General features: G+C 67.8%; 55 protein-coding genes and 1 riboswitch (2 of these 56 only partly in view). Of the genes, 35 read left to right on the top strand and 20 right to left on the bottom strand.

Annotation, left to right across the window (positions count from 1 at the left end):
• The 4 genes from GY40_RS09120 to GY40_RS09135 form a co-directional block, all read left to right on the top strand.
• Window positions 1-238, top strand: partial view of an alpha/beta fold hydrolase gene (locus GY40_RS09120; protein WP_081925279.1) — the end only. It extends 674 nt beyond the left edge of the window; the window shows 238 of its 912 coding nt (coding positions 675-912); the start codon falls outside the window, past its left edge; the stop codon is at window positions 236-238.
• On the top strand, window positions 235-1,314 hold the full coding sequence (locus GY40_RS09125; RefSeq protein WP_038361075.1) for a tartrate dehydrogenase: 1,080 nt from the start codon (window positions 235-237) through the stop codon (window positions 1,312-1,314). Before GY40_RS09120 ends, GY40_RS09125 begins: the two co-directional genes overlap by 4 nt.
• A 90-nt stretch (window positions 1,315-1,404) precedes the next feature.
• Window positions 1,405-2,109 carry a TerC family protein gene (locus tag GY40_RS09130; protein WP_038361078.1) on the top strand — a complete coding sequence of 235 codons (705 nt, stop codon included), beginning with the start codon at window positions 1,405-1,407 and terminating at the stop codon, window positions 2,107-2,109.
• Window positions 2,110-2,186: 77 nt separating this feature from the next.
• Entirely contained in the window at window positions 2,187-2,930 is a 744-nt protein-coding gene (locus tag GY40_RS09135; protein ID WP_038361080.1) for a TerC family protein, read from the top strand.
• A 3-nt stretch (window positions 2,931-2,933) separates the two neighbouring features.
• On the opposite strand, the gene GY40_RS26535 is transcribed toward GY40_RS09135, so the two are convergent.
• Complete coding sequence (locus GY40_RS26535; protein WP_051987708.1) at window positions 2,934-3,545, bottom strand: 4'-phosphopantetheinyl transferase family protein; 612 nt, start codon at window positions 3,543-3,545, stop codon at window positions 2,934-2,936.
• 157 nt (window positions 3,546-3,702) lie between these two features.
• Here GY40_RS26535 and GY40_RS09145 point away from each other — a divergent pair, with 157 nt between their 5' ends.
• From GY40_RS09145 to GY40_RS09160, 4 genes are all read left to right on the top strand, one after another.
• The gene (locus GY40_RS09145; protein ID WP_051987709.1) at window positions 3,703-4,437 is read left to right on the top strand and encodes an AzlC family ABC transporter permease; all 735 of its coding nucleotides are present in this window, start codon (window positions 3,703-3,705) and stop codon (window positions 4,435-4,437) included.
• Window positions 4,424-4,741 carry an AzlD family protein gene (locus tag GY40_RS09150; RefSeq protein WP_038361083.1) on the top strand — a complete coding sequence of 106 codons (318 nt, stop codon included), beginning with the start codon at window positions 4,424-4,426 and terminating at the stop codon, window positions 4,739-4,741. Before GY40_RS09145 ends, GY40_RS09150 begins: the two co-directional genes overlap by 14 nt.
• Before the next feature lie 188 nt (window positions 4,742-4,929).
• Window positions 4,930-5,802 (top strand): branched-chain amino acid aminotransferase, encoded by an 873-nt coding sequence (locus GY40_RS09155; RefSeq protein WP_038361085.1) that lies wholly within the window; start codon window positions 4,930-4,932, stop codon window positions 5,800-5,802.
• A gap of 18 nt (window positions 5,803-5,820) precedes the next feature.
• Window positions 5,821-6,798 carry an NAD(P)H-dependent flavin oxidoreductase gene (locus GY40_RS09160; protein WP_038361087.1) on the top strand — a complete coding sequence of 326 codons (978 nt, stop codon included), beginning with the start codon at window positions 5,821-5,823 and terminating at the stop codon, window positions 6,796-6,798.
• A gap of 4 nt (window positions 6,799-6,802) precedes the next feature.
• Here GY40_RS09160 and murJ read toward each other — a convergent pair whose 3' ends face one another.
• The gene (gene murJ, locus GY40_RS09165; protein ID WP_038361089.1) at window positions 6,803-8,326 is read right to left on the bottom strand and encodes a murein biosynthesis integral membrane protein MurJ; all 1,524 of its coding nucleotides are present in this window, start codon (window positions 8,324-8,326) and stop codon (window positions 6,803-6,805) included.
• A 7-nt stretch (window positions 8,327-8,333) separates the two neighbouring features.
• A complete protein-coding gene (locus tag GY40_RS09170; protein WP_248311132.1) occupies window positions 8,334-9,365 on the bottom strand; it encodes a glycosyltransferase family 2 protein in 1,032 nt (343 codons plus the stop codon).
• 123 nt (window positions 9,366-9,488) lie between these two features.
• Between GY40_RS09170 and GY40_RS09175 the strand changes: the two genes are divergently transcribed.
• Both GY40_RS09175 and GY40_RS09180 read left to right on the top strand, forming a co-directional pair.
• Entirely contained in the window at window positions 9,489-10,322 is an 834-nt protein-coding gene (locus tag GY40_RS09175; protein ID WP_038361091.1) for a ChbG/HpnK family deacetylase, read from the top strand.
• A gap of 171 nt (window positions 10,323-10,493) precedes the next feature.
• On the top strand, window positions 10,494-12,179 hold the full coding sequence (locus tag GY40_RS09180; protein ID WP_185747779.1) for a methyl-accepting chemotaxis protein: 1,686 nt from the start codon (window positions 10,494-10,496) through the stop codon (window positions 12,177-12,179).
• Between the two features lie 73 nt (window positions 12,180-12,252).
• Here the strand turns inward: GY40_RS09180 and GY40_RS09185 are convergent, their stop codons facing one another.
• On the bottom strand, window positions 12,253-12,855 hold the full coding sequence (locus GY40_RS09185; protein ID WP_038361093.1) for a superoxide dismutase: 603 nt from the start codon (window positions 12,853-12,855) through the stop codon (window positions 12,253-12,255).
• 236 nt (window positions 12,856-13,091) lie between these two features.
• On the opposite strand from GY40_RS09185, the gene GY40_RS26540 reads away from it, so the two are divergent.
• On the top strand, window positions 13,092-14,522 hold the full coding sequence (locus tag GY40_RS26540) for a hypothetical protein (protein ID WP_051987711.1): 1,431 nt from the start codon (window positions 13,092-13,094) through the stop codon (window positions 14,520-14,522).
• 92 nt (window positions 14,523-14,614) lie between these two features.
• Here GY40_RS26540 and GY40_RS09195 read toward each other — a convergent pair whose 3' ends face one another.
• Window positions 14,615-16,813 (bottom strand): S9 family peptidase, encoded by a 2,199-nt coding sequence (locus GY40_RS09195; protein WP_051987712.1) that lies wholly within the window; start codon window positions 16,811-16,813, stop codon window positions 14,615-14,617.
• 329 nt (window positions 16,814-17,142) lie between these two features.
• Between GY40_RS09195 and GY40_RS09200 the strand changes: the two genes are divergently transcribed.
• The 3 genes from GY40_RS09200 to GY40_RS09210 all read left to right on the top strand — a co-directional run bounded on the left by GY40_RS09200 (window position 17,143) and on the right by GY40_RS09210 (window position 18,942).
• Window positions 17,143-17,559, top strand: coding sequence for a Ros/MucR family transcriptional regulator (locus GY40_RS09200; protein ID WP_038361095.1), 417 nt, complete (start codon window positions 17,143-17,145; stop codon window positions 17,557-17,559).
• 220 nt (window positions 17,560-17,779) lie between these two features.
• Window positions 17,780-18,145, top strand: coding sequence for a helix-turn-helix domain-containing protein (locus GY40_RS09205; protein ID WP_081925283.1), 366 nt, complete (start codon window positions 17,780-17,782; stop codon window positions 18,143-18,145).
• Window positions 18,145-18,942: a DUF6456 domain-containing protein gene (locus GY40_RS09210; protein WP_038361097.1), complete on the top strand. Its 798-nt coding sequence runs from the start codon at window positions 18,145-18,147 to the stop codon at window positions 18,940-18,942. The genes GY40_RS09205 and GY40_RS09210 overlap by 1 nt, the downstream gene beginning before the upstream one ends.
• Window positions 18,943-18,948: 6 nt before the next feature.
• Here the strand turns inward: GY40_RS09210 and GY40_RS09215 are convergent, their stop codons facing one another.
• Both GY40_RS09215 and GY40_RS09220 read right to left on the bottom strand, forming a co-directional pair.
• Window positions 18,949-19,374, bottom strand: coding sequence for a SufE family protein (locus GY40_RS09215; RefSeq protein WP_038361099.1), 426 nt, complete (start codon window positions 19,372-19,374; stop codon window positions 18,949-18,951).
• A gap of 77 nt (window positions 19,375-19,451) precedes the next feature.
• Window positions 19,452-19,718 carry a hypothetical protein gene (locus GY40_RS09220; RefSeq protein WP_038361101.1) on the bottom strand — a complete coding sequence of 89 codons (267 nt, stop codon included), beginning with the start codon at window positions 19,716-19,718 and terminating at the stop codon, window positions 19,452-19,454.
• A 327-nt stretch (window positions 19,719-20,045) separates the two neighbouring features.
• Between GY40_RS09220 and GY40_RS09225 the strand changes: the two genes are divergently transcribed.
• From GY40_RS09225 to GY40_RS09235, 3 genes are read left to right on the top strand one after another with little or no spacing between them, the layout of a single operon-like run.
• Complete coding sequence (locus tag GY40_RS09225; RefSeq protein WP_197062714.1) at window positions 20,046-21,848, top strand: sensor histidine kinase; 1,803 nt, start codon at window positions 20,046-20,048, stop codon at window positions 21,846-21,848.
• 15 nt (window positions 21,849-21,863) lie between these two features.
• Window positions 21,864-22,478: a hypothetical protein gene (locus GY40_RS09230; protein WP_038361103.1), complete on the top strand. Its 615-nt coding sequence runs from the start codon at window positions 21,864-21,866 to the stop codon at window positions 22,476-22,478.
• 19 nt (window positions 22,479-22,497) lie between these two features.
• Complete coding sequence (locus GY40_RS09235; protein WP_038361105.1) at window positions 22,498-22,833, top strand: DUF1491 family protein; 336 nt, start codon at window positions 22,498-22,500, stop codon at window positions 22,831-22,833.
• Window positions 22,834-22,934: 101 nt separating this feature from the next.
• On the opposite strand, the gene GY40_RS09240 is transcribed toward GY40_RS09235, so the two are convergent.
• The gene (locus GY40_RS09240; protein WP_038361107.1) at window positions 22,935-24,074 is read right to left on the bottom strand and encodes a DUF2336 domain-containing protein; all 1,140 of its coding nucleotides are present in this window, start codon (window positions 24,072-24,074) and stop codon (window positions 22,935-22,937) included.
• A 163-nt stretch (window positions 24,075-24,237) separates the two neighbouring features.
• Between GY40_RS09240 and GY40_RS09245 the strand changes: the two genes are divergently transcribed.
• Window positions 24,238-24,444 carry a hypothetical protein gene (locus GY40_RS09245; protein WP_038361109.1) on the top strand — a complete coding sequence of 69 codons (207 nt, stop codon included), beginning with the start codon at window positions 24,238-24,240 and terminating at the stop codon, window positions 24,442-24,444.
• A complete protein-coding gene (locus GY40_RS09250) occupies window positions 24,441-25,235 on the top strand; it encodes a hypothetical protein (protein WP_051987714.1) in 795 nt (264 codons plus the stop codon). The genes GY40_RS09245 and GY40_RS09250 overlap by 4 nt, the downstream gene beginning before the upstream one ends.
• Window positions 25,236-25,252: 17 nt before the next feature.
• On the opposite strand, the gene GY40_RS09255 is transcribed toward GY40_RS09250, so the two are convergent.
• From GY40_RS09255 to argC, 3 genes are all read right to left on the bottom strand, one after another.
• Window positions 25,253-25,804 (bottom strand): DUF1254 domain-containing protein, encoded by a 552-nt coding sequence (locus GY40_RS09255; protein ID WP_038361111.1) that lies wholly within the window; start codon window positions 25,802-25,804, stop codon window positions 25,253-25,255.
• A gap of 110 nt (window positions 25,805-25,914) precedes the next feature.
• Window positions 25,915-26,490, bottom strand: a complete 576-nt coding sequence (locus GY40_RS09260; RefSeq protein ID WP_038361112.1) for a DUF1214 domain-containing protein — start codon at window positions 26,488-26,490, stop codon at window positions 25,915-25,917.
• 159 nt (window positions 26,491-26,649) lie between these two features.
• Entirely contained in the window at window positions 26,650-27,627 is a 978-nt protein-coding gene (argC, locus tag GY40_RS09265) for an N-acetyl-gamma-glutamyl-phosphate reductase (RefSeq protein ID WP_038362380.1), read from the bottom strand.
• Window positions 27,628-27,960: 333 nt separating this feature from the next.
• On the opposite strand from argC, the gene arr reads away from it, so the two are divergent.
• On the top strand, window positions 27,961-28,389 hold the full coding sequence (arr, locus tag GY40_RS09270) for an NAD(+)--rifampin ADP-ribosyltransferase (protein WP_197062715.1): 429 nt from the start codon (window positions 27,961-27,963) through the stop codon (window positions 28,387-28,389).
• 42 nt (window positions 28,390-28,431) lie between these two features.
• Here arr and GY40_RS09275 read toward each other — a convergent pair whose 3' ends face one another.
• Complete coding sequence (locus GY40_RS09275) at window positions 28,432-30,651, bottom strand: transglycosylase domain-containing protein (RefSeq protein WP_038361114.1); 2,220 nt, start codon at window positions 30,649-30,651, stop codon at window positions 28,432-28,434.
• Window positions 30,652-30,893: 242 nt separating this feature from the next.
• Between GY40_RS09275 and GY40_RS09280 the strand changes: the two genes are divergently transcribed.
• From GY40_RS09280 to GY40_RS09295, 4 genes are all read left to right on the top strand, one after another.
• Window positions 30,894-31,391: a YcgN family cysteine cluster protein gene (locus GY40_RS09280; RefSeq protein ID WP_038361116.1), complete on the top strand. Its 498-nt coding sequence runs from the start codon at window positions 30,894-30,896 to the stop codon at window positions 31,389-31,391.
• Between the two features lie 182 nt (window positions 31,392-31,573).
• Window positions 31,574-34,258 (top strand): pyruvate, phosphate dikinase, encoded by a 2,685-nt coding sequence (gene ppdK / locus GY40_RS09285; protein WP_038361118.1) that lies wholly within the window; start codon window positions 31,574-31,576, stop codon window positions 34,256-34,258.
• 129 nt (window positions 34,259-34,387) lie between these two features.
• Complete coding sequence (locus GY40_RS09290; RefSeq protein WP_038361120.1) at window positions 34,388-35,584, top strand: MFS transporter; 1,197 nt, start codon at window positions 34,388-34,390, stop codon at window positions 35,582-35,584.
• A 44-nt stretch (window positions 35,585-35,628) separates the two neighbouring features.
• Window positions 35,629-36,330 (top strand): HAD family hydrolase, encoded by a 702-nt coding sequence (locus GY40_RS09295; protein ID WP_038361123.1) that lies wholly within the window; start codon window positions 35,629-35,631, stop codon window positions 36,328-36,330.
• A 17-nt stretch (window positions 36,331-36,347) separates the two neighbouring features.
• Here the strand turns inward: GY40_RS09295 and GY40_RS09300 are convergent, their stop codons facing one another.
• The gene (locus GY40_RS09300) at window positions 36,348-36,842 is read right to left on the bottom strand and encodes a GFA family protein (RefSeq protein ID WP_038361125.1); all 495 of its coding nucleotides are present in this window, start codon (window positions 36,840-36,842) and stop codon (window positions 36,348-36,350) included.
• A 273-nt stretch (window positions 36,843-37,115) separates the two neighbouring features.
• On the opposite strand from GY40_RS09300, the gene GY40_RS09305 reads away from it, so the two are divergent.
• From GY40_RS09305 to GY40_RS09320, 4 genes are all read left to right on the top strand, one after another.
• Window positions 37,116-37,325 carry a cold-shock protein gene (locus GY40_RS09305; RefSeq protein WP_038361128.1) on the top strand — a complete coding sequence of 70 codons (210 nt, stop codon included), beginning with the start codon at window positions 37,116-37,118 and terminating at the stop codon, window positions 37,323-37,325.
• 175 nt (window positions 37,326-37,500) lie between these two features.
• Window positions 37,501-38,985, top strand: coding sequence for a DEAD/DEAH box helicase (locus GY40_RS09310; protein WP_038361130.1), 1,485 nt, complete (start codon window positions 37,501-37,503; stop codon window positions 38,983-38,985).
• A gap of 91 nt (window positions 38,986-39,076) precedes the next feature.
• Window positions 39,077-39,346 (top strand): translation initiation factor IF-1, encoded by a 270-nt coding sequence (gene infA / locus GY40_RS09315; RefSeq protein WP_038361133.1) that lies wholly within the window; start codon window positions 39,077-39,079, stop codon window positions 39,344-39,346.
• 8 nt (window positions 39,347-39,354) lie between these two features.
• Window positions 39,355-39,621, top strand: coding sequence for a hypothetical protein (locus tag GY40_RS09320; protein ID WP_038361134.1), 267 nt, complete (start codon window positions 39,355-39,357; stop codon window positions 39,619-39,621).
• Between the two features lie 293 nt (window positions 39,622-39,914).
• On the opposite strand, the gene GY40_RS09325 is transcribed toward GY40_RS09320, so the two are convergent.
• Entirely contained in the window at window positions 39,915-40,508 is a 594-nt protein-coding gene (locus GY40_RS09325) for a hypothetical protein (RefSeq protein ID WP_051987715.1), read from the bottom strand.
• Between the two features lie 178 nt (window positions 40,509-40,686).
• Window positions 40,687-41,922, bottom strand: a complete 1,236-nt coding sequence (locus GY40_RS09330) for a cell wall hydrolase (protein ID WP_038361135.1) — start codon at window positions 41,920-41,922, stop codon at window positions 40,687-40,689.
• Window positions 41,923-42,346: 424 nt separating this feature from the next.
• Here GY40_RS09330 and GY40_RS09335 point away from each other — a divergent pair, with 424 nt between their 5' ends.
• Together GY40_RS09335 and GY40_RS09340 are read left to right on the top strand one after the other, a co-directional pair.
• On the top strand, window positions 42,347-43,591 hold the full coding sequence (locus tag GY40_RS09335) for an MFS transporter (RefSeq protein ID WP_038361136.1): 1,245 nt from the start codon (window positions 42,347-42,349) through the stop codon (window positions 43,589-43,591).
• 97 nt (window positions 43,592-43,688) lie between these two features.
• Complete coding sequence (locus tag GY40_RS09340; RefSeq protein ID WP_038361137.1) at window positions 43,689-44,675, top strand: acrylyl-CoA reductase (NADPH); 987 nt, start codon at window positions 43,689-43,691, stop codon at window positions 44,673-44,675.
• Between the two features lie 3 nt (window positions 44,676-44,678).
• Here the strand turns inward: GY40_RS09340 and GY40_RS09345 are convergent, their stop codons facing one another.
• The 3 genes from GY40_RS09345 to GY40_RS09355 all read right to left on the bottom strand — a co-directional run bounded on the left by GY40_RS09345 (window position 44,679) and on the right by GY40_RS09355 (window position 47,618).
• The gene (locus tag GY40_RS09345) at window positions 44,679-45,353 is read right to left on the bottom strand and encodes a DJ-1/PfpI family protein (protein WP_038361139.1); all 675 of its coding nucleotides are present in this window, start codon (window positions 45,351-45,353) and stop codon (window positions 44,679-44,681) included.
• Between the two features lie 19 nt (window positions 45,354-45,372).
• Window positions 45,373-45,453, bottom strand: a riboswitch (ZMP/ZTP riboswitch).
• 39 nt (window positions 45,454-45,492) lie between these two features.
• Entirely contained in the window at window positions 45,493-46,398 is a 906-nt protein-coding gene (locus GY40_RS09350; protein ID WP_038361141.1) for a LysR family transcriptional regulator, read from the bottom strand.
• Window positions 46,399-46,637: 239 nt separating this feature from the next.
• Entirely contained in the window at window positions 46,638-47,618 is a 981-nt protein-coding gene (locus GY40_RS09355) for an L-threonylcarbamoyladenylate synthase (protein ID WP_038361143.1), read from the bottom strand.
• 176 nt (window positions 47,619-47,794) lie between these two features.
• On the opposite strand from GY40_RS09355, the gene GY40_RS09360 reads away from it, so the two are divergent.
• Window positions 47,795-49,570, top strand: coding sequence for an acyl-CoA dehydrogenase (locus GY40_RS09360; RefSeq protein ID WP_038361145.1), 1,776 nt, complete (start codon window positions 47,795-47,797; stop codon window positions 49,568-49,570).
• A gap of 17 nt (window positions 49,571-49,587) precedes the next feature.
• On the opposite strand, the gene GY40_RS09365 is transcribed toward GY40_RS09360, so the two are convergent.
• Window positions 49,588-50,382, bottom strand: coding sequence for a class I SAM-dependent methyltransferase (locus tag GY40_RS09365; protein WP_038361146.1), 795 nt, complete (start codon window positions 50,380-50,382; stop codon window positions 49,588-49,590).
• A 50-nt stretch (window positions 50,383-50,432) separates the two neighbouring features.
• Between GY40_RS09365 and GY40_RS09370 the strand changes: the two genes are divergently transcribed.
• From GY40_RS09370 to GY40_RS09380, 3 genes are all read left to right on the top strand, one after another.
• The gene (locus tag GY40_RS09370) at window positions 50,433-51,344 is read left to right on the top strand and encodes an SDR family NAD(P)-dependent oxidoreductase (RefSeq protein ID WP_248311133.1); all 912 of its coding nucleotides are present in this window, start codon (window positions 50,433-50,435) and stop codon (window positions 51,342-51,344) included.
• Entirely contained in the window at window positions 51,328-52,188 is an 861-nt protein-coding gene (locus GY40_RS09375) for an SDR family oxidoreductase (protein WP_038361147.1), read from the top strand. The genes GY40_RS09370 and GY40_RS09375 overlap by 17 nt, the downstream gene beginning before the upstream one ends.
• Before the next feature lie 231 nt (window positions 52,189-52,419).
• Window positions 52,420-53,409, top strand: coding sequence for a magnesium transporter CorA family protein (locus GY40_RS09380; protein WP_038361150.1), 990 nt, complete (start codon window positions 52,420-52,422; stop codon window positions 53,407-53,409).
• Window positions 53,410-53,421: 12 nt separating this feature from the next.
• Here the strand turns inward: GY40_RS09380 and corA are convergent, their stop codons facing one another.
• Entirely contained in the window at window positions 53,422-54,480 is a 1,059-nt protein-coding gene (corA, locus tag GY40_RS09385) for a magnesium/cobalt transporter CorA (protein ID WP_038361152.1), read from the bottom strand.
• A gap of 284 nt (window positions 54,481-54,764) precedes the next feature.
• Here corA and GY40_RS09390 point away from each other — a divergent pair, with 284 nt between their 5' ends.
• On the top strand, window positions 54,765-55,158 hold the start of the coding sequence (locus tag GY40_RS09390; protein ID WP_038361155.1) for a dicarboxylate/amino acid:cation symporter. 974 nt of this gene lie beyond the right edge of the window; only the first 394 of its 1,368 coding nucleotides appear in the window; the start codon lies at window positions 54,765-54,767; its stop codon lies beyond the right edge, outside the window.

Raw genomic sequence — 55,158 nt, forward strand, 5'->3', positions numbered from 1 at the left:
CGCGACCATCGACATCCGCCATGACGACGAGGATGGCAGCCGCAAGCTGACCCAGCCGCTGCTCGCGCTCTGGGGCGCCAACGGCATCATCGGCAAATGCTTCGACCCTCTCGCCTTGTGGCGCGAGCGTGCGCAGGATGTGCGCGGCCATGCCCTGCCGGGCGGCCACTATCTCGCGGAGGAGGTCCCCGACCTCGTCGCCGCGGAGTTCCAGGCCTTCTTCGGAGAAGCAGCATGACCGGGACCAATCGCGTCTATCGTATCGCCGTCATCCCCGGCGACGGCATCGGCAAGGAGGTCATGCCCGAGGGGCTGCGCGTGCTGGAGGCGGCGTCGAAGAAGTTCGGTTTCGAGCTGCGTCTCGACGAGTTCGACTTCTCCTCCTGCGACTACTACGCCAAGCACGGCAAGATGCTGCCGGACGACTGGAAGGACAGGATCGGCGGCCACGACGCGATCTATTTCGGCGCGGTCGGCATGCCCCAGCAGGTGCCGGACCACGTCTCGCTCTGGGGCTCGCTGCTGCTGTTCCGGCGCGAGTTCGACCAATACGTCAATCTGCGCCCCGTCCGCCTGATGCCGGGCGTTCCGGGCCCGCTCGTGGGCCGCAAGCCGGGCGACATCGACTTCTTCGTCGTGCGCGAGAATACCGAGGGCGAGTATTCCTCGGTCGGCGGGCGCATGTATGCCGGCACCGAGCGCGAGATCGTCATCCAGGAGACGGTGATGAGCCGTGTTGGCGTCGACCGCGTGCTGAAATACGCTTTCGAGCTTGCCCAGCGTCGCCCCCGGAAGAAGCTGACCTCGGCCACCAAGTCCAACGGCATCTCGATCACCATGCCCTACTGGGACGAGCGGGTGAAGGAGATGGCCAAGAACTATCCGGGCGTCGCCGTCGACCAGTACCATATCGACATCCTGACCGCGCATTTCGTGCTGAACCCGGATCGCTTCGACGTGGTCGTCGCCTCGAACCTCTTCGGCGACATCCTTTCCGATCTCGGCCCGGCCTGCACCGGCACCATCGGCATCGCGCCGTCGGGCAACATCAACCCGACCGGCGATCACCCCTCGCTGTTCGAGCCGGTCCACGGCTCGGCGCCCGACATTGCGGGGCAAGGCATCGCCAACCCGGTCGGCATGATCTGGTCGGGTGCGATGATGCTCGATCATCTCGGCGAGCACGAGGCGGCCAAGGGCATCGAGGCGGCGATCGAGCGGGCGCTCGGCGACGCGCGGACGCGGACACGTGATCTCGGCGGCTCGCTCGGTACCGAAGCTGCCGGCAAGGCGGTCGAGCAGGCGCTCGGCTGAGCGAAGACAAGGGCGGCGCGGCCCTGGCCGCGCCGATTGGGGCAAACGAAGCCGGAAGCGGCCGGGGCAGACGAAGAAAGTCGCGCGACCATGGATCTGACGTCGTTTTCGCTGGGCGATCCCCTGCTCTGGGGCAAGCTCTTCGAGATCATCCTGCTCAATGTCATCCTCTCCGGTGACAATGCCGTCGTGATCGCGCTGGCCTGCCGGGCGCTCGCGCCGGAGCAGCGCACCAAGGGCATCGCGCTCGGCGCGGCGGTGGCCGTGGTGTTGCGGATCGCCTTCACGGTGGTCATCGCGTCCCTGCTGAGCATGCCCTTCCTGCGCATCGTCGGCGCCGGTTTGCTGATCTGGATCGCGGTGAAGCTTCTCGTCGAGGATGAGGGACAGGACGAGGATTCCATCGCCGCCAGCAGCAAGCTCTGGAAAGCCGTGCAGACGGTCGCGATCGCCGACGTCGTCATGAGCCTAGACAATGTCCTCGCCATCGCCGGCGTGGCGCGCGATTCCATGCCGCTGCTGATCGTCGGCCTCGTCATCTCGATCCCGCTGATCGTGGTCGGCGCCTCGCTGATCACCAATCTCTTGACCCGTTTCCCGATCCTGGTCTGGGCCGGCGCGGGCCTGCTCGGCTGGGTGGCGGGCGAGATGCTCGACAGCGACCCCTGGCTGGTGACCCGCTTCGGCGCGGAACTGCTGCACCAGCTCGAATACCCCGTCGCCATCCTCGGCGCGCTGCTCGTGCTCGGACTGGGCTACCTCATCAAATCGCGCCGGCCGGACCCGGCCCACTAACCCCTTGTTTTGATGCAATTCCGGCTGCTGTGCCGCTGCGCGCTTCTGCTGGAACGGCTTGAAGGACTGACCGACACATGGATTTCTCATCTTCGACCTTCTGGGTGTCGCTGCTCCAGATCATCTGGATCGACCTCCTGCTCTCCGGCGACAACGCCATCGTCATTGCGATGGCGGTGCGCTCGCTGCCGGAGAAGCAGCGCAAGCTGGGCATCCTGCTCGGCGCCGGCGCCGCCGTGGGCCTGCGCATCCTCTTCGCGGTGGTGGTGTCCTATCTGCTCAACATCCCCTTCCTGAAGGTCGTCGGCGGGCTGCTGCTGTTCTGGATCGCGATCAAGCTCGCCAAGGGCGAGGAAGAGGCGCACAGCGACATCGCGGCCAGCGACAATCTCTGGAAGGCGGTGCGCACCATCGCCATCGCCGATGCGGTGATGAGCCTCGACAACGTGCTCGCCATCGCGGCGGCGGCGCGCGGCCATTTCGAGCTCTTCATCTTCGGCCTGCTGCTGACCATCCCGCTGATCATCTTCGGCGCAAACGTGCTCTCGAAGGTCCTCGAACGCTTCCCGATCCTGGTCTGGTTCGGCGCCGGCCTGCTCGGCTGGATCGCCGGCGAGATGCTGGTCAGCGACATCGCCGTGCTGCAATGGCTCCAGACCGCCATTCCGAGCTGGGTCCAGACCGTTCCGGTGTCCGACACGCATCCGGTCGGGCTGGCGACGAACAAGACGGTCTTTTACGGAGCGGCGGTCGTCGGCGCAGCCTTCGTCTGCGCTGTCGGCTACCTTCTCAAGCGCAAGCCTGCCGACCAGCCGGGCTGAGCTTCAGGCGCCATCCAGAACGATCGCCGCGGCGGCCAGGATCTCCTGGCCGCCGTTTTCGATGGTGGCGAGTGCGCCGTCCGCCGTGCCACGCAGCGGATCGTGGACACGGAAGCGTTCGGGCGAGATGAGTAAGATCGCGAAGCTTTCGGGCGGCCGGACGAATCCGGTTCCGAGCGCTTTCACATAGGCCTCCTTCGCCGCCCAGAGCCGGGCGAAGGCGAGGGCGCGCAGCGAAGGTTCGCTCTCCTCCAGCATCCGCCATTCATCGCGATGCAGGGCTTCGCGCGGAATGACGCCGGCCGGATCGACCCGTTCCACGTCAACCCCGACGGGTGCCTGCGCGAGCGCGATGGCGATGACGCCCGCCCGTGTCGCAAGCGAGATCTGCAGCTCCGTCTCCAGCGCCGTCGGCAGCAGCGGCCGGCCGGCGGAATCATGAGCGATGGCGATTTCGGCCGCAGGGCGGCCGAGCTGCCGCGCCAGGATGGCCCGTGCCGTCTCGCGCCGGAGTGTCGAGCGCTCCGTCAGGTTGCGCGGCCGCTGCGGCGTCGCAACCAGCCAGACGGCCGGGTAGGTGGGCGCGGTCGCCTCGATCGAACGGAGCCAATGCATGGGCCGGACTATGGCATGCGGCTTATCCCGTCACCACGCGCGCGGGCCGATATCCGGACCGCGTCCTGCCCCGTCGGCCTCCGCCTTGCATGGGGCACATGCGCAGGTGCAGCCGGCATGCGTTGACCCGACGGCGCCTTCGGCCTTTGGAAAGACCATGCAGTCACACGATACCCAACCGCCATTGGCGGGCAATGTTGCTCCCTTCACGGCACAGGGCATGCTGCTCGGCCTGCGCAAGGTTTCCGTGCTGCTGCCGGGCATCGTCGTCTTCGCCGTGGCCTTCGGCGCCGCCGCCTCGGCCAAGGGCATGAGCCTCGTCGAGACGCTGCTGATGAGCGCCCTGGTCTATGGCGGCGTCTCGCAGCTCGTGGCGATGGAGCTGTGGCGGCCGGAATGGAGCTGGGGCGCCATTGTCGGGCTGGCCGTGGTCACCGCCACGGTCAATGCCCGCTCGATCCTGCAGGGGGCCTCGCTGCAGCCCTGGTTCGCGCGCTATCCCAAGGGGCTGAACGCCTTCCACCTGTTCTTCTTCACCGATGCGAACTGGCTGATCGGCACGCGCTACCAGGCCGAGGGCGGGCGTGATCTCGGCGTTGTGGTCGGGGCGGGCCTCGGGCTCTGGGTCGTCTGGGTTCTCGCCACGGTTCCCGGCCATATGCTGGGCGCCCTAGTCTCCGATCCGCGCCGTTACGGCATCGACCTCGTCATGCCGATCTTCTTCGCGGCGATGATCGTGCCGCTCTGGCGCGGCCGGCGCGCTGCCGTTCCCTGGGTCGTCGCCGGTATGGTCGCCCTGCTGACGGCAAAGCTCGTCGACGGCTACGCCTTCATCATCGCCGGCTCCCTCGCTGGCGCCGTCACGGGGGCGTTCCGCGATGACGCTGTCTGATCCCGGCCCCTGGGGCGCCTTCATCGCCATCGGCGCCATGGCGGTGGCGACCTATCTCTGCCGGCTGGCAGGGGTGGTGCTGATGAGCTTCGTGCCGCTGACGCCGCATGTCCGGCGCGGCCTTGCCGCGCTGCCCGGCTCGATCGTGGTCGCGACCGTGCTGCCTTTGATCGAGCGGCTCGGCCTCGCCGCGGCCGTGGCGCTGCTCGCCGCCATCGGCGCGATGTTCGTGACCCGCAGCGAACTCGTCGCGCTGCTCACCGGCATGGCGATGATCTCGGCGGCGCGGTTCTTCGGCTTCTAGAGCATTTTCGAGCGAAGTGGACACCGGTTCGCGTGAAGACAATGCGGCAAACCAAGACCTGACCCATCACCCCGCCCGATGGCTTCCATCACATCCCGTCATCGCGCCATGTCCGGCTGGCTGTTGACGGCGCGTGGCGGCGGGAGGACGGTGCGGCTTAGCAAAAACGACTGAAACGGAGCGCCGTCATGGCATGGTATTCTCAGACCTGGACCTGGTTCGACGGAGCCTGGCATGAGGGCAACCCCGGCCTCGTCGGCCCCCGCAGCCATGCTCTCTGGCAGTCCTCCTCCGTCTTTGATGGCGGCCGCTATTTCGACGGCGTCGCCCCCGACATCGACCTGCACGCCGCGCGCGTGAACCGCTCCGCCGTGGCGCTCGGCCTCGAGCCCACCGTGACCCCGGATTTCATCGTCGAGAAGATGTATGAGGGCGCGAAGAAATTCGCTCCCGGCACGGCGCTCTACGTCAAGCCGATGTACTGGGCCGAGGCCGATGGCCCCTCGACCATCATGCCCGATCCGGATTCGACCCAGTTCGCGCTCTGCCTGTTCGAGGCGGCGATGCCGCAGCCGACGAATGGCTTCTCCGTCACCAAGGGCATCTATCGTCGCCCGACCTTCGAGACTGCCCCGACCGATTCCAAGGCCGGCTGCCTCTATCCGAACAATGCCCGCATCCTGAAGGCCGCCAAGGCCGCCGGCTTCGACAACGCGCTGGTGCTCGACATGCTCGGCCATGTCGCGGAGACGGCGACCTCCAACATCTTCCTCGCCAAGGACGGCGTGGTGAAGACGCCGGTCCCGAACGGCACCTTCCTGAACGGCATCACCCGCCAGCGCGTCATCAGGCTGCTGCGTGAGAACGGCGTGCCGGTCGAGGAGTGCAGCCTGCGCTACGAGGATTTCGAGACGGCCGACGAGATCTTCATCTCCGGCAACTACTCGAAATGCATGCCGGTGATCCGCATCGACGACCGCGTGCTCCAGCCCGGCCCGCTCTTCCGCAAGGCGCGCGAGCTCTACATGGACTTCGCGCACAGCAAGGCGAAGGCCGCCTGAGGCCCATAGGAACTGGCCATGGCGCGCCTCGCCACGCGGCTGACCGAGCGGCTCGGCATCGCTCACCCGATCCTGTCGGCGCCGATGGCGCTGGCGGGCGGCGGGGCGCTCGCCGCCGCCGTGACGCGAGCGGGCGGGCTTGGCCTGATCGGCGGCGGCTATGGCGATGCTACGTGGCTCGATCAGCAATTCGCCGCCGCCGGCAACACCCAGACCGGCTGCGGCTTCATCACCTGGTCAATGGCGAAGCGGCCGGAGCTGTTGACGCAGGCGCTGGCGCATAAGCCTGCCGTCCTGATGCTGTCCTTCGGCGATCCGCGCCCCTTCGCCGCCGAGATCGCGGCGGCAGGCGTGTCGCTGATCTGCCAGTGCCAGTCATTGCAGCATGTCCGGCAGGGTCTGGAGGCCGGGGCCGCGATCATCGTCGCGCAAGGCGCCGAGGCCGGCGGCCATGGCGCACGCCGCGCGACCTTGCCTTTCGTGCCCGAAGCGGCCGATCTCATTGCCCGCGAGAGCCCGCAGACGCTGCTTCTCGCCGCAGGCGGCATCGCCGATGGGCGCGGGCTCGCCGCCGCGCTGATGCTGGGCGCGGACGGCGTGCTCGTCGGCACCCGCTTCTGGGCGAGTCGCGAGGCGCTGGTGCATGAGCGCCACCATGCCGCCGCCGTCGCTGCCACCGGCGATGGGACGGTGCGCTCCTCGTTGCCCGATATCGCCCGCCAGCTCGACTGGCCGAAGCCCTTCGACATCCGCGTCGCGGACAATGCCTTCATCGCGCAATGGGCCGGGCGCGATCACGAGCTGAAGGCCGCGATCGCGACAGAGGCTACGGCCTATCGCGAGGCCTTCATGGCCGGAGACCCCGACAAGGCGGCCGTGATCTTCGGCGAAGCGGCGGGGCTGATCGCCGATGTGCCGTCAGCCGGCGAGATCGTCGAGCGGATGGTCGAGGAGGCCGCTGCGCTGCTCGGCGGGGCAGGGCGCTTCCTCGGCTGAGAATTCAGCGCAGCAGCCTGAGCAGCCCCGTCATCTTCAGCCCGATGCCGGCGATGGCGACATAGAGCAGGCCCGCGGCTGTGGACAGCAGCAGCACCGCCATCAGCAGCGGCTGCGGCAGGGACGCTGTCCATGCCTGGGCCGGAGAGGCGAACCACCAGGCCAGAAGGCCGGCGGCGATGGTGGCCACGCCGACGATCGCGACAAAGCCCGGCAGGCGCCGGTCCGGCTCGGTCCAGCCGCGCCGCCGCGCCAGCACGAACAGCGTCAGCAGATTGACCCAGGCGCCGGCGGCGGTGGCGAGGGCGAGGCCCGGAGCGCCCCAGTCGCGCCACAGGAACAGCTTGAGCGTGAGATTGCAGGCGATGGCCGCGAGCGCGACCAGCATCGGCGTCCTGGTGTCGCCGCGCGCCTGGAAGGCCGAGACCTGGGTGCGGATCATCACGATTGCCGGCAGGCCGAGGGAATAGGCGAAGAGCACGGTGCCGGCCGCCCGGCTCGCTTCGGCATCGAAGGCACCGCGCTGGAACAGCCCCGCCACGATCAGGTCCGGAATCGCGATGAAGGCGGCGACGAAAGGAGCGCTGGCGACGAGCGAGATCGCGACGGCGCGGTTCTGCGAGCGGTTGGCGCCGGCCTCGTCCCCGCGCGCGACCTGCCGGCTCATCGCCGACAATGCGACCGTGCCGACCGCGATGGCGATCAGCCCGAGCGGGAGCTGGTAGAGCCGCTCGGCATAGTAAAGGGCCGAATAGGCGCCGCGCGGCAAGAGCGAGGCGATGATCGTGTCGGCGAAGATCGCGATCTGCACGCCGGCTGAGCCGATCACCGCCGGCCCGAAGGCCTTCAGGAAGCGCCGGACGCCGAGATCCATATGCGGCCTGACCAGCTTGCTGGAGACGCCCGCGCGCTTGGCCGCCACATAGAGCAGCACCCATTGCGCCAGCCCGGAGATCGCGACGCCCCAGGCGGCGGCATAGGCCGCGCCCGGAAACAGGAAGGGCACGGCGAGCGCCGCCATGACGCCGATATTGAGCAGGATCGGCGCAGCGGCGAAGGCCGAGAAACGGTCGACCGCGTTCAGCGTCGCGCCGAGGAAGGTGACCATGGTCACGAAGAGCAGATAGGGGAAGGTGATCCGCGTCAGCGCGACGGCGAGCGCGAAGGTGGCCGGGTCTTCCTTGAAGCCGGGCGCCAGCAGCGTCACCAGCCAGGGCATCAATGGCAGGGCCAGCGCCAGCAGCACGACCTGGATCAGGAACAGCACGGTGAAGAGCCGGTCGGCGAAGAGATTCGCAGCCTGCTGCCCCTGCTTCTCCGCGACATGGGCATAGGCCGGCACATAGGCCTGGTTGAAGGCGCCCTCGCCGAAGATGGCGCGGAAATGATTCGGCAGGCGCAGCGCCACCGAGAAGGCGTCCATGGTGGCGCCGGCACCGAGCACGGCCGCGAGCATGATGTCGCGCGCGAAGCCAGTCAGGCGCGAGATCAGCGTATAGCCGCCGACCGACAGGATGTTCCGGAGCATGAAAATCCTAGCGGATCAGCGGCGGCAGGGCGTCGCCGCGCGGGTGGTCGACGGTGCGCGCCTCGAAGCCGACACGCTCGCCGATGAGGTAGAGCGGCCGGCGCTTCACCTCGGCGAAGATGCGGCCGACATATTCGCCGATCATGCCGAGCGAGACGAGCTGGATGCCCGAGAAGAACATGATCGAGACGATCAGCGACGGGAAGCCGGGAAGGTCCGTCCCGTAGATCAGCGTGCGCAGCATGAAATAGAGCGCCGACAGCGTCGCGATGCAGGCGATGATGGCGCCCGACCAGGTCGCGATCTTGAGCGGCACGGTCGAGAAGGAGGAGAGCCCGTCGAAGGCGAAGGAGAACAGCTTCCGGTAGCGGAACTTCGACTGCCCATGCTCGCGCTCGGCGACCTGGAAAGGCACGCCGACGGAGCGGAAGCCGACCCAGGCATAGAGCCCCTTGGAGAAGCGTGCCCGTTCCGGCAGCGCCCGCAGCGCATCGACCGCCTTGCGGTCGAGCAGGCGGAAATCGCCGGCGCCTTCCGGCAGGTCGGTTTCGCCGAACTGCGAGAAGATGCGGTAGAAGGCCTTGGCGAAATTGCGCTTCAGCCGGGTCTCGCTCTCGCGGTCGACGCGCTGGCCATAGACGTTGAGATAGCCCTCGCGCCACTTCTCCAGAAAGGCGGGAATGACCTCGGGCGGGTGCTGCAGATCGGCGTCCATGATGACGACCGCATCGCCATAGGCATGGTCAAGCCCGGCGGCGATGGCGATCTCCTTGCCGAAATTGCGGCTGAAGGAGACGGCGTTGATCCGCGGATCGGTGGCGTAGAGCTCGCGGATGGTCGCCAATGTCGCGTCCTGGCTGCCGTCGTCGACGAAGACGATCTCCCAGGAGGCGACCGCCTCCGTCAGCACGGCCCGCAGCCGCTCGACGAGCGGGCGCAGATTGTCGGCCTCGTTGTGGACGGGCACGACGATGGAGAGCTCCGGCCAGCGGGAGACCCGGGGCGTGCGCTGAAGCGGCGGGGACGCGATGTCCGACACGAACGACCTTTCATGACGCGTCTGTCGACGGGGTGACGCGCGACGCACAGAACCGTAAAGCTTGCCGGCCGACAAGCCCGCATCCGACGGCGCCTTGCGGCCGAAGGAGGAACACCAGGAGCGATGGCGAACGGCTTTGTTCTCTGCGCCGATGATTTCGCCATGACCGAAGGCGTCAGCCGTTCGATCCTGGAGCTCCTCGGCCGTGGCAGGCTCTCCGCCACCGGCGCGATGACCAACCGGCCACACTGGCGCAGATTGGCACCGGAACTCGGCGCTTTTGCGGAAGCCGCCGATCTCGGCCTGCATGTCAACCTGACCTGCGCCGCCCCGCTCGGCACGATGCCGCGGCTGGCGCCGGGCGGAGAATTCCAGGCGCTGGGCGTCGTGGCGCGGGCCGCGGCGATCTCGCCGGCCGTCCGGCGCGAGATCGCGGCCGAGTTCGGGCGCCAGCTCGATGCCTTCGAGGATGCGATGGGGCGCCCGCCCGATTTCGTCGACGGGCATCAGCATGTCCATGTCCTGCCCGGCGTGCGGCGCGCGGTGCTCGATGCGCTGGCGCGGCGCTATCCGGCCGGGTCGGTCTATGTGCGCGATCCGGCCGACACGATATCGGCGATTCGGGAGCGTGGCGTGGCGGTGGGCAAGGCGCTGGTGATCGCCGGGCTCGCGACCGGCTTCCGCGCGGCCGCGCTGCGCCGGGAGCTGCGCGTCAATCGCGGCTTCTCCGGCGTCGCGCCTTTCGATCCGGCGCGCGATTTCGCCGCCGATCTGCGCCGTTTCCTGATCGCGCCGGGGCCTGCGCATCTGGTGATGTGCCATCCCGGCTTCGTCGATGACGAGTTGGCGCGGCTCGACCCCGTCGTGGCGCCGCGGCCGGTCGAGCATGCGGCGCTCGCCGCCTTCCGGCCGCCGGCGGACATGCCCATGCGGCGTTTCCGGGAGCTTGCGGCTTAGAGCATCGGCCCGAAAACTGGACCGCGGTTTTCGGGAAAAGTCGATGCTCTAGGGCCGGCTTCCGGCCGCCGCCGCAAGCGATTTGTTTACCGGCTTAGGTCAGTGTCCTCGCGGTGGATGGGGGCGCCGTCCGTCGATGGATCGCGCCGGGTTTTAAAGGGCAGTCGCTCGATGACGGGGTTGACGCGGGCGGCCGAGGCGGCTGAGGAAACGCAGGCGCAGGGTGGGATGAAGGGCTTCGGCTCGCTGAGCCGGCAGATCGCGCTCGCGGCCGTGGTCATCGTGGCCGTGGCGATCATCTTCGTGGTCATGGCTGTGGCGCGCTACAATGACAGCCGCACCCGCTCCGATCTCGACCAGAAGGCGACCGCGCTGACGCTGATGGTCGCCAATGCGGCGCCGTCGCTGATCCTGTCGCGCGACAACCTCACCCTGGGCTACATCCTCGAATCGCTGCGGCGCGACCCTGATTTCGATGCCGCCATCGTCGCCGACGATCTGGTCTCGCTCGCTTCCGCCGGACGGACCGAGGAGGCGCGCCTGTCCCTGACGCCCCGCTGGCTGACGAGCGCGGTCGGAGAGGAGCCCTGGCGCAAGCTTCTGTCGGTTCCTTCGGTCGAGATCGAGGACGATGTCAGCGTCACCAAGATCCAGCCCGTGCGCGTGGTCGACAGGCAGATCGGCTATGTCGCGGTGCGCTTCGACAAGACCAGGCTGGTTGCACGCGCGACCTGGGAGCAGTTCGTCATCATCGGCCTGGGGCTCGCCGTCCTGATCGTGCTCGGGCCGCTGCTCTGGTTCTCGCTGTCGCGCACGATGCGCCCGCTGCGTGGCATGACCAATGCCATCGTCAGCATCTCGGACGGCGATCTCGACACGCCGATCGACGCTCAGGATCGTGGCGACGAGATCGGCGCGATCGCGCGCGCCCTCGGCGTGCTGAAGATCAGGCTGGCTGAGCGCGCGGCGCTGGAAGAGAAGCAGACTCTCTCCGAGACCGAGCGCAGGGCCCGGCAGCAGAACGTCGACGGTGCGATCGCGATGTTCCGCAGCGAGGTCGGCCTCGCGCTCGAAGCCTTCAAGAGCAACGCCGATCGCATGCAGGAGGCCTCCGACGGGCTGGCGCGCGTCGCCGCCGAATCCTCCGAGCGTGCTGCGCGCGCTGCCGACAACGCGCATGGTGCCTCTGGAAACGTCGAGAGCGCCGCGCAGGCGGCCGAGGAAATGGGCGCCGCGATCCGCGAGGTCGAGTTCCAGGTTCGGCGCGTCCGCACCGAGATCGTCGAGGCGGCCTCGGCCTCGCGCAACACCGCCGGCTCGGTCGAGGCGCTGGACGAGACGGCGCGCGCCATCGGCGAGGTGGTCAACCTCATTCGCGACATCGCCGCGCAGACCAACCTGCTCGCGCTCAATGCGACCATCGAGGCGGCGCGGGCCGGCGAGGCCGGGCGCGGCTTCGCGGTGGTGGCCTCCGAGGTCAAGTCGCTCGCGGCCCAGACCGCCGATGCAACCGACCGCATCGTCTCCCAGGTCGCCGCGATTCAGGGAGCGACAGGGCAGGTCGTCGGCGCGATCCAGAACATCGCCGAGCGGATGAATGCCATCGAAACCTTCGCCAACTCGGTCGCGGCCTCGATCGAGCAGCAGGCGCTCGCGACCGGCGAGATCGCCAGCGGCGTCGCCATGGCGAGCTCTTCGGCCCTGTCTGTCTCGAGCGACCTGAGTGTGCTTGCCGACAGCGTTGAGGAGACCGGCCGTTCGGCCGAGCAGGTCCGCGGCGCGGCCGGCGAGGTGGCGACGCAGGCCCAGAGGCTCGATTCGACCGTGGACCAGTTCCTGCGCAACGTCGCCGCCTGAAGCGGTCGCGGAGCGGCAAACAAAAACGGGGCCGCGAGGCCCCGTTTGCTTTTCCGGTTCCTGATCGCCGGGATCAGCCCTTGGCGGCTGCGCCATGGAGCTCGGCGACGTATTCCCAGTTCACCAGGCTTTCGAGGAAGGCCTTGAGATAGTCGGGACGCCGGTTGCGGTAATCGATGTAGTAGGAGTGCTCCCACACGTCGACGCCGAGGATCGGCGTGCCGCCATGGACCAGCGGGTTCTCGCCGTTCGGGGTCTTGCTGATGGCGAGCTTGCCGCCCTTGACCTCGAGCCAGGCCCAGCCCGAGCCGAACTGGCCGACGCCGGCGGCGATGAAGTCTTCCTTGAACTTGTCGACCGAGCCGAAGCTGTCGACGATCGCCTTCTCCAGCGCGCCCGGGATCTTGCCGCCGCCACTCGGCTTCATCCACTTCCAGAAATGGAGGTGGTTGTAGTGCTGGCCGGCATTGTTGAAGACCGCGGCATTCTTGCCGTAGGAGCCCTTGACGATCTCCTCGAGCGACTTGCCCTCGAATTCCGTACCCTTGATCGCGTTGTTGCCGTTGTTGACATAGGCGAGGTGGTGCTTGTCGTGGTGGTACTCCAGCGTCTCCTTCGACATGAAGGGCTGAAGTGCGTCATGAGCATAGGGGAGATCGGGAAGGGTAAAGGTCATTGGGCCTCTCCTTGGGCTGTGAAATCGCTTGAATCAGAATGGCTTGCCATTCGGAGGCGGGGCCATGACAACCCTGCCGCTCCACGCGTTAGTTAAGCCGCCGCGCGCGGCTCGACAACCGCCAAACCTGCGAAAAACCCATGTCCTCTCGACAGGCGGCCACAATGGGGCCAGATTCCTCTCCTTAAGCCAGGTCGATTGGAAACTCTCTCTTATTCAATACGTTAGATATTGGCATGTTCCCGCCCGTCCACGAGCCGGGCAGGCCCAGCGTCAAGGAAGCCGAATTGATCGCGATTTTTACTCTCCTCGGCCTCGGGCTCTTCGGCGGCGGTGCCTATGCCGTCTATGATGGCTGGCCCTATCTGGTGCTGGAGCGGGGCTTCACCCAGGTCATCATCGGCTCGATCGCCATGACGGCAGGCCTCATCCTGCTGGCGCTGGCCTGGGTCCTGAAACAGCTCAAGGCGATCAGGACGGAGCTGGCGGAAGCCGCCGAGGCCCGCGTCTCCGTTGCGGCTCCTGCGGAAGCCGCTTTTCCGGTCGTCTTGCCCATGGCGCCGGCGAATGCGCCGCCCGCCTCGTCTCCGATCGTGCCCGCCGTGCTGGGTGCGGGTGCTGCGGCCGCCGCGGCCGCCGTCGTCGCGGAGACGTCGGAGGCCAGCCCATCGACCACCGGAGCGGTGGAGCGGGACCTGTTCGGCACGCTGGTCGCCGACCATCTTGCTGCCGCGCCGAAAGAGGAAGAGGAAAAGCAGGATGAGGTGCCGGCGCCGGAGCGCGATGATTCCGTGCCGGACATGTTCGCGAAGGTTGCGGCGGACATCGAGCCGACCGAGGCGGAGCATCCGATCGCCGTCGAGGATGAGAGCCACGAGCCGGCTGAGATCGTTGCGGCCCATATCCAGCCGCTGAGCGAGGACGAGGCCCTGGCGCACAGCGACGAGCAGGCCGAGGCGGCGGTCGAGAAGGCGGAGATCGACGAGCTTCCGCCCGAACATCCCGTCGCCGCCGTCACGGATCAGGCTCCCGCCGATGAGGAAGACACCGCGCGTGACGAGTTCGCGATGCTGCGGGAAAGCCTGACCACCGAACTCGGCGACCTGCGCCGGCCGGCCGGGCGTGTCGAGCCGTCCTTCGCACTGGACGATCCCTTCGCGGAAGCCGAAACCTGGATGAAGCCCGGCGCCAAGCGCCAGGAGCCCCGTTTCGACACTGAGCAGCCTTCGGCCGAGGTTGAAGAGACTCAAAAGCCCATGCCGGTCGCGCCGATCTGGCCGCCGCGTACCGGGCCCCATGCTTTCGGTGTGTCGCCTGCGAATGAAGCCGAGCAGCCGGCGAAGCTTTCTCCCGAGCCCGTCGGGATGGATGCGGCTCCGGAAGCGCCTGTGCCCTCCGAAGAGGTCGCGGAAGCGCCATCGAAGCCGGCCGATGAAGAGGTGCCTGCGGGCGAAAGCTCTCCCGCTGTCTCGTCCGAGCCGGCAGCGCCCGAACCTGCCGCCTCCGAAGAGGGTGTCGTCGGCGCCTATCAGGTCGGCGAAGCCCACTTCACCATCTATGCCGACGGTTCGATCCGCGCGCGCACGCCCGACGGTGAATACAGCTTCGCCTCGATGGACGAACTCAAGGTCTACCTCGCCAGCGAGAAGAGCCGGCTCGGCGTTTGAGCATCCGCGAGCGCCGCCGTCATTCTCGGGCTTGACCCGAGAATCTGATGACATGGCGGCTCTTTCGCCTCATCGAGCGCGAGATGCCCGGGTCAAGCCCGAGCATGACGCGGGAGGTTCTCGGGCCAGCCTTCGCCGACGGCCTTGATGGCGAAGGCATAGGCCAGCGCCGTTTCCTTCAGCGAATCGAAGCGCCCGGCCGCGCCGCCATGCCCCGCCTCCATATTGGTGTGGAGCAGGATCGGCCCGCCGCCGGTCATGGTCGCGCGCAGCCGCGCCACCCATTTCGCCGGCTCCCAATAGGTCACGCGCGGATCGGTGAGGCCGCCCATCGCCAGGATCGGTGGATAGTCCTGCGCGGTGACGTTGTCATAGGGCGAGTAGCTGCGGATCGTCTCGAAGGCTTTGACGTCCCGGATCGGATCGCCCCATTCCGGCCATTCCGGCGGCGTCAGCGGCAGGCTGTCGTCGAGGATGGTGTTGAGCACGTCGACGAAGGGCACCTCCGCGACGATGCCGGCGAAAAGCGCCGGCGCCATGTTGGCGACTGCGCCCATCAGCATGCCGCCGGCGCTGCCGCCCTCGGCGACGATGCGCCCGCGACGGGTGAAGCCGGCCTCCGCCAGCGCTTCCCCGGCGGCGATGAAGTCGGTGAAGGTATTGCGCTTCTTCTCGCGCTTGCCGTCGAGATACCAGCGCCAGCCCTTGTCCGTGCCGCCGCGGACATGGGCGATGGCATAGACGAAGCCGCGATCGACCAGGCTGAGCGGCCGCGTCCGGAACGAGGCGGACATCGCCGAGCCGTAGGAGCCGTAGCCGTAGAGCAGGCAGGGCGCATTGCCGTCGAGCTTCAGATCGGCACGATGCAGGATCGAGATCGGCACCCGCTCGCCATCCTCTGCCGTCGCGAAGATGCGCCGCACCTTGTAGTCGGCCGGGTTGTGGCCCGACGGCACCTCCTGCCGCTTCAGCAGGGTCCGCTCGCCGGTTGCGAGATCGTAGTCATAGGTTTCGGCAGGCCGCGCCATCGAGGCATAGATGAAACGCAGCGTATTCGTGTCGAACTCGTAGCCGGCATCCATGCCGAGCCCATAGGCCTCCTCGTCGAAGGCGATGCTGCTCTCGGCACCATCTGCGAAGTTGCGGATCACGATGCGCGGCAGCCCTTCCTCGCGCTCCAGCCGGATCAGCCTGCCCTCGAGGCAGACATGGTCGAGGATGAGCCGGCCCTGCCGATGGGGAATGAGATCGCGCCACCCTGCCGGATCGGGGTTGGCGAGCGGGGCCGTCACGATCTTGAAGTCTTCCGCCCCCTCGGCATTGGTCAGGATCACGAAGTCGTCGCCATGGTGCTCGACGCTGTATTGCCGGCCGGGCAGGCGCGCGGCGACGAGGCTGAGCTTCGCTTCGGGCGAAGCCAGATCGAGCAAACGGATCTCCGAGGTTTCGTGATCGCTGATCGAGATCAGCAGGAAGCGGCCGGACTGGGTCTTGTCGATGTCGACGAACATGCCGGCATCGCTCTCGTCATGCAGCAGCTCATCCGTCTCGGCCGCCGTGCCCAGACGATGCCGCAGCACCCGCGACGGGCGGTGATCGGCATCAACGGCGACGTAGAAGAACGAACGGGAATCGCTCGCCCAGACGATGTCGCCCGTGGCGTCGTTGACCTGGTCGGGCAGGTCCTCGCCCGTTTCGAGATCGCGGACGCGGATTCCATGCAGTTCCGAGCCGGCCTCGTCCGCGCTCCAGGCAAGCAGCCGATGGTCGGGACTATGGACGGCGTCGCCGAGGTCGAAGAAGTCCTTGCCTTCGGCCAGGGCATCGGCGTCGAGCATGATCTGCTCGCGGCTCTTGCCTTTGTCTTTGCCCTTGTCCTTGCCGTGACCTTCCCGCGGGCGGCGGCAGATCAATGGATGCTCGGCTCCCTTGCGATAGCGTGAATAGTAGAGCCAGGCGCCGTCCGGCTGTGGAACGCTGGAATCGTCTTCCTTGATCCGGCCGCGCATTTCCTTGACGAGTTCGCGCTGCAGGTCGCGGGTCGAGGCCATCAACGCCTTGCAATAGACATTCTCTGCTTCGAGATAGTCGCGGATATCGGCGGGCAGCACTTCGGGGTTGCGGAGCACATCCTTCCAGTTCGGGGCTCGCAGCCAGTCGTAATCATCGCGCAACAGCACGCCGTGGACGGTGCTTTCCTTCGTCCTGATCTCCGCTTTGGGCGGCGCCGGCAGGCGGCGGGATCGGCGCGATACGCCGCTCTGATCTCGAAGGCCGGGGGCAGGACGCATGAGCGGTTCTCCATGACGGGCGCCCGAGAGGTAGAGCCCCGCTGCTACGGTGACAAGACGCACTTCTTGTCGGTAGGTATACCTTTGCGTGCATTGGAAATCGCAGTCATTTGCGCTGCCGAATATTGGATCAAGATATTCCTGTTCGATTGAATTGTTCTCTTGCGTGAATAGCCAGTATCCATTACAGGCTGATCTCGATCGATCGGGTCGATGATTCTGTTTCCGGTAGTGCCCGCCACTATTGGCAAGGATGGCCACCAGGTGGGGCTTTCAAAGACGGGCGATCGCCAAAGTCCACGTTAAGAACGATAAGGAGCGACATAGCTATGGCCGATCACGAGGGAGCGGACTTCATCGAACTGACGGCAGACATCGTTTCTGCCTATGTCTCCAACAATTCAGTTCCTGCGTCCGACTTGCCGGCGCTGATCAGCGAAGTCCATTCGGCGCTCAGCCGCGTCATCGGCGGTGTGGCTCCGGTGCTTCCGGTCGAGGCGCCGAAGCCGGCGATCCCGGTCAAGAAGTCGATTACTGCCGATTTCCTGGTCTGCCTCGAGGACGGCAAGAAATTCAAGTCGCTGAAGCGCCATCTGCGCACGCAGTACAACATGTCGCCGGAGCAGTATCGCGAGAAGTGGGGCCTGCCGCCCGACTACCCGATGGTCGCTCCGAACTACGCCGAGGCTCGCTCGCAGCTCGCGAAGAAGATGGGCCTGGGCCAGCAGCGTCGCAAGCGTCGCTGAGACGCGGGACGAAGCAGAATTTCATCGACAGAAGCCGCCGGATTTCCGGCGGCTTTTTTCATGCCGATCGTTTCGTGCCGGTCGTTTCTTACTGGTCGCTTCTTGCCGCCGTTCGCGGGGATAACCGAGCGCGCAGGCTTGCCAAGGCGAATATAAGAATATAATCCTATTACCCGGATCTCGCGCCGTCGCTCGCGCAATCGGAGAATGGGAACATAACATGAACAATATCAAGGCCGGCCCTGACATGATCTTGCAGGAGGCTGCCGGCGCCAGACTGGCCGAGGCCACCGTCGCGGCTGCGGCGAAGATCGCTCCCGGGAAGCTCAGGGCCTTCAATCGCGGCCGGCGGCCGGTCGCCCGGGCGCGCCAGCGGGCGATGTATCTGGCCCATGTCGCCTTCGGACTGAGCCTCACCCGCGTCGGCGCCTGTTTCGGACGGGACCGGACCACGGTGCGCCATGCCTGCGCCTTGGTGGAGGACAGCCGCGACGATCCGGGGACGGAATTCGGCCTGAACGCACTCGAAGCGGCCCTCCTTGCCGCCAGTGCCAGCCTGTCGGCCCATCCGAGGGAGATTCTGTGATGACGAACGAGATCGACCGGCGTGATCGCGAGCGGCTCCTGCGCCATCTGCGCGAGCCGAATGCCTATGGCATCGTCTCTCCGCTCGGCTGCGGCCGGATCGCGCTCTATCGCGAGCGGAACGGCGCGAGCCTTGGCGCAGGCTATGTCGCGGCGGAAGCGGCGGCGGCGCTCATGGCCGAGGGGTTGATCGCCTGGGCGGGCGAGGGCAGGGGCGCCCGCCTTACGCTGAAGGAGGCGTCTTCCGGGCAAGGCCTTCCCGCCGCCCCGTCATCCGACGCAGCGCAGGCGCCGGAGGTCCGGATCGACGAGCGCGAAAGCCCCTTGCTCTGGCTGAGGCGGCGGCCCGGCAAGGACGGCAAGCCGCAGATCAGCGACGAGGAATTCGCCGCCGGCGAGCGCTTCCGGGCCGATTTCACGCGCGCGCAGATGCTGCCGCGCACGACCATGAACTGGGATGCGGCGCTGACCCCGGATGAGCGTAGCCCCGGCCCGCGCGATCCCGCCGGCGCGTCCGATGTGGCCATCGCGGCCCGCCAGCGCGTCCGGCATGCCTGCGAGCGGCTGGGGCCTGCGCTGTCCGGCCTCGCCATCGACGTCTGCGGCTTCCTGAAGGGGCTCGATCTAGTCGAGCGCGAACGGCACTGGCCGGCACGCTCGGCCAAGGTCGTGCTGCGCGTCGCGCTTGCGACGCTGGCCTCGCATTACGGCATGGATCGCGGCGGCAAGCCGTCCGGTCTTACCGCCTGGCAGGCGCCGGATGCCCGGCCGGACATCCCGCCTGTGGCCGGGCGCTGAGCCGTTTCACGCTGCCGTGGCGCGGGCGTCGCTCTTGATGCGCTCGATCATGGCGCGCACGCCGTTCGAGCGCTGCGGCGTGAGATGCGCGGCGAGGCCAAGCTTCTCGTAGATCGCGAAGGCGTCGGTCGCGAGGATCTCCTCCGCCTTCCGGCCCGAGAAGATGGCGAGCGCCAGCGCGACGAGACCGCGCACGATATGGGCGTCGCTGTCGCCGCGGAAGAACAGGCGCGTCTGCGGGCCGGGCCCGCCTTCGCGACGCAGGTCGAGCCAGACCTGGCTGGCGCAGCCGCGCACCTTGTTGGTGTCGTTATGCGCGTCCTCGGGCAGCGGCTCGAGGCTCTTGCCGAGCTCGATCAGGTAGCGGTAGCGGTCGTCCCATTCGTCGAGCAGCTCGAAATTGGCGACGATCTCGTCGAGAGTGGTGGTCATGTCCTGCCTTGCCGACCTCCGATCCATCCAGAGCCGGCGCGCTCTCTTCCCGCGCCTTGCGGGCTTTCGTCAAGCATTCAACGCGGGGCGGAGCGACCGGTTGCAGCCGATGCCGCGGCGTTGATGATACGCCCACGCGTCTCCGGATCGAGTCCCGCCAGGATCTGGGCCGCCTCGCGGGCCGCTGTGAGGCTGCCGGCCGCCACGCGCGGCTCGGCCTGGACCGCGCTCACGACCTGCCGCACGGCCTGGGGCAGCTCCACCTCGGCCGGCTTGCCGCCATGGACCGGGGAGTTGATCGCGATCAGGCCGATGATCGCGACCTTGCGCAGGAAGTAAGCCATCTCGATCTCCGTTGCGGTTCTTGCGACCGCGACGCTGACCCTAGCCGGGGATCCGGAAAAATCGCGTCATTCCAAACGCTCAAATGCGAGTCGAATGCGGATGGTGATCTTCAGGTTCCGTTCACCCTGCTTTGAACCTTCATGCCACATGAGAAAGCCGCCGAAACAAGCGTAACTATCTGCCGAATTTATATAAACTTGAAATTGGCCGCCTGTGGGGCGTCTTGTCGGGCGATCGCCTTAAGCCCCGCTTAAACCCGCCATGGCGAGATAGCGGCAAGCGGGCATGTCGGTCCGCACGAGTTAGGCGTTGCGTTTCGGATGGTGATGGCAGCACTCAGGACACAGGCGGCGGCACTGGTGCATGCATCGGCGCGGTCGGACACCTGCGAGAGGGGGCGCCACGAGCGCTTCATCCTGTCGCGGCTGCTCGTCGGCGCCGGTGCCCTTGGTCTTGCGCCTGCCTATCTCGCCTGGCGCGGAACGCTTGGCACCTTCGAGGCCGCGATCGTCGTGGCAGCGGCGCTGCCGCTCCTGGCCGTCTTCATTCTCTCCCGCAGCGGGCGGCTCGACATCGCCCATGCCGTCTCGGCGGCTGCACTGTCCCTGTTCATCGTGACGCTCGCGGCTGCGACCGGCGGCGCGCGCTCGCCGCTCCTCGCCGGGCTCGCCATCCTGCCGGTGGAGGCCGCCAGTCTCGGCGGCCGGAAATACGTGTTTCGCGCCGGGATGGTGGCGGTGACCGCGCTGCTGGCCATGGTCGTCGCCGACCAGCTCGGCGCCTTCGCCGCTCCCGCGGCCTGGACGCAGCAGGCGATGCCGCTTCTCGTCATCGGGGCACTGGTGCAGGCGCTCGTCGTCACCGCGATCATGCTGCGTCGGCGCGATACGGAATTGCGCGAATACAAGGCGTCCGACGAGCGCGCCCGGGCGCTGCTCGACCATGTCGGCGATCTCGTGACCTGGCATGACGTGGACGGTGCCGTCGTCTTCGCCAATGCCGCGGCGCGCCAGCTCGCGGGAGCCGAGCCGCGCGAATTGATGGGCCGTGGCCTGTTCGAGCGTGTCCACATCGCCGACCGTCCGCTGTTCCTCAAGGCGCTGAGCGATGCCGCCCATGGCGATGCCGGCGTCAGCGCCTGCTTCCGCACCCTGTTCGTGCCGCGGGAGGATGGCGGGGCGGGGCGGGTGCCGGTCTCGCGCTGGCTCGAAATGCAGGCTTATCGGGTCGCGGGGTCTCAAGCCGGCAAGGGCGCGACCGTCGTCTGCGTGATGCGCGACGTCACCGCGCGCCGGGTGCTGGACGAGGAGCGCGAGCGCGGCCATGCCGAGGCGCTCAAGGCCAACGACATCAAGGGCCGCTTCCTGGCGACGGTCAGCCATGAATTGCGCACGCCGCTCAACGCCATCATCGGTTTCTCCGAGATGCTCAGCATGGACGAGACGGGGCGCCTCGATGCCGGCAAGCGCGCCGAATATGCGCGGATCGTCCATGCCTCGGGCAACCATCTGCTCGATGTCGTCAACACATTGCTCGACATCTCGAAAATCGAGAGCGGCGCCATGTCGATCGAGCGTGAGCCGCTCGACCTCGGGGTGCTGGCGCAGGATTGCTGTGCGCTGATGGCGTTGCGCGCCGAAACCGGCGGTATCGCGCTCGAGCATGTTCTGGGCCCTGCGCTGCCGCAGGTCGAGGGCGACAGGCGCGCGCTCAAGCAGGTCGTCCTCAACCTCCTCTCCAACGCGGTCAAGTTCACCCCTGCCGGCGGCCGCGTCACCCTGGCCGTTATTCGCGACGGGGATGTGATCGACCTCTCCGTCTCCGACACGGGCATCGGCATCTGTGCCGCCGATCTGCCGCGATTGGGTGATCCCTTCTTCCAGGTCAAAGGCTCCTATGACCGCTCGCATGAAGGCACCGGCCTCGGGCTTTCCGTGGTGCGCGGGCTCGTCGGCCTGCATGGCGGGCGGCTGAGCATCGAGAGCGCTCCCGGCGTGGGCACGCGCGTTTCGGTGCGCCTGCCGGTCGGCGGCGCCGAGACGGTCGAGCCGCCGGCCAAGATCGTGACCTTCGCCAGGGCGCCGCGCCGTGGCATCGACACCAAAGAACCGCTTCGCCTGACTGCCTGAGAACGAGCCGAACAGATGTCCGCAACCATGGCCGCCCGCGCCCGCCCCGGCGCCTCCTTGTCCGCTCCGGTCCGGCGCGCGCAGCCGGCGCGCCGGAAATCGTCCCCATGGTTCGCCCGCCTCATCCGGACGGCGAGCCGGCGGCCGGGCCGTGCTCTGATCCTGCTCGTTTTCGGCATCGTCTCGCTCGCCATCGTCGCCAATGCGCTGATGTTCCAGACGGCGCGCCATCCCCATCCGATCCTGTCGGCGCCGCGCCCGGTCGAGGAGGCGCGTCCCGCCGCCCGGCGTGCCGAACCCGCGCCGGCTCCCGCTGCGGCGCCTCCGACCGACATTCCTTCGCTGCTGGGCCCGGCCCTGCCGCCGTCGCGCCCCAGCGACCTGTCCCAGGCACAGCCGGCCGTGCGTGAGGCCGCGCCCCGGCCGCCTGCGGCCGTCACCAATGTCGCGCGCACGCCGGCCCCGGCTCCCGCCCCGGCGGCAGCCCCCGCGCCGCGCGCTGCTGCGGCTCCCGCTCCGCGCGATCCCATCGCCGATCTGATCAACGGCGCGGATATGCGTCCGCCGGCGGAGATCCGCGGCGCCGCCACGCGTTCGGCGGCCGCGCCGCGCCGCACGGCTTCCAATTGACGCCCGGCTTCGCCAGCCCATGGCGCGCCTGACCAGCGAGTTCTGGGTTTCGGCCTGGCTGCGGCAGGCGGCGCATGACGGGCTCATCGCCGTGCTGCGGCGTCGCGGCGCGGCCGAGGCTGGCGCGATCTTCGTCAAGCTTGACCGCCTCGACGGCACCGCCGTGCTCTATGGCCCGGCGCCGCAGACGCTCGCCAGCGACGACGGTGTCCGTCGCTTCCAGCTCCTGCTCGACGCCGATCCGTTGACGGTCGAGGATCGTGTCACGCGCGAATTGCGCTTCGACGGTGACCTCTGGCTCGTCGAGATCGAGAACCGGGCGGGCGATCCGCGCCTGGAGCTGGTGAGCGACTAGCGCATGTTCTTCACGCGAAGCGGACACCGGTTCGCGTGAAGAACATGCGATAAAACAAAGAGATGGAGCATTCCTCCGATTCGGAGAGACGCGGAAATGCTCTAGCCGCGCTCCCGCTGCGGGCCGATCCGCCCCAGCACCTCGGACATGGCGGGCTGGCCTTCCGGCCGGGCGGTGCCTGCTCCGGCGCGCGAGGGCGTGCCGCTCGGGTCCATCGCCGGCTGATGCTGGCCCCGGCGCTGCGGAGCCGGTGGCGCGAGCCCGGCGATCTGCTGGACGAGGCGCCGGGCGATGACCGGCCTGATCGAACGCATCAGGGCGACGAGCGCGAAGATGCGCTCGACCGAATGCGCGGCCTCGTCGCCGAGCCGGATCAGGAAGCGCGTCGCCTCCTCGACGGTGGTGCCGCTGGCGATCAGGGCCAGCGCCGCGAGTTCGCGTGTCGCGTCGCGATCCATCGCCTCGGCGAGCGCCGGGCCGCCGCCGAAATGCCGGGCGATGGCGCTGAAGGCTCGCGTCCGGTCCTCGCTGGCAAGCGCGAGCCAGTCGGCGAGGACCGCGGCCGGAAGCGGCGAGAGCCGCTCGCCGGGATGCAACGCCTCATGCGCGGCCAGGGAATCGAGGATGCTGAGCCGCCGCTCCGCGCCGGCGCGCAGGAAGAGCGGGGCGAGCTCGATATTCGAGAGGTCCGGCCGGCCGAGCAATCCCGATCGATAGGCCGGGCGGCTGCGGGCGCGCGCGATCAGGATGTCGGCGGCGGCGCGGGGCAGGGGGGCTTCGGTATTGGCGATGAGGGTGAGGTCGAGCGCGTCGGAATCCCGCTCGACCAGCATCAGCGTCGCGGCGGAGGTGAGGTCGCGGCGCGCGCTCAGGGCCGACAGCATCTCGTCATCGCCCGTCTCCGCCAACGCTTCGATTTCGGCGGGGGTGAGCGGCAGGCCGTGCCGCAGCATCTCGGCAAGGACCGTGCCGCCGCGCTCGCGCAAGGCCAGCAGGACCGGCGCGGGTGTGTGCCGCCAGCCGGAGAGCTTGCGCGCGAGGATGAGCGCCGTCGCCTCGTCGATGCCGGGAATCAGGGCCGTCGCCATCTCGGAAAAGGCCGCGAGGTCGTCCTGCGGAGGGCGCGGCGCCGAGAGCAGCAGGTCGGCTCTGACACGCAGCGAGACCTGGCTGAGATCGAGCCCGCCTTCGCGCGCGAGGCGAGCGAGATCGGCGAGTTCCTTGGCGGGGGAGGTGGTCATGAGGCAGCAAATCCGATGTCGGATCGCAGATTATCCCCGATGGCTTAAGGCCACGTTAACCATGTCTGGGCCTGATGGTCTTGAGAGCTGTGACACGGGGAGCGGCCTCCGCGTCGTCCGTGGCTTTCGCGATCGTAAGCAGGCGCTGGACAAGGAGGCGCACATGGCCGACGTCATCCCCTTCGCGCTCTGGCGGCGCTGGCAGGCGCGGAGCTGCGCCTTCCCGCAGACGAGCGCCGAAATCCTGTTCTTCACCGGCGTGCGCTTCGAGCGCCCTGCCGAGCCCGGCCCACGCAACGCCTTGCCGCGCGGCAGCCGCCCGGCGACGGGCAAGGCCGTCGGCCGCAGGAAGGCCAGGCAGCCGGCGTGACGGATTCAGCAGACGCGACGACGCGCCGCCGGCCGCGCGGCGGCAAGACGGCTTTCGCCGCGCTGCTCGCGCTGCTGGCCTCGGCCTGCACCGCGACGACCGGCGATCTCGGCCGGCCGCGCCCGACCGTCTGGTCGCAGCTCCTGGCGCCCGAGGCGGGGTTCCTTGCGGCGGCGGTCCGGGGCGAGGCGGCCTCGCCCTTCCGCCTGACCGATGACGAGGAGCAGATGCGCGACCGCGCCTGGCGCTTCGTCATGCCCGCCAGCCCGCACAGCATCTTCCAGGGGGAGGTGTCGAACCTCGCCCATACCCGCATCCTGCCGGTCGCGGCGCAGTCGAACGACGTCTCCGACTATTTTCACGGTCTGACATCGACCTCCTTCGCCTCGCAGAGCTCGCGCTATAACCGCATGAGCGAGGATGTGAATGCCGACCGCCTGCTGATCGGCCCGTTCCGCGCCAATGCGATGCGGGTGGTGAGCATGGACCGGGTGCGGATGCGCACGGTCGAATCCTCCCCCGATGTCGCACCCGAGAAGCAGGACCCGGCCCTGGCGCGCGTCGTCGAGAACGAGGGGCTGGTCTTCTGGGTCTGCGAGCGCCTCGATTTCCGCCTGAGGAGCTATCGTTACGCGCTGGCCAATCTCGTGGTCGAGATGCCCTCCCGCGAGGCCATCCGTGCCGAACGCGCCATCATGGCGCTGGAGGCCGAGGCCGGCCCGCTCTGCAGGATGCCGCTAAACGACGCCTTCGGCGAGGGCACGAAACGCCCCGTGGTCTACAAGGGCTGAGCGGCGGGCGGCGCTCGTCAGTTCGCCATGCCGCACTGGATGCCGGTGGCGAGCGCTTCCGCATCCGCCCGGTCGGAGGGGCGCTTGGCGAGCACGCGCGCGACGATGAGCCCCTGTGCGGTGTCGGAGACCACGCGCAGTTCGCGGCTCGTCTCGCCCTCCTCGTCATTGGCGACGCGCTCGTCATATTGCGCCTCCGTCATCACCAGGAATTCCAGCACGCCGCGGATCGCGGCCCGGTCGGTGATGGCGTAGATCACGCCGCCGCCCTGGCGGTGCAGGGTGAGCCCGAGCGGCAGCGTCCCGATATGGGCGACGACCCGCATCGGCCCGGCCGAGAGATCGTAGCCGCAGATGGCGGTCACCGCATTCGGATCGGCCTCCTGCAAGGGCGGCAGTCCTGAGGCATTGCCGGCCGGCGGGACGATCTCGGCATGGCCCTCGCTGCCGAGATTGCGATAGGCATGCGCCGCATCGCGCTGCGACAGGACCGGGATCAGGAGAATCGTGACGATGTGCACGATGGCTGCGAGCATGAGCCCCGCGAGCGTCGTCAGGGCCAGGCGCATGGCTGCGGAGCGCAGCCGCTCGGGCCAGCTCCGGGGCGCCGGTGCGGGCCGGGGAGCTTTCCCGGGCCGGGCCTCGTCCGGAAGCGGCGCGGCTGTGGGATCGAGCGCGCTCATCGGCAGTCGATGCGCGTGATCCGGGGCAGGTTCGCCGCCCGCGTCTCCCCGGTCTGGCTCGACACCGGCGTATCGTAGAGCCGCAATCGGAGCTGGAAGCGTCCGCCCGCCGGCAGCGGCAGCCAGTTGCCGGCCTGGGCCGCCGCCGCGGCCGTGATCGACAGCCCGCCATCCTCTCCGCGCACGATTTCCGAATCGGTGAAGCTCACCCGTTCGAGCGGCAGGTGGAACGGGCGGCCCGCGCCGTCCGTGACGCCCAGCGTCCAGCCCCGCGATGGCGGGATGGTGCCGCTGACGCGATAACGGCAGCGCCCTTCGAGCGGCGCGCCGTCATCGCTGCGCTCGGCGATCAGCTCGAGCCCCTCGCCGGCGCCGATGGGCAGATGGACGCCGCGCGCCAGATAGGCCCGCATATAGGGATCGACGTCGCGGCTGCCGCTGCCGGGCCAGGCCATCCAGGAGCCGACCTCGACCTTGCCCACCACCGGCCGGCCGGCGACCGCCCAATGGGCCGAGACCAGCCCGAGACCGGCGCCCAGCCCGAGAATAGTGGCGAGATCGAGGATTCGCACGCTTGCCTTCCGCGCCTGTGCCGCATCGCAGCCCGCCGGAGTTGAACCCCGACGCTCCGGGCCGTCAACCGCCGGCGCTGTCTCGGTTTGAATTTCGGGTTGCGCGCCCCTGGCGGACTCGTAAAGCGGATTGAATCGCGGCTTGGAGGCCCGTCCGCATCATGGCCAAACGGGTCCGCCGTCCAGCCCCGCGGTTTCCGGCAGGCCGCAGATCAGGTTCGCATTCTGCACCGCCTGCCCGGCCGCTCCCTTGCCGAGATTGTCGACCGCGCCCATCGCGATCACCAGGTTGCGCTCCGGATCGGCCGCATAGCTGACGAATGCGAGGTTCGAGCCCGTAGCCCATTTGGTCTGCGGCGGCTTTTCGGTCACGCGGACGAAAGCCCGCCCGGCGTAGAAGCGCCGGGCCGCGTCCAGGCACTGGGCCGTGGTGGCGCGGCCGCGACAGTAGATGGTGGCGAGGAGGCCGCGGGTCATCGGCACCAGATGCGGCGTGAACACCAGCCCGGCCGCGCTGCCGCCGCTCAGCCGCTCGATCGTCCTGGCCATCTCGGGCATGTGGACGTGCTTGAGCAGCCCATAGGGGATTAGGTTCTCATTGCTCTCGGCATAGCCGAACCTGCTGTCGGCGCCGCCTCGGCCGGCACCGGAGATGCCGGTCTTGGCGTCGATCATGATGTTGCCCGGCTCGATCAGCTTGTCGGCCAGCAGCGGCGCCAGCGCGGCCAGCGTCGCAGCCGGGAAGCAGCCGGGGTTGGCAATGCGGGTCTGCCCCTTGATCTCAGCCGGCCAGACGTCTGCCAGGCCATACGCCCAACCCTCGAGGTAGCGGTGGTCGCCGCCGATATCGACGATCTTCACGTCCTGGGAGACGCGCGCCAGGGCCTCGGCCGAGGTGCCCGTGGGCAATGACGCGAACAGCAGATCGAGCTTCGGCAGCGTCGCCGGGTCCCACTTCTCGATCACCAGCTCGGCCAGCTTGGATGGCACACCGGGGAAGCGGTCCACCAAACGGCTGCCGGCACTGCTTTCGCCTGCGGCGTAGACCAGCTCGAAAGACGGGTGGCTGGCGATCAGGCGCAGCGCTTCGCCGCCGCCGAAACCGCTGATCCCGACAATGCCGACGCGAATGCTCATGGTGGTGTCCTTCTGGAGTTCGGGCAAAAGAAAACCCCCGGAGCCGAGGGCTGCGGGGGTTCAGGAAGGCGGGCCGAGGCCGCTTCGGCGGGTGGGACCTACGATGAGGCCGTCACCATGCGGAAGAACGCTGATCGACGCGCAGCCCGAAGAGCCGCCGCTTGGGGGAAGCGGCGTCGGCGTCGATCACAAAGGTTCTGGTTCCTGAACATGCCCTGGGACACTGTCGCGAGCCCTATTCATCGTCAAGCGGAATATCCGTTTTCGACGGTGGGTTCGCGGAGGTTGGCACCCTCGGCTCACGGACCAAAACAGGCTCGCAGGATAAGGACGATGACGATGACCGAGGCGCTGGACGAGGGACCGTTTTTTCACGGCACGATCGCGGATCTGCGCGTGGGTGATTTCCTCACCGCAGGATACCGGTCGAACTATCGTCCCGAGGTGGTGATGAACCACATCTACTTCACGGCCCTTGTGGACGGCGCCGGGCTTGCCGCCGAAATCGCGGCGGAACTTGCCGAAGGCGGTGCCGTCCCGCGTGTTTATATCGTAGAGCCGACCGGGACATTCGAGAACGACCCGAATGTGACCGACAAGAAATTCCCCGGCAACCCCACTCGGTCGTATCGCAGCAGCGCACCGCTCAAGGTCACCGGCGAAATCACGCATTGGACCAGATTGACGCCCGAAGCGCTCCAGATGTGGAGAGAACGACTGACGGCACTGCGCTCGAACGAACGAGGCGAAATCATCAACTGATGCGTGGCGACACGCATCTCGTGCCGAGGCAGCGCCCAACTGTCAGCGCAGCCGCGTCTCCAGCCCCGAGACCTCGCGGATGCCGACCTGGACCGGGCGGCTGGCGCTGCGCGAAGGCTCGACCGTCTTGAACAGCGCCCCGACGGCGGACAGGACCTCGAAGGATTGCCGCGGCATATGGCCGGCGCCCGGCATGCCCGCGCCGAGCGGGTCCGGCGTCGCGCCGTTCGCCTTCGCCACCGTAACGGCCTTGGGGTCGACGGGGACGCCCGGAATCGGCTTCAGCTCCAGCCCCTGATGGGCGAACTGCATGATCTCCTTGAAGGTCATGGCCGGCAGCGCGCCGCCGGTCAGGTTGGCGGTCTCGGAGGAATCGTCGTTGCCGAACCAGACGGCCTCGACGAGGTTGCCGGAATAGCCGACATACCAGGCGTCCTTGTAGCCGTTGGTCGTGCCGCTCTTGCCGGCCGTCACCACGCCGTCGAGCGCGGCGCGACGGCCGGTGCCCTCGGTCGGCACCTTGGAGAGCATGAAGTTCATGTCCTGCACGACCTGGGTCGTCAGGACCTGCTGCGGCTCGGGCTCGTCGCGGCCGTGATTGTAGATCAGCTCGCCCTGCGAGTTATGGATGTCGAGCGCCGCATAGGGCTTGGCCCGCTTGCCGCCATTGGCGAAGACGGCGTAGCCCGCGGCCTGGTCGATCACCGTCACCTCCGCCGCGCCGATCGGCAGCGAGACCGTGTCGGTGAGCGGCGTCGTCAGCCCCATCGCATGGCCCATCGCCACGATCTTCTTGCGGCCGATGGCGGCGGCGCGCGCCTCATGCGTCTCGCCGGTGGCACGGCCGATCGCGATCGACATCTGCACCGGGATCGAGTTGATCGACTTCGCCAGCGCCACATAGAGCGGCATCGACCCCGAGAACGAGCCGCCGTAATTCTTCGGGCACCAGTTGCCGATGCAGACAGGCCGGTCGGTGACGATGGTGTTCGGCCGATAGAGCCCGGCCGAGAGCGCCGTCGCATAGACATAGGGCTTGAAGGAGGAGCCGGGCTGGCGCTGGCTCGCCGTGGCGCGGTTGAACTGGCTGGCGCCATAGTCGCGCCCGCCGACAATGGCGCGCACCGCCCCGTCCGGGTCCATCACGACGGTCGCCGCCTGCTTCACGCGATAGGTCGGGCCGTGCTGGCGCAGGATCGCCTCGACCGCCTCGTCGGCCCGTTGCTGGATCGCGGAATCATGCGGCGTCTTGACGGTGAGCACCCGGTCGGAGCCGAGCTTGCCCTCCTCGGCCAGCTCCTTCACCTGGTCGAAGGCCCAGTCGAGATAGTAGTCGGGGCTGGATTCGCGCTTGCGGTCGACCGGCGTCGCCGGATTGCGCTTGGCGCTGTCAACCTGGCCGGCGGTCATGAAGCCGGCATCGACCATGGCGTTGAGCACGTCATTGGCCCGTGCGCGGGCGGCGGGCAGGTTGACATGCGGCGCGTATTTCGTCGGCGCCTTGAACAGGCCGGCCAGCATGGCGGCTTCCGCCAGCGAGACGTCCTTCACCGATTTGCCGAAATAGTATTCCGCCGCCGCCGCCACGCCAAAAGTGCCGCCGCCCATATAGGCGCGGTCGAGATAGAGCTTGAGGATCTCGCTCTTGCTCAGCCGGGCCTCGAGCCAGAGCGCCAGGAAGGCTTCCTTGATCTTGCGGTCGAGCGAGCGCTCGTTGGAGAGGAACAGGTTCTTGGCGAGCTGCTGCGTCAGCGACGAGCCGCCCTGCACCACGCCGGAGGCGCGCGCATTCACGGTCAGCGCCCGGAAGGTGCCGATGATGTCGATGCCGAAATGGTCGTAGAAGCGCCGGTCCTCGGTCGCGATCACGGCCTTCAGCAGATGGTCCGGCATCTCCTCCAGCTTGAGCGAGTCGTCGTGCCGGGCGCCGCGATGGCCGATCGCATTGCCATAGCGGTCGAGGAAGGTGACGGCGAGCACCTGGCTCTTCAAAGCCTCCTCATTGCCGATGCGGAAGGCGGGCAAAGCCAGTATCAGGACGAAGAGCGCGCCGACGATGCCGATGTTCAGCCCCTCGCTGGCGAATTCGGCCGCAAGGCGCCTGGGGCCGGTCACGGTCAGGCGGTCGGCCTGGCTGCGGATGCGCTCGTAGATCTCGCCGACGCGGCGGCCCGCGCCCCACAGGCCGGCATCGAGCCATGAATCGACGGCGAGCGCATAGCGCTTCAGCCGCGTCCTCCAGCCTGCCTTCCTGAACTCCATGGCCGTTCCAGGCTTCCCGAATGGCCCCCGACACAGTCCTGCCCCGCGGTCGCCGCCTTGGCAACAGGAGGGTGCCCGGTCATAGACACATAATCACGCCCCGCGCGGCGGTAAGGGCAGCATGCGCGGAATTCTTTTTTAACAGCAGGAAGCAGGCCAGCCGGCCTGTCCCGGACTGGGACAAGGACGCCCGCCGATGCGCCGCCCTTCCATCTTCCGGCGCATCGGCGCATAAGCCTGCCATGGAGCCGAAGCCCGCGACAAACGAGCCGTTCTGGCTGACCACGCCGCTCGAGGAGATGAACCGCGAGCAGTGGGAGTCGCTCTGCGACGGCTGCGGGCGCTGCTGCCTCGTCAAGCTCGAGGACGAGGATAGCGGCCGCCTCTTCGCCACCGATATCGGCTGCCGCCTGTTCGACGCGGGCACCTGCCGCTGCCGCGACTATCCGAACCGTTCTCGCGAAGTCCCCGATTGCGTCACGCTGACGCCGGAGGATGTGCGCACGCTGCCCTGGCTGCCGCCGACCTGCGCCTACCGCCTCGTCGCGGAGGGCAGGGATCTGCCCTGGTGGCATCCGCTCGTCTCCGGCGACCCCGAGACGGTCGTCGCGGCCGGGATCTCGGTGCGTGGCCGTGTCTTCGCCAATGAGGACGAGGTGACGGAGGACGAGGTGACGGAGCGCATCGTCGCCTGGCCGCTGCGCTGGCCCCGGGCCGCCCGCGGCGGACGCGCGAAATGAAGCGTCGGTGCTTCCGCGCCTGCGGGCGTTTTGTTGCACCTGCTCATTGATTGTTCAGCCGCTTTTGGGCATGACCGCCCCATCCCGCCGTCCCTGCCTATGGGGCATCGATGGCACGCGCACGAAACTTTCGCATCGCCGTGGCGTTGCTGCGTCCGGCTGCAAACGAAGAGGTTGAAGTGATGGCAGGTGGGAAGTGGGTCTATACCTTCGGCGACGGCAAGGCCGAGGGTGAGGCGGGAATGAAGAACCTGCTCGGCGGCAAGGGTGCGAACCTCGCCGAGATGAGCAATCTGGGTCTGCCCGTTCCGCCCGGCTTCACCATCACCACCGAGGTCTGCACGGCCTATTACGACAACGGCAAGAGCTTCCCGGCCGAGCTCGACGGGCAGGTCAAGGCCGCGCTGGCCGGCATGGCCAAGCTCACCGGAAAGACCTTCGGTGACCCCGCCAACCCGCTCCTCGTCTCCGTCCGCTCCGGCGCGCGAGCCTCGATGCCAGGCATGATGGACACCGTCCTCAATCTCGGCCTCAACGACGAGACGGTCGAGGCCGTCGCCAAGGCCTCGGGCGACGAGCGCTTCGCCTGGGACAGCTATCGCCGCTTCATCACCATGTACTCCAACGTTGTGCTCGATATCGACCACGGCCTCTTCGAGGAGGCGCTGGAAGACTACAAGGAGCGCAAGGGCCTCCATCTCGACACCGACCTCAAGGCGGCCGACTGGAAGGTGCTGGTCGGCAAGTACAAGGAGATCGTGAAGAAGGCGCTCGGCTCCGACTTCCCGCAGGAGCCGGAGAAGCAGCTCTGGGGCGCGGTCGGCGCCGTCTTCTCCTCCTGGATGAATGCGCGTGCCATCAAGTACCGCGAGCTCAACGGCATCCCGGCGAGCTGGGGAACGGCGGTCAACGTCCAGTCGATGGTGTTCGGCAATATGGGCGACACCTCCGCGACCGGCGTCGCCTTCACCCGCAATCCCTCGACCGGCGAGAACGCGCTCTATGGCGAGTTCCTGATCAACGCCCAGGGCGAGGACGTCGTCGCCGGCATCCGCACGCCGCAGGACATCACCGAGAAGGCGCGCATCGAGGCGGGTTCCGACAAGCCTTCGATGGAGAAGGAGATGCCGGAGGCCTATGCGGAGCTCGTCCGCATCTACGGCATCCTCGAAAAGCACTACCGCGACATGCAGGACATGGAGTTCACCATCCAGGAGGGTAAGCTCTGGATGCTGCAGACCCGTTCCGGCAAGCGCACCGCCAAGGCTGCCCTCAGGATAGCGGTCGACCTCGCCAGCGAGGGGCTGATCACGCAGGCGGAGGCGGTCGGCCGCGTCGAGCCCGGCGCGCTCGACCAGCTCCTGCACCCGACCATCGACCCCAAGGCCGAGCGCCGCGTGCTGACCACCGGCCTGCCGGCCTCGCCCGGCGCCGCCGCCGGCGAGATCGTCTTCAATTCCGACGATGCCGAAGCCGCCAAGAAGGCCGGCAGAAAGGTCATCCTCGTGCGCGTCGAGACGTCGCCGGAGGATATCCACGGCATGCACGCCGCCGAGGGCATCCTGACCACGCGCGGCGGCATGACCTCGCATGCGGCGGTCGTGGCGCGCGGCATGGGCAAGCCCTGCGTCTCCGGCGCCGGCCAGATCCGCGTCGACTACGCCAAGGGCACGCTCGCGGTCGGCAACACCACGCTGAAGGCCGGCGATTTCATCACCATCGACGGCGGCAACGGCCAGGTGCTGCTCGGCGAGATCAAGATGCAGAAGCCCGAGCTTTCCGGCGAGTTCTCGACGCTGATGGGCTGGGCCGACAAGGTCCGCCGCCTCAAGGTCCGCGCCAATGCCGAAACGCCCGATGACGCCAAGACCGCGCGCGAGTTCGGCGCCGAAGGCATCGGGCTCTGCCGCACCGAGCACATGTTCTTCGACGAGAGCCGCATCCAGTCGGTGCGCGAGATGATCCTCGCCCAGGACGACAAGGGGCGCCGGGCGGCGCTCGCCAAGCTCCTGCCGATGCAGCGCCAGGACTTCGTCCAGCTCTTCACCATCATGAGCGGGCTGCCGGTGACGATCCGCCTGCTCGATCCGCCGCTGCACGAATTCCTGCCGCATGGCGAGAAGGAGATCGCCGAGGTCGCCGCGGCGCTCGGCGTCTCGTCCGATGCGCTGCGCCAGCGTGCCGCCGAACTGCACGAGTTCAACCCGATGCTCGGCTTCCGCGGCTGCCGTCTGGCCGTGGCCTTCCCCGAGATCGCCGAGATGCAGGCCCGCGCCATCTTCGAGGCGGCCGTGATCGCCGCCAGGGAGACCGGCAAGCCGGTGATCCCGGAGGTGATGGTGCCGCTCGTCATGGGCAAGCCCGAGCTCGACCTCGTCAAGGCCCGCATCGACGCCATGGCCAAGGCCGTGATGGAGGAGAGCGGCACGACCATCGACTATCAGGTCGGCACCATGATCGAACTGCCGCGCGCCGCCCTGCGCGCCGCCGAGATCGCCGAGAGCGCCGAGTTCTTCTCCTTCGGCACCAACGACCTGACCCAGACGACGCTCGGCATCAGCCGCGACGACGCCTCCTCCTTCCTCGGCTCCTACACCGCCAAGGGCCTGCTCGATGCCGATCCCTTCGTCACCATCGACCAGGACGGCGTCGGCGAACTGGTCAAGCTCGCCGCCGAGCGCGGCCGCAAGACCCGCAGCGACATCAAGCTCGGCATCTGCGGCGAGCATGGCGGCGACCCGGCCTCGATCGGCTTCTGCGAGAGCGTCGGCCTCGACTACGTCTCCTGCTCGCCCTTCCGCGTGCCGATCGCGCGGCTGGCGGCGGCGCAGGCGGCGCTGGGAGCGATCAAGCCGAAAGACGGCTGAGCCGGATCGCAACTGCCGGGCATGGCGCCCCTGCACGGGCGCCATGCAATTTGCTGCGTCGCAGCATGATGGGCGGAGTGCCATAGTACGGTCCTCCGCCCGGTTATCCGGGCCTGTCGGTCCATCATCATGAACGAGACGACTTCCGGCGCTCCGACCATCGGGGCGGGGCTGACCATTGTCCTGGCCGCGGCCTGCGGCCTGATCGTCGCCAATCTCTACTATGCGCAGCCCCTGGCCGGACCCATCGGCGCGACGCTCGGCATGTCGGCGGAGCTGACTGGCCTGATCGTCACCCTGACGCAGATCGGATACGGATTGGGGCTGGTCTTCCTGGTCCCGCTCGGGGACCTCGTCGAGAACCGGCTGCTGATCGTCACGCTCGTCGTCCTGGCGGCCGTTTCGCTCGGCATGGCCGCCCTGGCCGCCAGCGCGACCGTCTTCCTCGCCGCTTCGCTCTTGATCGGCATGACCTGCGTCGCCGCGCAGGTCCTCGTGCCGCTTGCGGCCCATATGGCGCCCGAGCAGATTCGCGGCCGGGTCGTCGGCAATGTCGTGAGCGGCCTGCTGTTCGGCATCATGCTGGCGCGGCCGGTGGCGAGCCTGGTCGCGGACGTTGCGTCCTGGCATGCCGTCTTCGTCCTCTCGGCCGTGGCGATGTTGGCCCTGGCGGCCTTCCTGTGGTTTCGCCTGCCGCAGCGCCGACCCCATACGCGGCTGGGCTATGGCGAGCTGATCGCGTCCATGGGCGCGCTGGTGATGAGCACGCCGGTGCTGCGCCGCCGCGCCGGCTATCAGGCCTGCATGTTTGCCGCCTTCAGCCTGTTCTGGACGGTGACGCCGCTTTATCTCACCGGTCCGCAGTTCGGCCTGACCCAGCGCGGCGTCGCGCTGTTCGCATTGGCGGGCGTCGCGGGCACGATCGCCTCGCCGATCGCCGGGCGCCTCGCCGATGCGGGTTGGACGCGCCCGGCGACGGCCTTCGCCCTGATCCTCGCGGCAGGGTCCTTCGCCTTGACCTTCCTCGCCGAGCCGGGCTCGACGGCGGCCCTGGCCTTGCTGACCATCGCCGCGATCCTGCTCGATTATGGCGTGACGACGGGCCTGGTGCTCGGGCAGCGCGCCATCTTCGCGCTCGGGCAGGAACAGCGCAGCCGCCTGAACGGTCTTTTCATCGCAAGCTTCTTCATGGGCGGTGCGCTCGGCTCGGCGCTCGGGGGCTGGGCCTTCGCGCATGGCGGCTGGCCGCTCGCGGGCGCGCTCGGCGCGGCGATGCCGCTGCTGGCGCTGGCCTATTTCGCGACGGAGTTCCGGGCGCGGGATTGATGCGCCCCGCATGTGGGGCATGATGCCTCGCGAAGGAGCATCGCATGGGCGATCTGACCACCATCGGCTTCGATGCCGACGACACGCTCTGGCAGAACGAGCAGTTCTTCCGCATGACGGAGGAGCGCTTCGTCGCTTTGCTCGGCGAGCATGGCGAGGCGGCCGAGATTTCCGGCCGCCTGCTCGAGGCGGAGAAGCGCAACCTTGGCTTCTACGGCTTCGGCATCAAGGGCTTCGTGCTCTCGATGGTCGAGACGGCGATCGAGATCACCAGGGGGCAGGTTCCGGCCGCCGTGATCGGCGAGATCCTCGCCGCCGGGCGCGAGATGGCGGCGCATCCGGTCGAGACGCTGCCGCATGTCCGGGACACGCTCGAAGCGCTGTCGGGCGACTACCGGCTGGTGCTGATCACCAAGGGCGATCTCTTCGACCAGGAGCGCAAGCTTGCCCAGTCCGGCCTCGGCGATTTCTTTCACGCGGTCGAGATCGTCAGCGACAAGAAAGCCACCACCTATGAACGCATCTTCGCGCGCCATGGCGATGGGGCAGGGCGGGCGATGATGGTCGGCAACTCGCTGAAGTCGGACATCCTGCCGGCGCTGGAGGCCGGCTCATGGGCGGTGCATGTTCCGCATGAGCTGACCTGGGTGCTGGAGCATGCCGAGGAGCCCGTCGGGCACGGGCGTTATCGCACGATACCGCATCTCGGCCCTTTGCGCGGCCTCGTCACGCAGCTCGCGCGGTAGCCGTTCGCCATCGGCCTTCACTCGACCCAAAGGCCATGCCTACGGTGCCACTCCTCGATCGATTCCTCCGGATAGCCTTCGAAGCTCAGGTCGTTCTCCGCGATATCCGGGTCGATCCAGCCGGCCTTGAAGCGCAGCATGATATGGGTCTTCTCGGGAGCGCGTGGCAGATGGCTGTCGATCGCCGAGGCGAAGGGATGCAGCAGATCCGGCCAGCGCGGATCGAACAGCCACAGCGCCGTCCCGCAGGACTTGCAGAAGTGGCGCCGCGCTTGCGATCGTTCGCAGGTGCCGTCGTCGTCGCGTATCTCGGCGCTGAAGCTGCCGACGCTGTCTTGGCCCTCGACCTTCAGCGTCGCGGCCTCGGCTGACAGGTTGATCGCGAAGCCGCCTCCGCCTGCCGTCTTGCGGCAAATCGAGCAGTAGCAGAGTTGATACGGGACGGGCGCATGGCTCTCGACCGAGAAGTGAACCGCCCCGCAGCGGCATGAGCCCTTCAGCGTGATCGGCATGACGTAGCCTCCCTTTGCCTGTCCAACACCGGCTTTCGCCGCGTGTTCCGCGATGCCCACGGGCGCCTTGCTGGACCTGGCTTGCATTTCGTGCTATCGCCACCGATGTAAGACGAGATGCGGCCGGGTTCTGGCCACTCCTCCGCTTGGCGGCTTGTCCGGTGGCGGTTACGAATCAGATCCACCACACATCGCTACAAGGCCATGGCGAGGCGTCCGCGCGTCCGTCGTGTCATACCGATAGACGCGGATCTGAACGTAAGGACTAACACTATGAACAAGGGCACCGTGAAGTGGTTCAACGCCACCAAGGGCTACGGCTTCATCACCCCTGAGAACGGCGGCCAGGACGTTTTCGTCCACATCTCCGCCGTCGAGCGTGCCGGCCTGCGCGAGCTGCGCGAAGGCCAGGTCGTCTCCTTCGAGATGGTCGCCGATCGCAAGACGGGCAAGACCTCGGCCGGCAACCTCGTCGCCGAGTAATAATCGAATCGACCGGGTGGGCGTTCGCCCGCCCGGTCCACAATAAACCTGCCGGCGCTGTGGCTAGCGGTTCGCCGGTGGGACCGATTCTCTGATATCCAGGCCGGATACGGGCCGACGGCGCAGCCGAAACCACATGCGCCCCCCGTCATCACGGCGTCCAGAAAGCTTTTTCTTGACTAAATTCGCTGATCTCGGCCTCGCCGAGCCGCTTCTCAAGGCGCTCGCGGCCGAGAGCTATGAAACGCCCACGCCGATCCAGGCGCAGGCGATCCCCCACATTCTGAAGGGCCGCGACCTGCTCGGCGCCGCCCAGACCGGCACCGGAAAGACCGCTGCCTTCTCGCTTCCGATGCTGCACCGCCTGCTCGGCAAGCCGCGCCAGATGCCGCAGCGTGCGGTGCGCGTGCTGATCCTCTCGCCGACGCGTGAGCTCGCCGCCCAGATCGAAGCCTCGATCCGCACCTATGCGCAGTTCACCACGCTGCGTTCGACCGTGATCTTCGGCGGCGTTCCGGTCGGCAAGCAGATCCGCGCGCTCGGTGACAAGATCGACATCCTCGTCGCCACGCCCGGCCGTCTGCTCGACCTCGTCGACCAGCGCGCCGTCTCGCTGCGCGAGATCGAGTTCCTCGTCCTCGACGAGGCCGACCAGATGCTCGACCTCGGCTTCATCCATGCGCTGCGCCGCATCGCGACGCTGATCCCGAAGGAGCGCCAGACGCTGCTCTTCTCGGCGACCATGCCGAAGCCGATCCGCGACATCGCCTCCGCCTACCTCACCGACCCGGTCGAGGTCGCGGTGACGCCGGTCGCGACGACCGCCGAGAAGATCGACCAGCGCGTCATCTTCACCGAGCCCGGCGACAAGCCTGCGCTGCTGGCGAAGACGCTGTCCGTGCCGGAGATGGAGCGCGCCATCGTCTTCACCCGCACCAAGCATGGCGCCGACAAGGTCGTGCGCCAGCTCGAGCAGTCGGGTATCGAGGCGGCGGCGATCCACGGCAACAAGAGCCAGGGCCAGCGCGAGCGCGCCCTCGGCGCCTTCCGCAACGGTAGCTTGCGCATCCTCGTCGCTACCGACATCGCCGCACGTGGCATCGATGTCGACGGCGTCAGCCATGTCGTGAACTACGACCTGCCGAACGTGCCTGAGAGCTATGTCCACCGCATCGGCCGCACGGCACGCGCTGGCGCTTCCGGCGTTGCGATTGCCTTCTGTACACCGGAAGAGCGCGGCGATTTCGCGGCCATCGAGAAGCTGACCGGCGTCAAGCCGACGCCGATCGGCGAGGTGCCGTATTGGGACGGTCGCACGCCCAAGAAGCCGGCGCAGAATCGCGGCGGCCGCAGCCAGCAGCAGGCCCGCCCGCAAGGGCAGGGCAGGCCGCAGGGACAGGCCAAGCGGGCGGACGGCAAGCGCTCCGACCAGGGCGGCCACCGCAACCATGCCGGCGGCGCGCCGCGGCAGGAGCGCCAGGATCGTCCGGAGCAGCGGCAGGAGCATCGCCCCCGCACGGGCGAGCGGCAGCAGCGTCCTGAGCAGATGCAGCAACGAAAAGAAGCGACTTCCGCGAAAGAAGGGCTTGGCGGCGTCGCGTTCTTGCAGCAAAGAACACAGCAACCACGCACCGACGGCGCCCGGCGGCGCGCGCGCTGACGCGCGATCGGCCAGAACAGGGCGGGCTCATTCGTTATCCTAACGGGACGATGGCCCGCCTTTGCGCCACAGGGCTCACGAAGGACGACAGATGGCGAAAGAAGAACTGCTTGAATTCGATGGCACCGTGGTCGAGGTGCTTCCCGACGGCAACTACCGGGTCAAGCTCGACAACGACCATGTGATCCTGGCCTATGCGGCCGGCAAGATGAAGAAGAACCGCATCCGCACCATCGCGGGCGACCGCGTCATCGTCGAGATGTCGCCCTACGATCTCGATCGTGGCCGCATCAACTTCCGCCAGAAGACGGCTGGTCCCGGGCCGGGCGGCCCGCCGCGCCAGAATTTCCGCCGCCGCTGAGCGAAGCGATGCGCCTTTCGCGAAACGAGCTTCTCTTCGTCGCGCTGGGCGCCCTTCTCGGCGCCATTGTCGCCTATGCCGTGAAGGCCGGCCTCGTCGCGCGGGACGGGGCCCTCCCGCCCTTCGCCGTCGTGCTGCTCGGCCTCGGCTTCGTCGAACTGGTGTTCGGCTATGCTGCGGGCCGCTCGCCTGGCACGCTGGTCGGCATGCCCGCCCGCTTCCTCGCCTTCGTCGTCGGCGTCTGCGTCTTCCTGCTCGGCGACCGCTACGTCTGAGCGGCTGCGGCTCCGCACCATCCCATCATTGTCATTCCGGGCAAGCGAAGCGCAGACCCGGAATCCATCATCGGGCATTGTGCTTTGTGATGGATTCCGGATCGGCGCCGCTGGCGCGACTTGTCCGGAATGACGTTGGATCGGGGGCGTAATCCACCCAAGAAAAAACCCCGGCCGAGGCCGGGGTTGAAGTGGTCGTTTCCGTGGATAAAGGGTCTGCGTGAAACTCTCTGATGCATCGGCCCGAAAACTGGAATCCGGTTTTCGGACAAGCCGATGCTGCGATACCGCGCTCAGTAACGGGCGCGGGACCAGTACTGCGAGCCGGGGCTGACCAGGACCTGGCGCTGCCGCGTCTCGTAGACGGCGGGGATCTCCTCCCGCACGACCTGGGTGGGACGCACCATCACCCTGCGCTGACGCTGCGTGTAGACGGCGGGAACCGTCTCGTATTCGACGGTCGCCGGAGAAACCTCGACGCGGCGGCTCTGGTAGCCGTATTGCGCGGGCACATCGACCCAGCAGCCGACGGTCCTGCCCCAGGCATCGCGGGTCACTTCCCAGCGGCGCGTGGCGGGCGAGATCAGCACCTTCTCGGTGACGGTGTCGTAGACCGCGGCGCGGTGACGCGGAATCTGGCGGGCCGGCGCGATCATCACCGTGTCGGTGACGGTCTCGTATTCGGCCGGGACGACGTGGCGCTGCACCTGCGGCGGCTGGACCTGATAGGTTTCGTCGACGGTGCCGTAGACCGGCGGCGTGCTGACGAGGTTGTAGCAGGCGGAGCCGTGGCAACCGCCGGCCTGCGCCGCGCCTGCACCGAGGAGAAGAACGGTCGTGAGCGCCGAGGTGGCGAGGAGCAACCGGGATGAGAGCGAGCGCGCCATGATGGACCTGACCTGTCGGTTCCGGCGTCTGAGCGCCGTTCGTTGGGATCAGGAAGCCAATTTGGCGTGATGAACGCAAGGTAAACGCTAAAACAAGGTAAAATTAACCACGTCGCGCGCGCTGGCGACCTTCCTCCCGCCGCTGTTCAGGTCGATGGAATCGCTTGCTTTCCAGCGCTCAGGTCTGGCCGGGCCGGAGCTGGTAGAAGACGTGCTGGCCGATCGTGTCCATCTTCTTCAGCCGCTTCGCCCAGTAGGGGCTGACATAGCGCGCATGGTAATGCGTCGAGGCGCCGACCTCGGCGAGATAGGTCGTGCCCTCATAGACCTCGCGTGCGATCCGCACCGCATCGCGCCACGGCCCCGGTTCGGTGATGCGCAGCGACTTGCCTTCGCAGGTGAAGGTGAACTGGCAGGAGAGGTAGCGGTTGCTGTTCTGGTAGACGGTGCCGCAGACGCTGTTCGGATAGAGCCCGCTCTTCACCCGGTTGAGCACGACCTGTGCGACGGCGGCCTGCCCCTCCGGCGATTCCGAACGAGCCTCGAAATAGACCGCCTCGGCCAGGCAGCGCTGCTCGCGCGCCATGTTCTCCGGCACGATCAGCCCGGCATAGCTCTGCCGCTCGCCCGGCGTCGCGAGGCGCAGGTCTCGGGTCGCCGGCGCGGAGGCGAGCGCGATCCGCGCCTCCGGCTGCTGCGCGCCATGCGCGGGCAGGGCGGGGGGCGTCAGCTCCGCCATGGCGATCGCCGAGCGGGGCGTCGACGAGCTGCGCTGGCTGGGCGAGGGCACCGCAGGCGAGGAGCCGTCGATGCTTTCGAGATAGAGCTCGGCCTGGCGCGCCGAAGTGATCTTGGGCTTCAGCGAGACCGGCGAGGAATCGGACAGGGCCGGGTCGGTCAGGCCCTCGTCGATCGCATAGGGCTCGAAACCGCTGGGAGGGCCCTCGACCTCTCCCGCTGCGCGCATCGCATCGAGCGAGAAGCCGCCCGAGATCAGCCTGGGCTGGGTGTCGCCGAAGACGACGCGCTCGAGCTCGACGGAGGGGTGCTGGGATAGGCCGGGCCGCAGGCTCGGCAGCATGTCGCCCTTGGCCGTGCGGTCGACCTCCGGGAAGCTCGCTGCCGTGCGCTTCATGTCCTCGCGCGGCTGGCGCGGATCGACGACGATGCGCCGCTCCGGATCCTCGAAGGAGAGGCTGGCCTGCACAATGGCCGAGGACAGGGCAAGTCCCGGCAGCCGGAAGGCGCTCTCCGCCACCAGCATCGAGGGGCCTTCCGCCAATGCGGAGGCGGGGCCGGGATCGATGCGCGGGATCGCGCTGGAAGGCAGGCCGGTCGGCCCGAAATTCTGTCCGGCCGAGGCGGTGAAGGAGACCAGCAATCCGACCGACAGGGCCCAGGGCGCAGCCGTCACCGCGGCCCATCTGAGCCCCGGCGCCCGCCCGCCTCGCTTCCGCCTGTGAAGACGCAAATGACTCAAAACGACGCACCCGTCCCGACGATACGGAACGAAAGACCGCCGGCCGGAGCCGCGTCTTCGTTGGAATCCGTTATCGCCTCGGTAAGGTTGAGCGGCAGTTAACGCCGGAGGGTGTTTTTGGCCGGGCTGGAGCGTCATTGGCGTGCGAGCACCCGGGGCTTGCCTTCGGCGCCCCCCGGCACAGGTTCCGCAAAGCAATTCGCAATGACGACTCCGGCGGTCCTTTCTGATCGAAAGCTGCTCCGGCGCGGCCGCCGGCCATATCGGTCCGTGATGCCTCGTTTCACGAAAACGCGCTGGTTGCCCCCGGGGCGAGCCGCTATCGTGTAGTCACACATTCGAGGCTTCGGGGACATTCATGAGCTCCACTCCGGCAAGCTCCAAACCGGCACGCAGCTACGCTCCGGAGGTCATCGTCGCGGCCGGCTGCCTGATCGCGCTGATCACCTTCGGGCCGCGCGCCAGTGCCGGCCTGTTCCAGATCCCGATGACGCTGCAGTTCCATTGGGGCCGCGACATCTTCGGCCTGGCCCTGGCGATCCAGAACCTGCTCTGGGGCCTCGGCGCTCCCTTCGCGGGCGCCATCGCCGACCGCTACGGCACGGTGCGCGTGCTCTGCGTCGGCGCGGTGCTCTATGCCGCCGGCCTCGTCGTCATGGCCCATGCGACGACGCCGCTGCAGCTCCATCTCGGTGCCGGCGTGCTGATCGGCTTCGGCCTTTCGGCCTGCTCCTTCAACCTTGTCCTCGCCGCCTTCGGCAAACTCCTGCCGGAGCAGTGGCGGCCGATGGCCTTCGGCGCCGGCACGGCGGCGGGCTCCTTCGGCCAGTTCCTGTTCCCGCCGATCGGCAACATCCTCATCGATACGCTGGGCTGGCAGCAGGCGCTGATGGTCTTCGCCGTGACCCTGCTGCCGGTGCTGCCGATCTCGATCATCCTGGCGACGCGCAAGCTCGGCGGCTCCGGCAGCACCACCGCCAACCTGCCGAATCAGACGGTGGTCCAGGCGCTGACCGAGGCGTTCAGGCACCGCAGCTACGTCCTGCTCGTGCTCGGCTTCTTCACCTGCGGCTTCCAGCTCGCCTTCATCACCGTCCACATGCCCGCCTATCTCCGGGATACCGGCCTGCCGGCCTGGGTCGGCGGCTGGACGCTCGCCGTCATCGGCCTCGCCAATGCCGTTGGCTCGCTCTCCTCCGGCTGGCTCTCGACGCGGATGCCGAAGCGCCATCTCCTCGCCTGGATCTATCTGGGCCGGGCGGTGGCGATCGCCGCCTTCATCCTGATCCCGCCGAGCCCGCTGACGGCACTGACCTTCGGCGTCGTCATCGGCCTGTTCTGGCTCTCGACCGTGCCGCCGACCTCCTCGCTGGTCATGCTGATGTTCGGCACGAAATACATGGCGATGCTCTACGGCTTCGCCTTCTTCTCGCATCAGGTCGGCGGGTTTCTCGGGGTGTGGCTCGGCGGCGTGCTTTATGAAGCGATGGGCAACTACCAGTTCGTCTGGTGGCTCTCGGTCGCGCTCGGCGTCGCCTCGGCGCTGATCAACCTGCCGATCGTCGAACGGCCGGTCGAGCGGCCGCAGGCGCAGCCCGCCTGATCCGGAAGACGATCCCGCGCACGGCCGATGGGGTTGCGATGGCGGACCGCCGCTGCAACCTTGTCGGCTTTCGCATGTCAGTGTTCGGGAGATGGGGATGACGACGTTCAAGGCCCTGGTGGCGACCAAGGGGGAAACCGCGCCCAATCTCGCCTTCACGGATTTCGCCGAAAGCGATCTGATGGAGGGCGACGTCACCGTCCGCGTCACGCATTCGACCGTGAACTACAAGGACGGCCTCGCCATCACCGGCAAGGCGCCGGTGGTGCGCCGCTGGCCGATGATCCCGGGGATCGATTTCGCGGGCCGCGTCGAGGCCTCAGATCATCCCGGCTTCAAGCCCGGTGATCTCGTCGTCCTGAACGGCTGGGGCACCGGCGAGACGCATCTTGGCGCCTACGCACAGAAGAGCCGTGTGAAGGGCGACTGGCTGGTGCCGCTGCCGGCGGGGCTGACCCCGGCCGAGGCCATGGCCATCGGCACCGCCGGCTACACCGCGATGCTTTGCGTGCTGGCGCTGGAGAAGCATGGGCTGAAACCCGCGGACGGTCCCGTCGTCGTCACCGGCGCCGCGGGCGGCGTCGGTTCGGTCGCGATCGCGCTGCTCGCCAAGGCCGGCTGGCACGTCATCGCCTCGACCGGCCGCGCCGAGGAGGCCGATTATCTCAAGGGCCTCGGTGCCGCCGAGATCATCGACCGCAACGAACTCTCCCAGCCCGGTCGCCCGCTTGGCAAGGAACGTTGGGTGGCGGGCGTCGATGCGGTCGGCTCGCATACGCTGGCGAACCTGCTCGCCATGACGAAATATGGCGGCGCGGTTGCCGCCTGCGGCCTTGCGCAGGGCATGGATCTGCCGATGACGGTCGCGCCTTTCATCCTGCGCGGCGTCGCGCTGTTGGGCGTCGATTCGGTGATGTGCCCGAAGCCGCGTCGCCTCGAGGCCTGGCAGCGCCTCGCGACCGATCTCGACCGCGAAAAACTCGCCGTCATGACGACGACGATCCCGCTCGACGCCGTCATCGAGACCGGCAAGGCGATCGTCGAGGGCAAGGTCAAGGGGCGCGTCGTCGTGGAGATCGGCTGAGGTTCAGCCGAGCTTCGCTCCGGCGCGGCGCGCCAGGGCTTCGCGCGCTTCTTGAAACGCGGCCGTGTCGGCACGGACGGCCGCGATCAGATCGGCTGGCGCCGAGGCGGGCGAGCCGCCGCTGAAGGGAGGCTGCGGGTCGTACTCCATCTGCAGCTGCACTTTCCGCGCCCGCTCCTCGCCGAAGAGGTGAGCGGCGAGGGACAATGCGAAGTCGATTCCCGAGGTGACGCCCGCGCCGGTGATGCGGTTGCGGTCATGGACGACCCGCTCGGCGACGGGCTCAGCTCCGAGCAGGCTCAACTGTGACAGGGAAAGCCAATGGCTCGTCGCGCGATACCCCTTGAGAAGCCCCGCCGCGCCGAGAACCAGCGAGCCGGTACAGACGGAGGTGATGTAGCGCGCGCTGCCGGCCTGCTCCTGCAGGAAGGAGAGCACGTCCTCGTCCTCCATCAGCGCGCTTTGGCCTGGCCCTCCGGGAACGAAGAGGATATCGGCCTGCGGACAGTTCCGGAAATCGCAGCTTGGCAGGATCGTCAGCCCGCTGGCGTCCCGGACCGACTCCGTCGTCTTCCAGACCAGGTCGATCTTGCACTCGCGGAAGCGGGACAGGACTTCGAAAGGCCCGGTCAGGTCGAGCTGCGTCAGGCGCGGGTAGAGAAGCATCACAATCTGCATGGGCTCGGCTCCGTCGGGAAGGTGAGGCCCAGGCGCGCGGCTCATGCGTTCGCGTTTCCCGATGGTGATCCATCTCGTAGCGCCAGTCGCGCGAACGCTGCGAATGTAGAGCGCCACACCCGAGCGGGCAACGCAGTCTTTACTCCGCCCCCTCGATCAGCATCCGATGCCGCATGAGCTCATTGCTGCAGTAATCCATGAAGGCGCGCACGCGCGGGACGTGGCGGATGTCCGGATGGGTCAGCACCCACAGGCCCGTCGCGAAATCGGGATTGGGCGGCAGCAGGCGCGTGAGCCCCGGCCGCCGGTCCGCGATGAAGCAGGGCAGAGGGCCGATGCCGAGCCCCTGCTCGACGGCCTCGGTGATGCCGAGCACGGCCGAGCTCTTCAGCGCGATCCGCTCGGGCGCGACATGCTCGCGCACGAAGCGCGCCGCCTTCACATGCGAGAGCTGGTCCCCGAGAGCGACCCAGTCGCGCAGGTAGAGCCGGGCCGGGTCGGCTTTCTCCTGCGCCGTGATGCCGTCCTCGCTGCGGCCATAGATCGCCCAGGCGAGGGTGGCGATGCGCCGACCGACCAGCGTCTCGCCCGGCGTGTCGCTGGCGCGGATGGCGACGTCGGCGTCGCGCTTGGACAGATTGAGCGCCTGGTTGCCGATGACGACATCGAGCCGGATCGCCGGATGCGCCCGCCGGAAACCGGCGAAGATCGGCAGCAGCAGGTTGAGATGCAGCGTATCGGTGGTGGTGATCCTGATCTCGCCGGAGGGCGCCACGTCGCGGCCGGCGAGTCGCCGGGAAAAGGCCGTCACGTCCTCTTCCATCCGCCCGGCCAGCGCCGCCATCTCCGCGCCGGCGACGGTGGCGACATAGCCGGTCTTGCGCCGCTCGAAGAGCGGCATGCCGACCATCTCCTCGATCTGCCCGAGGCGGCGGAACACGGTGGAATGGTTGACCGCGAGCGCTCCCGCCGCACCCGTCAGCCCGCCATGGTCGGTGATGGCCTTGACCAGGCGGAAATCGTCCCAGGCGAGCTTGGAAGACATCGGTGATCTTTTCCTCCCCGCCGGCACGCAAGCCGAAATCTTGCATGGATGCAAGATGATGCCGTCCAAATCCGAACGAATGGCGACGTGCGAAACGGTCGAGCCCTCATCCTGAGGAGCCGTTCCGTAGGAACGGTGTCTCGAAGGATGCTTCACCGGGGCAGAATCCGCTGGAACATCCTTCGAGACGCCGCTGACGCGGCTCCTCAGGATGAGGGCTGTGAATTGCAGATGCGTTCTCAGCGCGGCGCGGCCGCTCGCCGCAGCCTGTCGTTGATCGCCTCGCCCAGGCCTTGCTCGGGGATGCGGGCGACGGCGATCGTCTTCCGGCCGGTCTCGTCGAGCCGGCGCAGATAACCGAACAGGTGGCTCGCCGCCTCGCGCAGATCGCCGGTCGGGCTCAGATTGAGCGCATGCGGATGGCTGTGCGTCTCCGGGCCGAAGCCGAGCCAGGCCTCGCCCTCTCGCGGCGCATCGGCATCGAGCCGGACCCGTGCGGCCGGCGCGTAATGTGAGGTGAGCATGCCCGGCGCGATCGGCGCCTGCCCGGCCTCGCCCGCCTGGACCAGCGGGCGGCCGATCACGCCTTCAAGCGCGGCGCGGGGAATTCCGCCAGGCCTGAGCAGGCGCGGCGCCCCGTCAAGGCAGGCGACGATGGTCGATTCGACTCCGACCTCGGTCGGGCCGGCATCGAGCACGGCGTCGATCCGCCCGTCGAGATCGGCCAGCACATGGGCGGCGCTGGTCGCGCTGATCCGGCCGGAACGGTTGGCCGAAGGCGCCGCGATCGGCCGCCCTGCGGCTTCGAGCACGGCATGTGCGACGGGGTGGGCCGGCACGCGCAGCGCCACGGTGGCAAGCCCGGCCCGCGCCAGATCGCTGACCGTGCAGCCCGGCGACGCCGGCACCACCAGCGTCAGCGGCCCCGGCCAGAAGGCTTGCGCCAGCGCCAGCGCATTCGCGTCGAACAGGCCCTGCCGCCGTGCGCCGGCGAGATCGGGCAGATGCGAGATCAGCGGGTTGAAGCTCGGCCGCTCCTTGGCCGCATAGATGCCGGCGACGGCCGTGCCCGCGGTCGCGTCGGCCGCCAGCCCGTAGACCGTCTCCGTCGGCAACGCGACGAGGCCGCCCGCGCGCAGGATCGCCGCCGCCTCGGCGATGCCGGCGGCATCGGCCGCGAGACGCTTCGTCGTACGGGAGAGGGAAGGAGACTGATCCACGAGGCGATTGACCGAAGATGGTTTATATATAAACTAATTACCGGGCGCGGCACGGAACGAAGGTCGCGCTCGTCTGCGCATGGCATAGGCGATAGTTCCTCGCTACCATCGCGGCAACGGCAAATTCGGGCCCGGCCGCCCCAGCGGGGCGGAAACGCGGCCGAAGGGAGACGATCATGACTTATCGCGCCCCGGTTTCGGACATGCTGGCGACCATGCGCCATGTCGCCGGCCTCGACCGGCTGATTGCGGACGGGCTGGCGCCGGAGCTCGAAGGCGGCGTCGCGGAAGCCGTGCTCGACGAGGCCGCCAAATTCGCAACCGACGTCATCGCGCCGCTGAACCGGGTCGGCGATCTCAATGGCTCGAAGCTGAAGGACGGCGCCGTCACCACGCCGCCGGGCTGGAAGGAGGCCTACAAGGCCTGGGCCGAAGCCGGCTGGAATTCGCTGCCGGCGCCGGAAGCCTATGGCGGACAGGGCCTGCCGACGCTGCTGCAATCGGCCTGCATCGAGATGTGGAACTCGGCCGCCTTCGCCTTCGCGCTCGGCCCGCTGCTGACCGTCGGCGCGATCGAGGCGCTGTACGCGCATGGCTCCGACCATCTCAAGGAGACCTATCTCGCCAAGCTCGTCTCGGGCGAGTGGATGGGCACGATGAACCTGACCGAGCCGCAGGCGGGCTCCGATCTCAACGCGCTGCGCAGCAAGGCCGAACGGGTCGGTGACGGCACCTATCGCATCACCGGCCAGAAGATTTTCATCACCTATGGCGAGCACGACCTGACCGAGAACATCGTCCATCTCGTGCTGGCGCGCCTGCCCGATGCCCCTCCCGGCACGCGTGGCATCTCGCTCTTCCTCGTGCCGAAATTCCTTGTCAATGCCGACGGCTCGCTCGGCGCCCATAACGACCTGCGCTGCTCCGGCATCGAGCACAAGCTCGGCATCCATGCCTCGCCGACCTGCTCCATGGCCTTCGGCGACAAGGGCGGCGCGATCGGCTGGCTGATCGGCGAGGAGAATCGCGGCCTCGCCTGCATGTTCACGATGATGAACAACGCCCGCTTGAACGTGGCGCTGCAGGGCGTCGCCATCGCCGAGCGGGCCTATCAGCAGGCGCTCGCCTTCGCCCATGAGCGCAAGCAGGGCACGGCGCTCGATGCGCCGAAGGGCGCCCCGATGAGCCCGATCATCGTCCACCCGGACGTCCGGCGCATGCTGATGGACATGCGCGCCAAGACGCAAGGCGCGCGCGCCATCTCCTATCAGGTCGCCGAAGCGCTCGACCGTTCGCATCGCGAGACCGACGAGGGCAAGCGCAAGGCCGCGGCCGAGCGCGCCGCCATCCTCACCCCCATCGCCAAGGCCTATGCCACCGATATCGGCATCGATGTCGCCTCGACGGGCGTTCAGGTCCATGGCGGCATGGGCTTCGTCGAGGAGACCGGCGCCGCCCAGCATTTGCGCGATGCCCGCATCGCCGCGATCTACGAGGGCACCAACGGCATCCAGGCCATCGACCTTGTGACCCGTAAATTGCCGCTATCCGGCGGCGAGGCGGTCAAGGCGCTGATCGCCGAGATGCGTGGCATCGTCGGCGAGGTCGAGCGCGCCAATAATCCGGGCTTCGGCCACGCCGCCACCCGTCTCGGCGCTGCCGTTGACGCGCTGGAGCGCGCGACGGAATGGATGCTGGCGACGCTCGGCACGAGCCAGGCCGATGCGCTGGCCGGCGCCACGCCCTATCTCAAGCTCTTCGCGCTGGCGCAGGGCGGGACGGGGCTGGCCAAGAAGGCACTCGCCACCCGCTCGGAAGCCGAAGGCACCGGCGACCTCGCCACCGCCCGGTTCTATGCCGAATACATCGCGACGGAGGCCCCGGCGCTGGAACTCACCGTGACGGAGGGCGCCGGCGCCATCGCCGACGCGGCCGCGGTCTTCGCGGCGTGAGGGCGGCCGCGCCCTGCTCAGGCAGCCGCGCTCTTGCGGACGCGGATATGCAGGAACAGCGGTGCGATATGCGTATCGGCGAGGTAGGGCTGGGCCTGCGCCGTCTCGGCATCGACGCGCGGCTCGGCCATATGCTCGATCGTCAGCCCGGCCGAGACGATCATCGCGACCCATTCGCTCAGCGTGCGGTGGAAGCGCGGCACGCGGAACGGTTCGACGCTGGCCTTGACCTCGGCCGGCGCGGCGCCGAAGCGCCAGGTTTCGATCTCGCCGTCGATGCCGTCGAAATAACGGCCGACCTCGATTCCGCGGATGGTCCCGGCCTCGTCCCGCAGCACCTTGCGATAGGGCGGGGCAAAGCACGGATGCAGGATCGAGAACTGCAGGAACCCTCCGGGTCTCAGCACGCGCGCGGCTTCCGCCAGCGCCTTGTCCTGCCGCGGCATGTCCATCATCGACATGAACGCCGTGGCGAAGTCGAAGCTTGCATCGGCGAAGGGCAGGGCGGTGCCGTCGCCCTCCCGATAGGCGATGCCGAGCGGCGCCTGCATCTCGGCCGCTTGCGCGTGGCGAATGAAGGTCGGCGCGATGTCGACCGCAGTCATGCGCGCGCCGGCCTCGGCCAGCTTGCGTGTGTTCGAGCCTTCGCCGCAGCCGATGTCGAGGCCGTCCAAGCCGGCAATATCGGGCAGGTTCGCCAGGAAGGCCGGCGTGTTCAATGCGTCGCGATAGAGGTCGTAGCCGGCGCGCGCGTGCCGGGTCCAGGTTTCGGCATTGGCCTCCCAGCAGGCCGCGACATCCGCGCTGTCCATGGTTCTGCTCCGTTGCGAGGGGAGCGGGGCTATAGAGCGACGAACCCGCTATGGCCAGCGCCGATTCGGCCGGGGCAGCCATGAGCGTCACGCAGTCATTCCTGTCCGGCCGCATCTGCCTCGTCGCCGGTGCCTCACGCGGGCTCGGGCGTGGCGTCGCCAGGGCGCTCGGCGATGCCGGCGCAACCGTCATCGTCACCGGTCGCTCCAGCGAGGCCGGGCCGCATACCGACCAGCGCCCCGAAACCTTCGAGGACGCGGCCCGCGAGGTCGAGGCCGCTGGCGGCAAGGGCCATCCCTATCGCTGCGACCACACCAATGAGCGCGAGGTCGACGGCCTCGTGTCTTGGGCCCTGCGCCGCTTCGGCCGGCTCGACTGCGTCGTCGATGCGGTCTGGGGCGGGAACGAGGGCTATGACGGCGAGCGCTATCCCGATGGCTCCGGCTACGGCACGCCGTTCTGGCGCCGGCCGGTCGCGAGGCTTGGCGAGAGCTTCGAGAGCGGCGTCTATGCCCAGCTCCTGCTGGCGCGGGCGGTCGCTCCGGCGATGGTGCAGATGCGCTCGGGCCTCATCGTCACGGTGAGCTTCGACACGGGCACCGGCTATCTCGGCGACGTTTTCTACGATCTCGCCAAGGCCGCGATGAATCGCCTGACCTTCGCGATGGCGCAGGAACTGAAGCCCTTCGGCGTCACCGCGCTCGGCCTCTCGCCCGGCCATGTCCTGACCGAGCGCGTTCGCGATGCGGGGCTGGCGGCGCAAACCACCGAGACGCCGCTCTATGCCGGCCGCGCCGTCGCGGCACTGGCCGCCGACCCCGATGCCGCGCGTCATGCCGGGCAGGTGCTGCACGTCGCCGATCTGGCGCGCGCCTATGACTTCACGGACCGGGACGGCTCGCAGCCCGGCCGCTTCATCATCACGAACCAGGAGGGAGGCGGCGATGTCGCTCAAGGGTAAGACGCTCTTCATCACCGGCGGCTCGCGCGGCATCGGGCTCGCCATCGCGCTCAGGGCAGCGCGGGACGGCGCCAATGTCACCATTGCCGCCAAGACGGCCGAGCCGCATCCCAAGCTGCCGGGCACGATCTACACCTCGGCCGCCGAGATCGAAGCGGCCGGCGGCAAATGCCTGCCGCTGATGGTCGACGTCCGCGACGAGCAGAGCGTCGCCGAGGCGATCGCCAAGACGGCCGAGACCTTCGGCGGCATCGACATCGTCGTGAACAATGCCAGCGCGATCCAGCTCACCAACACGCAGATGACCGACATGAAGCGCTTCGATCTGATGCATCAGATCAACACGCGCGGCACCTTCATGGTCTCGAAATACGCCATTCCCCATCTGGAGAAGGCGGACAACCCGCATATCCTGATGCTCTCGCCGCCGCTCGACATGAAGACGCAGTGGTTTGCGCCGCATCTGGCCTATTCCATCGCGAAATACGGCATGAGCCTGTGTGTGCTGGGTCTGGCCGGCGAGCTGGCCCGCCAGGGCATCGCCGTCAACGCGCTCTGGCCGCGCACGACGATCGCCACCGCCGCCGTCCAGAATCTGCTCGGCGGCGACAAGATGGTGCAGGCCAGCCGCACGCCGGAGATCCTGGCCGACGCCGCGCATATGATCTTCTCGAAGCCCTCGCGCGAGTTTTCCGGCAACTTCCTGATCGACGACAGCTTCATGGCCGGCGAGGGGGTAACCGACTTCACGCCCTACCGCGTCGACCCGTCAGTGCCGCTGATGCCGGACTTCTTCGTCCCGGCCGATAGCAAGCCACCGCAGGGCGTGAAGGGCGGCGTCTGAGGAAGGTCACACGCCGTCCTGCTCGGGCTTGACCCGAGCATCTCATGACAAGGAGGCTCCTGAGCCTTTCCTGAAAAGAGATTCTCGGGTCTGCGCTTCGCTTCGCCCGAGAATGACGCTCTTTTAAGTTTCCGGTTTTCGGGCGCGGGCCGACCGTCATCGGTTTGACATCCGCCTCGGATCGGAGTTCCTGCCGGTTTCCCTCCTGACCGTGCATCGAGATTCGCGCCCATGCTGATGATCCACGGCATCTGCCCCGACTCGCGCGACAAGCTGCGCTCGGCGACGCTCGGGCCGGCAGAAATCTTTTCAGCCGATACGGTCTGGATCGACCTGCTCAACCCGACGCCCGAGGAGGACAAGCGCGTCGAGGAACATCTCGGCATCTCGATCCCGACACGGGAGGAGATGCACGATCTCGAGCCCTCCGAGATCATCTATACCGAGAACGGCGCGCATTACATGACGGCGCGCGTGATCTGCCAGTCGGAAACCATCGTCCCCAAGCTGGCCGACGTCACCTTCATCCTCACCGAGAAGGCGCTGGTGACGGTGCGCTATGACGAGCCCGGCGCCTTCAACATCTTCCTCAACCGCGCGACCAAGCCCGGTGGCTGCGGCGAGCAGCCGGAGGCGGTGCTCGACGGGCTGATCGAGGCGATCGTCGACCGCGCGGCCGAGGTGCTGCGTGGCGTCGGCGACAAGATCGACATGGCATCGCGCCGGATTTTCGCCGGGCGGGCGCAGGACGTCGAGCAGGGGGGCGTCTATCAGGTGGTGATCCAGCGGATCGGCCAGCACGAGCACATCATCTCGAATGTCCGCGAGAGCATGATGTCGGTCGAGCGCGTCCTGCTCTTCCTCTCGGCCAACTACAAGCGCCCGAAGAAGGCCCAGACCGGCTTCTCCGCCGAATGGCGCTCGGCGGTGCGCGACGTGCAGGCCATCGAGGAACATGCGACCTTCCTGTCGAACAAGCTCCAGTTCATGCTCGACGCGACGCTCGGCCTCGTCTCGATCGAGCAGAACAAGATCATCAAGCTGTTCTCGGTCGTCTCGGTGGCGCTGATGCCGCCGACGCTGATCGCCTCGATCTACGGCATGAACTTCAAGGCCATGCCGGAACTCGACTGGCAGTGGGGCTATCCGCTGGCGCTGGTCTCGATGGTGCTCTTCGCGGTGTTGCCCTATCTGTTCTTCCGCTGGAAGAAGTGGCTGTGAGCGACTGCCCGGCTACAGCCAGCCATTGCGCTTGAAGCGCCAGTACAGCACGGCGCAGGAGGCAAGGATCACCACCAGCACGCCGTAATAGCCATAGGGCAGTTCCAGCTCCGGCATGTTCTTGAAGTTCATGCCGTAGATGCCGGCGACCGCGGTCGGCACGGCCAGGATCGCCGCCCAGGAGGCGAGCCGCTTGGTGATCGCGTTCTCCTGGCTCTGCCCGACCAGCAGGCTCGCCTCGAAGGCGAAGGCCAAAACCTCGCGCAGGCTGTCGATCTTCTCCTGCACGGTGCGGACATGGTCGGTCACGTCGCGGAACATCGGCGCGAGTGTCGGCCGGACCTGCGGCACCGTGCCGTTCATCAGGCGCTGGCAGACATCGACCAGCGGCGCCACCGCATTGCGCAGGCGCAGCAGGTCGCGCCTGAGCATGTAGAGCCGCTCGATGTCCGAGCGCGCCATCGGCTTGGCCAGCACCTTGTCCTCGATTTCCTCGACCTCGTCATGAATGGCCTCGAGCACCGGCATGTAGTTGTCGACGATGAAGTCGAGGATGGCGTAGAGGATGAAGTCCTCGCCCTTCGCCAGCGAGGTCGGACACGTCTCCCAATGCTGCCGGACCGAGGTGTACGAGGTCGAGGCGCCGTGCCGGACGCTGACGATGTAGCCGCGGCCGAGGAAGATATGCGTCTCCCCGAAGGCGATGCGCCCCTCGATCAGCTGCGCGGTGCGTGCCACCACGAAGAGGGCGTCGCCATATTGCTCGAGCTTCGGGCGCTGATGGGCGTTGGTCGCGTCCTCAACGGCGAGCGGATGCAGGTTGAATTGCCGCTGGACGCAGTGGAGCAGGGCGGCGTCGGGCTCCAGCAATCCGATCCAGACAACGTGGTCGTCCTTGCGCGACCACTCGCCGGCCTCCTCGACGGGGACGTCGGCGACGCGCACGCCATGGGCATAGACGCTGGAGGCGACGACGCCGGCCGCATGGGGATGGCCCGGCTCGGCCGGGGCAACGGAGGGTGAGGGTTCGGGCGCCGTCCTGGCGGCGAACCTGACCTGTGAAGCCGTCATGCGATCACCTCGTCTTTCGCGGGATCACCTTAGGGCAGGCTAGAACGCTTCGACCTTCGGGGAAATCATTTTTGCGGCAAAAAGAATTTCCGGCCTTCGCGGCGGAGGGGGGCGCCGACGCTCTTGCTGTAAGTGGATCAATCCTCTCTTTTTGCGCCAGTTGGGAGAATATTTTTGGCGCCGGTGCAGCCAAAGACGGAAGCCTCCGCTTTTGCGAAAATCGCGCCAGATCGTATATATAGCGCGTATCTTCAGCCATTTGCGGCGATTGACGAGCTCTTGCCATGACAACATCGATATCCCGGAGCGGTTCGTCCGCTGCCGGCGCTAAGCCGTTCTATTCCAACTTCGGCTTCCAGGTTTTGACCGCGATGGTGGTCGGGCTCGCGCTCGGCTGGGTCGCGCGCAACATCGGCCCGGATGCGGCCGGACAGCCCAACTGGCTCACGACCACGCTCGCGACCACGGGCTCGATCTTCGTGCAATTGCTGCAGGCGCTGGTGCCGCCGCTGATCTTCACGGCGATCGTCGCCTCGATCAGCAATCTGCGCCAGCTCTCCAACGCAGCCGCGCTGGTCTGGCAGACTCTGCTCTGGTTCGCCGTCACCGCTTTCATCGCGGTGCTGATCGGCATCGCGCTCGGCCTTCTGATCCAGCCCGGCATCAATGCCGGCGTGG

The organism is Allobosea sp. UNC402CLCol (genome assembly GCF_000745475.1).
In the GTDB taxonomy this organism is placed as follows: Bacteria; Pseudomonadota; Alphaproteobacteria; order Rhizobiales; family Beijerinckiaceae; genus Allobosea; species Allobosea spartocytisi.

Coding starts and splice junctions, on each gene's coding strand:
- GY40_RS09125 (WP_038361075.1), top strand. CDS start 235: ATGACCGGGACCAATCGCGTCTATCGTATCGCCGTCATCCCCGGCGAC.
- GY40_RS09130 (WP_038361078.1), top strand. CDS start 1,405: ATGGATCTGACGTCGTTTTCGCTGGGCGATCCCCTGCTCTGGGGCAAG.
- GY40_RS09135 (WP_038361080.1), top strand. CDS start 2,187: ATGGATTTCTCATCTTCGACCTTCTGGGTGTCGCTGCTCCAGATCATC.
- GY40_RS26535 (WP_051987708.1), bottom strand. CDS start 3,545: ATGCATTGGCTCCGTTCGATCGAGGCGACCGCGCCCACCTACCCGGCC.
- GY40_RS09145 (WP_051987709.1), top strand. CDS start 3,703: ATGCAGTCACACGATACCCAACCGCCATTGGCGGGCAATGTTGCTCCC.
- GY40_RS09150 (WP_038361083.1), top strand. CDS start 4,424: ATGACGCTGTCTGATCCCGGCCCCTGGGGCGCCTTCATCGCCATCGGC.
- GY40_RS09155 (WP_038361085.1), top strand. CDS start 4,930: ATGGCATGGTATTCTCAGACCTGGACCTGGTTCGACGGAGCCTGGCAT.
- GY40_RS09160 (WP_038361087.1), top strand. CDS start 5,821: ATGGCGCGCCTCGCCACGCGGCTGACCGAGCGGCTCGGCATCGCTCAC.
- murJ (WP_038361089.1), bottom strand. CDS start 8,326: ATGCTCCGGAACATCCTGTCGGTCGGCGGCTATACGCTGATCTCGCGC.
- GY40_RS09175 (WP_038361091.1), top strand. CDS start 9,489: ATGGCGAACGGCTTTGTTCTCTGCGCCGATGATTTCGCCATGACCGAA.
- GY40_RS09180 (WP_185747779.1), top strand. CDS start 10,494: ATGACGGGGTTGACGCGGGCGGCCGAGGCGGCTGAGGAAACGCAGGCG.
- GY40_RS09185 (WP_038361093.1), bottom strand. CDS start 12,855: ATGACCTTTACCCTTCCCGATCTCCCCTATGCTCATGACGCACTTCAG.
- GY40_RS26540 (WP_051987711.1), top strand. CDS start 13,092: ATGTTCCCGCCCGTCCACGAGCCGGGCAGGCCCAGCGTCAAGGAAGCC.
- GY40_RS09195 (WP_051987712.1), bottom strand. CDS start 16,813: ATGCGTCCTGCCCCCGGCCTTCGAGATCAGAGCGGCGTATCGCGCCGA.
- GY40_RS09200 (WP_038361095.1), top strand. CDS start 17,143: ATGGCCGATCACGAGGGAGCGGACTTCATCGAACTGACGGCAGACATC.
- GY40_RS09205 (WP_081925283.1), top strand. CDS start 17,780: ATGAACAATATCAAGGCCGGCCCTGACATGATCTTGCAGGAGGCTGCC.
- GY40_RS09210 (WP_038361097.1), top strand. CDS start 18,145: ATGACGAACGAGATCGACCGGCGTGATCGCGAGCGGCTCCTGCGCCAT.
- GY40_RS09215 (WP_038361099.1), bottom strand. CDS start 19,374: ATGACCACCACTCTCGACGAGATCGTCGCCAATTTCGAGCTGCTCGAC.
- GY40_RS09220 (WP_038361101.1), bottom strand. CDS start 19,718: ATGGCTTACTTCCTGCGCAAGGTCGCGATCATCGGCCTGATCGCGATC.
- GY40_RS09225 (WP_197062714.1), top strand. CDS start 20,046: ATGGCAGCACTCAGGACACAGGCGGCGGCACTGGTGCATGCATCGGCG.
- GY40_RS09230 (WP_038361103.1), top strand. CDS start 21,864: ATGTCCGCAACCATGGCCGCCCGCGCCCGCCCCGGCGCCTCCTTGTCC.
- GY40_RS09235 (WP_038361105.1), top strand. CDS start 22,498: ATGGCGCGCCTGACCAGCGAGTTCTGGGTTTCGGCCTGGCTGCGGCAG.
- GY40_RS09240 (WP_038361107.1), bottom strand. CDS start 24,074: ATGACCACCTCCCCCGCCAAGGAACTCGCCGATCTCGCTCGCCTCGCG.
- GY40_RS09245 (WP_038361109.1), top strand. CDS start 24,238: ATGGCCGACGTCATCCCCTTCGCGCTCTGGCGGCGCTGGCAGGCGCGG.
- GY40_RS09255 (WP_038361111.1), bottom strand. CDS start 25,804: ATGCGCCTGGCCCTGACGACGCTCGCGGGGCTCATGCTCGCAGCCATC.
- argC (WP_038362380.1), bottom strand. CDS start 27,627: ATGAGCATTCGCGTCGGCATTGTCGGGATCAGCGGTTTCGGCGGCGGC.
- arr (WP_197062715.1), top strand. CDS start 27,961: ATGACGATGACCGAGGCGCTGGACGAGGGACCGTTTTTTCACGGCACG.
- GY40_RS09275 (WP_038361114.1), bottom strand. CDS start 30,651: ATGGAGTTCAGGAAGGCAGGCTGGAGGACGCGGCTGAAGCGCTATGCG.
- GY40_RS09280 (WP_038361116.1), top strand. CDS start 30,894: ATGGAGCCGAAGCCCGCGACAAACGAGCCGTTCTGGCTGACCACGCCG.
- ppdK (WP_038361118.1), top strand. CDS start 31,574: ATGGCAGGTGGGAAGTGGGTCTATACCTTCGGCGACGGCAAGGCCGAG.
- GY40_RS09290 (WP_038361120.1), top strand. CDS start 34,388: ATGAACGAGACGACTTCCGGCGCTCCGACCATCGGGGCGGGGCTGACC.
- GY40_RS09295 (WP_038361123.1), top strand. CDS start 35,629: ATGGGCGATCTGACCACCATCGGCTTCGATGCCGACGACACGCTCTGG.
- GY40_RS09300 (WP_038361125.1), bottom strand. CDS start 36,842: ATGCCGATCACGCTGAAGGGCTCATGCCGCTGCGGGGCGGTTCACTTC.
- GY40_RS09305 (WP_038361128.1), top strand. CDS start 37,116: ATGAACAAGGGCACCGTGAAGTGGTTCAACGCCACCAAGGGCTACGGC.
- infA (WP_038361133.1), top strand. CDS start 39,077: ATGGCGAAAGAAGAACTGCTTGAATTCGATGGCACCGTGGTCGAGGTG.
- GY40_RS09320 (WP_038361134.1), top strand. CDS start 39,355: ATGCGCCTTTCGCGAAACGAGCTTCTCTTCGTCGCGCTGGGCGCCCTT.
- GY40_RS09325 (WP_051987715.1), bottom strand. CDS start 40,508: ATGGCGCGCTCGCTCTCATCCCGGTTGCTCCTCGCCACCTCGGCGCTC.
- GY40_RS09335 (WP_038361136.1), top strand. CDS start 42,347: ATGAGCTCCACTCCGGCAAGCTCCAAACCGGCACGCAGCTACGCTCCG.
- GY40_RS09340 (WP_038361137.1), top strand. CDS start 43,689: ATGACGACGTTCAAGGCCCTGGTGGCGACCAAGGGGGAAACCGCGCCC.
- GY40_RS09345 (WP_038361139.1), bottom strand. CDS start 45,353: ATGCAGATTGTGATGCTTCTCTACCCGCGCCTGACGCAGCTCGACCTG.
- GY40_RS09350 (WP_038361141.1), bottom strand. CDS start 46,398: ATGTCTTCCAAGCTCGCCTGGGACGATTTCCGCCTGGTCAAGGCCATC.
- GY40_RS09360 (WP_038361145.1), top strand. CDS start 47,795: ATGACTTATCGCGCCCCGGTTTCGGACATGCTGGCGACCATGCGCCAT.
- GY40_RS09365 (WP_038361146.1), bottom strand. CDS start 50,382: ATGGACAGCGCGGATGTCGCGGCCTGCTGGGAGGCCAATGCCGAAACC.
- GY40_RS09370 (WP_248311133.1), top strand. CDS start 50,433: ATGGCCAGCGCCGATTCGGCCGGGGCAGCCATGAGCGTCACGCAGTCA.
- GY40_RS09375 (WP_038361147.1), top strand. CDS start 51,328: ATGTCGCTCAAGGGTAAGACGCTCTTCATCACCGGCGGCTCGCGCGGC.
- GY40_RS09380 (WP_038361150.1), top strand. CDS start 52,420: ATGCTGATGATCCACGGCATCTGCCCCGACTCGCGCGACAAGCTGCGC.
- corA (WP_038361152.1), bottom strand. CDS start 54,480: ATGACGGCTTCACAGGTCAGGTTCGCCGCCAGGACGGCGCCCGAACCC.